The organism is Brevibacterium iodinum ATCC 49514 (genome assembly GCF_900169265.1).
Taxonomy (GTDB): domain Bacteria; phylum Actinomycetota; class Actinomycetes; order Actinomycetales; family Brevibacteriaceae; genus Brevibacterium; species Brevibacterium iodinum.
Window position 1 is genome coordinate 170,636 of sequence record NZ_FXYX01000002.1, and the last position, 53,276, is coordinate 223,911.

At 66.4% G+C, this 53,276-nt stretch carries 51 protein-coding genes (1 of these 51 cut by a window edge); 2 read left to right on the top strand and 49 right to left on the bottom strand.

From position 1 onward, the window contains the following. The 48 genes from gltB to BI49514_RS03800 all read right to left on the bottom strand — a co-directional run. A protein-coding gene (gltB, locus tag BI49514_RS03565; RefSeq protein ID WP_101544345.1) for a glutamate synthase large subunit crosses the window boundary here: on the bottom strand, positions 1-2,835 show its 5' portion. 1,860 nt of this gene lie to the left of the window's left edge; only the first 2,835 of its 4,695 coding nucleotides appear in the window; it begins with the start codon at positions 2,833-2,835; its stop codon lies beyond the left edge, outside the window. 185 nt (positions 2,836-3,020) lie between these two features. Then, the gene (locus tag BI49514_RS03570) at positions 3,021-4,055 is read right to left on the bottom strand and encodes a prolipoprotein diacylglyceryl transferase (RefSeq protein ID WP_101544347.1); all 1,035 of its coding nucleotides are present in this window, start codon (positions 4,053-4,055) and stop codon (positions 3,021-3,023) included. Continuing rightward, the gene (trpA, locus tag BI49514_RS03575; protein ID WP_101544349.1) at positions 4,052-4,843 is read right to left on the bottom strand and encodes a tryptophan synthase subunit alpha; all 792 of its coding nucleotides are present in this window, start codon (positions 4,841-4,843) and stop codon (positions 4,052-4,054) included. The genes BI49514_RS03570 and trpA overlap by 4 nt, the downstream gene beginning before the upstream one ends. Beyond that, positions 4,840-6,054, bottom strand: coding sequence for a tryptophan synthase subunit beta (gene trpB, locus BI49514_RS03580; RefSeq protein WP_101544351.1), 1,215 nt, complete (start codon positions 6,052-6,054; stop codon positions 4,840-4,842). The genes trpA and trpB overlap by 4 nt, the downstream gene beginning before the upstream one ends. A 127-nt stretch (positions 6,055-6,181) precedes the next feature. After that, complete coding sequence (gene trpC, locus BI49514_RS03585) at positions 6,182-6,979, bottom strand: indole-3-glycerol phosphate synthase TrpC (RefSeq protein WP_101544353.1); 798 nt, start codon at positions 6,977-6,979, stop codon at positions 6,182-6,184. Further along, positions 6,976-7,245: an HGxxPAAW family protein gene (locus tag BI49514_RS03590; RefSeq protein ID WP_101544355.1), complete on the bottom strand. Its 270-nt coding sequence runs from the start codon at positions 7,243-7,245 to the stop codon at positions 6,976-6,978. The genes trpC and BI49514_RS03590 overlap by 4 nt, the downstream gene beginning before the upstream one ends. Before the next feature lie 96 nt (positions 7,246-7,341). Further along, the gene (locus BI49514_RS03595) at positions 7,342-7,890 is read right to left on the bottom strand and encodes a Trp biosynthesis-associated membrane protein (RefSeq protein ID WP_101544357.1); all 549 of its coding nucleotides are present in this window, start codon (positions 7,888-7,890) and stop codon (positions 7,342-7,344) included. Between the two features lie 4 nt (positions 7,891-7,894). Next, positions 7,895-9,448, bottom strand: a complete 1,554-nt coding sequence (gene trpE, locus BI49514_RS03600; protein WP_244195111.1) for an anthranilate synthase component I — start codon at positions 9,446-9,448, stop codon at positions 7,895-7,897. Further along, positions 9,438-9,794: a phosphoribosyl-AMP cyclohydrolase gene (hisI, locus tag BI49514_RS03605; RefSeq protein WP_101544361.1), complete on the bottom strand. Its 357-nt coding sequence runs from the start codon at positions 9,792-9,794 to the stop codon at positions 9,438-9,440. The genes trpE and hisI overlap by 11 nt, the downstream gene beginning before the upstream one ends. After that, on the bottom strand, positions 9,791-10,555 hold the full coding sequence (gene hisF, locus BI49514_RS03610) for an imidazole glycerol phosphate synthase subunit HisF (RefSeq protein WP_101544363.1): 765 nt from the start codon (positions 10,553-10,555) through the stop codon (positions 9,791-9,793). Before hisF ends, hisI begins: the two co-directional genes overlap by 4 nt. Positions 10,556-10,564: 9 nt before the next feature. After that, a complete protein-coding gene (locus tag BI49514_RS03615) occupies positions 10,565-12,067 on the bottom strand; it encodes a carboxyl transferase domain-containing protein (RefSeq protein ID WP_101544365.1) in 1,503 nt (500 codons plus the stop codon). Positions 12,068-12,078: 11 nt separating this feature from the next. After that, the gene (locus tag BI49514_RS03620) at positions 12,079-13,278 is read right to left on the bottom strand and encodes a CaiB/BaiF CoA transferase family protein (RefSeq protein ID WP_101544366.1); all 1,200 of its coding nucleotides are present in this window, start codon (positions 13,276-13,278) and stop codon (positions 12,079-12,081) included. Between the two features lie 2 nt (positions 13,279-13,280). Next, on the bottom strand, positions 13,281-13,715 hold the full coding sequence (locus BI49514_RS03625) for a PH domain-containing protein (protein ID WP_244195112.1): 435 nt from the start codon (positions 13,713-13,715) through the stop codon (positions 13,281-13,283). Positions 13,716-13,722: 7 nt separating this feature from the next. Next, positions 13,723-14,562, bottom strand: a complete 840-nt coding sequence (gene hisG, locus BI49514_RS03630; RefSeq protein ID WP_101544369.1) for an ATP phosphoribosyltransferase — start codon at positions 14,560-14,562, stop codon at positions 13,723-13,725. A 53-nt stretch (positions 14,563-14,615) separates the two neighbouring features. Continuing rightward, complete coding sequence (locus BI49514_RS03635) at positions 14,616-14,879, bottom strand: phosphoribosyl-ATP diphosphatase (RefSeq protein ID WP_101544371.1); 264 nt, start codon at positions 14,877-14,879, stop codon at positions 14,616-14,618. 99 nt (positions 14,880-14,978) lie between these two features. Continuing rightward, entirely contained in the window at positions 14,979-15,644 is a 666-nt protein-coding gene (locus tag BI49514_RS03640; protein ID WP_101544373.1) for a nicotinamide mononucleotide transporter family protein, read from the bottom strand. A 50-nt stretch (positions 15,645-15,694) separates the two neighbouring features. Then, positions 15,695-16,357, bottom strand: a complete 663-nt coding sequence (gene rpe, locus BI49514_RS03645; protein WP_101544375.1) for a ribulose-phosphate 3-epimerase — start codon at positions 16,355-16,357, stop codon at positions 15,695-15,697. Positions 16,358-16,360: 3 nt separating this feature from the next. Further along, positions 16,361-17,929 carry an RsmB/NOP family class I SAM-dependent RNA methyltransferase gene (locus tag BI49514_RS03650; RefSeq protein WP_101544376.1) on the bottom strand — a complete coding sequence of 523 codons (1,569 nt, stop codon included), beginning with the start codon at positions 17,927-17,929 and terminating at the stop codon, positions 16,361-16,363. Between the two features lie 5 nt (positions 17,930-17,934). After that, on the bottom strand, positions 17,935-18,867 hold the full coding sequence (locus BI49514_RS03655; RefSeq protein ID WP_101544377.1) for a methionyl-tRNA formyltransferase: 933 nt from the start codon (positions 18,865-18,867) through the stop codon (positions 17,935-17,937). Between the two features lie 29 nt (positions 18,868-18,896). Continuing rightward, positions 18,897-20,951 carry a primosomal protein N' family DNA-binding protein gene (locus BI49514_RS03660; protein WP_101544378.1) on the bottom strand — a complete coding sequence of 685 codons (2,055 nt, stop codon included), beginning with the start codon at positions 20,949-20,951 and terminating at the stop codon, positions 18,897-18,899. Between the two features lie 12 nt (positions 20,952-20,963). Further along, complete coding sequence (metK, locus tag BI49514_RS03665; RefSeq protein ID WP_101544379.1) at positions 20,964-22,169, bottom strand: methionine adenosyltransferase; 1,206 nt, start codon at positions 22,167-22,169, stop codon at positions 20,964-20,966. Continuing rightward, positions 22,166-23,446 carry a bifunctional phosphopantothenoylcysteine decarboxylase/phosphopantothenate--cysteine ligase CoaBC gene (gene coaBC / locus BI49514_RS03670; protein ID WP_101544380.1) on the bottom strand — a complete coding sequence of 427 codons (1,281 nt, stop codon included), beginning with the start codon at positions 23,444-23,446 and terminating at the stop codon, positions 22,166-22,168. The genes metK and coaBC overlap by 4 nt, the downstream gene beginning before the upstream one ends. Beyond that, entirely contained in the window at positions 23,443-23,790 is a 348-nt protein-coding gene (gene rpoZ, locus BI49514_RS03675; protein WP_101544381.1) for a DNA-directed RNA polymerase subunit omega, read from the bottom strand. Before rpoZ ends, coaBC begins: the two co-directional genes overlap by 4 nt. Next, positions 23,791-24,354 (bottom strand): guanylate kinase, encoded by a 564-nt coding sequence (gmk, locus tag BI49514_RS03680; protein WP_101544382.1) that lies wholly within the window; start codon positions 24,352-24,354, stop codon positions 23,791-23,793. Between the two features lie 19 nt (positions 24,355-24,373). Next, a complete protein-coding gene (gene mihF / locus BI49514_RS03685; RefSeq protein WP_025777825.1) occupies positions 24,374-24,685 on the bottom strand; it encodes an integration host factor, actinobacterial type in 312 nt (103 codons plus the stop codon). A 143-nt stretch (positions 24,686-24,828) separates the two neighbouring features. After that, on the bottom strand, positions 24,829-25,674 hold the full coding sequence (gene pyrF / locus BI49514_RS03690; RefSeq protein WP_101544383.1) for an orotidine-5'-phosphate decarboxylase: 846 nt from the start codon (positions 25,672-25,674) through the stop codon (positions 24,829-24,831). Next, positions 25,674-28,949 (bottom strand): carbamoyl-phosphate synthase large subunit, encoded by a 3,276-nt coding sequence (gene carB, locus BI49514_RS03695; RefSeq protein WP_101544384.1) that lies wholly within the window; start codon positions 28,947-28,949, stop codon positions 25,674-25,676. Before carB ends, pyrF begins: the two co-directional genes overlap by 1 nt. A gap of 12 nt (positions 28,950-28,961) precedes the next feature. Beyond that, the gene (gene carA / locus BI49514_RS03700; protein ID WP_101544385.1) at positions 28,962-30,122 is read right to left on the bottom strand and encodes a glutamine-hydrolyzing carbamoyl-phosphate synthase small subunit; all 1,161 of its coding nucleotides are present in this window, start codon (positions 30,120-30,122) and stop codon (positions 28,962-28,964) included. Then, on the bottom strand, positions 30,119-30,613 hold the full coding sequence (locus BI49514_RS03705; protein ID WP_101544386.1) for a PH-like domain-containing protein: 495 nt from the start codon (positions 30,611-30,613) through the stop codon (positions 30,119-30,121). The genes carA and BI49514_RS03705 overlap by 4 nt, the downstream gene beginning before the upstream one ends. Continuing rightward, positions 30,598-31,911 (bottom strand): dihydroorotase, encoded by a 1,314-nt coding sequence (locus tag BI49514_RS03710; RefSeq protein WP_101544388.1) that lies wholly within the window; start codon positions 31,909-31,911, stop codon positions 30,598-30,600. The genes BI49514_RS03705 and BI49514_RS03710 overlap by 16 nt, the downstream gene beginning before the upstream one ends. Continuing rightward, the gene (locus BI49514_RS03715; RefSeq protein ID WP_101544390.1) at positions 31,904-32,884 is read right to left on the bottom strand and encodes an aspartate carbamoyltransferase catalytic subunit; all 981 of its coding nucleotides are present in this window, start codon (positions 32,882-32,884) and stop codon (positions 31,904-31,906) included. The genes BI49514_RS03710 and BI49514_RS03715 overlap by 8 nt, the downstream gene beginning before the upstream one ends. After that, positions 32,881-33,432, bottom strand: a complete 552-nt coding sequence (pyrR, locus tag BI49514_RS03720) for a bifunctional pyr operon transcriptional regulator/uracil phosphoribosyltransferase PyrR (RefSeq protein WP_101544392.1) — start codon at positions 33,430-33,432, stop codon at positions 32,881-32,883. Before pyrR ends, BI49514_RS03715 begins: the two co-directional genes overlap by 4 nt. Positions 33,433-33,542: 110 nt before the next feature. After that, positions 33,543-33,953 (bottom strand): transcription antitermination factor NusB, encoded by a 411-nt coding sequence (gene nusB, locus BI49514_RS03725; protein ID WP_039207417.1) that lies wholly within the window; start codon positions 33,951-33,953, stop codon positions 33,543-33,545. Beyond that, the gene (gene efp, locus BI49514_RS03730) at positions 33,954-34,514 is read right to left on the bottom strand and encodes an elongation factor P (RefSeq protein ID WP_101544394.1); all 561 of its coding nucleotides are present in this window, start codon (positions 34,512-34,514) and stop codon (positions 33,954-33,956) included. It lies immediately after the preceding gene. 147 nt (positions 34,515-34,661) lie between these two features. Next, positions 34,662-35,783: a 3-dehydroquinate synthase gene (gene aroB / locus BI49514_RS03735; RefSeq protein ID WP_101544436.1), complete on the bottom strand. Its 1,122-nt coding sequence runs from the start codon at positions 35,781-35,783 to the stop codon at positions 34,662-34,664. A 173-nt stretch (positions 35,784-35,956) separates the two neighbouring features. Continuing rightward, positions 35,957-36,595 (bottom strand): shikimate kinase, encoded by a 639-nt coding sequence (locus BI49514_RS03740; protein ID WP_101544395.1) that lies wholly within the window; start codon positions 36,593-36,595, stop codon positions 35,957-35,959. Beyond that, entirely contained in the window at positions 36,592-37,791 is a 1,200-nt protein-coding gene (aroC, locus tag BI49514_RS03745) for a chorismate synthase (protein ID WP_101544397.1), read from the bottom strand. Before aroC ends, BI49514_RS03740 begins: the two co-directional genes overlap by 4 nt. Positions 37,792-37,801: 10 nt before the next feature. Further along, positions 37,802-38,557, bottom strand: coding sequence for a prepilin peptidase (locus BI49514_RS03750; RefSeq protein WP_167443948.1), 756 nt, complete (start codon positions 38,555-38,557; stop codon positions 37,802-37,804). A 37-nt stretch (positions 38,558-38,594) separates the two neighbouring features. Next, positions 38,595-39,518, bottom strand: a complete 924-nt coding sequence (locus BI49514_RS03755) for a shikimate dehydrogenase family protein (protein WP_101544401.1) — start codon at positions 39,516-39,518, stop codon at positions 38,595-38,597. Between the two features lie 3 nt (positions 39,519-39,521). Continuing rightward, positions 39,522-40,658 carry an endolytic transglycosylase MltG gene (gene mltG, locus BI49514_RS03760; RefSeq protein WP_101544405.1) on the bottom strand — a complete coding sequence of 379 codons (1,137 nt, stop codon included), beginning with the start codon at positions 40,656-40,658 and terminating at the stop codon, positions 39,522-39,524. Then, complete coding sequence (gene ruvX / locus BI49514_RS03765; RefSeq protein ID WP_101544406.1) at positions 40,655-41,131, bottom strand: Holliday junction resolvase RuvX; 477 nt, start codon at positions 41,129-41,131, stop codon at positions 40,655-40,657. The genes mltG and ruvX overlap by 4 nt, the downstream gene beginning before the upstream one ends. After that, on the bottom strand, positions 41,128-43,782 hold the full coding sequence (gene alaS, locus BI49514_RS03770) for an alanine--tRNA ligase (protein ID WP_101544409.1): 2,655 nt from the start codon (positions 43,780-43,782) through the stop codon (positions 41,128-41,130). Before alaS ends, ruvX begins: the two co-directional genes overlap by 4 nt. A gap of 447 nt (positions 43,783-44,229) precedes the next feature. Continuing rightward, complete coding sequence (rpsD, locus tag BI49514_RS03775; protein WP_420808560.1) at positions 44,230-44,871, bottom strand: 30S ribosomal protein S4; 642 nt, start codon at positions 44,869-44,871, stop codon at positions 44,230-44,232. Then, positions 44,861-45,817, bottom strand: coding sequence for a hypothetical protein (locus tag BI49514_RS16485; protein WP_180954349.1), 957 nt, complete (start codon positions 45,815-45,817; stop codon positions 44,861-44,863). The genes rpsD and BI49514_RS16485 overlap by 11 nt, the downstream gene beginning before the upstream one ends. A gap of 5 nt (positions 45,818-45,822) precedes the next feature. Next, the gene (locus tag BI49514_RS03785; RefSeq protein WP_101544412.1) at positions 45,823-47,226 is read right to left on the bottom strand and encodes a replication-associated recombination protein A; all 1,404 of its coding nucleotides are present in this window, start codon (positions 47,224-47,226) and stop codon (positions 45,823-45,825) included. Further along, positions 47,226-49,010: an aspartate--tRNA ligase gene (aspS, locus tag BI49514_RS03790; protein WP_101544414.1), complete on the bottom strand. Its 1,785-nt coding sequence runs from the start codon at positions 49,008-49,010 to the stop codon at positions 47,226-47,228. The genes BI49514_RS03785 and aspS overlap by 1 nt, the downstream gene beginning before the upstream one ends. A 58-nt stretch (positions 49,011-49,068) precedes the next feature. Then, complete coding sequence (gene hisS, locus BI49514_RS03795) at positions 49,069-50,403, bottom strand: histidine--tRNA ligase (RefSeq protein ID WP_101544416.1); 1,335 nt, start codon at positions 50,401-50,403, stop codon at positions 49,069-49,071. Between the two features lie 149 nt (positions 50,404-50,552). Then, positions 50,553-51,197, bottom strand: a complete 645-nt coding sequence (locus tag BI49514_RS03800) for an MBL fold metallo-hydrolase (protein ID WP_101544418.1) — start codon at positions 51,195-51,197, stop codon at positions 50,553-50,555. A gap of 119 nt (positions 51,198-51,316) precedes the next feature. Here BI49514_RS03800 and BI49514_RS03805 point away from each other — a divergent pair, with 119 nt between their 5' ends. Next, positions 51,317-52,669 (top strand): DUF349 domain-containing protein, encoded by a 1,353-nt coding sequence (locus BI49514_RS03805; protein ID WP_101544420.1) that lies wholly within the window; start codon positions 51,317-51,319, stop codon positions 52,667-52,669. 122 nt (positions 52,670-52,791) lie between these two features. Next, positions 52,792-53,088, top strand: coding sequence for a hypothetical protein (locus tag BI49514_RS03810; RefSeq protein ID WP_180954350.1), 297 nt, complete (start codon positions 52,792-52,794; stop codon positions 53,086-53,088). On the opposite strand, the gene BI49514_RS03815 is transcribed toward BI49514_RS03810, so the two are convergent. Beyond that, positions 53,076-53,276: transposase (locus BI49514_RS03815; RefSeq protein ID WP_145996177.1), on the bottom strand; the 201-nt coding region annotated here is incomplete at its 5' end. The genes BI49514_RS03810 and BI49514_RS03815 overlap by 13 nt on opposite strands.

A 53,276-nucleotide genomic window follows, 5' to 3' on the forward strand; every position in this document is an offset into this window, starting at 1 on the left:
TCCGCCGATCCGGTTCATCGCGATCGCCAGCGTCTCGTGTGCTTCGGCCGACAGCGAGCCGTAGCTCATGGCCCCGGTGGAGAAGCGACGCATGATGGCTTCGGCGGGTTCGACTTCGGAGATGTCGATCGGTCCCGATTCAGTCGGGACCAGGTCGAAGAGCCCGCGCAGAGTCATCAGCTCGGCGGACTGTTCGTCGACGGCACGCGTGTACTGGCGGAAGATGTCGAAGCGACCGGTGGCCGTCGAATGCTGCAGTTTGAAGATGGTCTCCGGGTTGAACAGGTGCCCCGGGCCTTCCCTCCGCCACTGGAATTCTCCGCCGACGAGCAGGTTCCGGTGCGCCGGACGCGGATGGTCCTCACGATAGGCATCGGCGTGCCGCGCCGTCGTCTCGGCCGCGATGTCGTCCAGCGTCTTGCCGCCGAGCTGATGCGGGGTCGAGGTGAAGTGCTCATCGATGACCGAATCGGCCAGTCCGAGAGCCTCGAAGGTCTGCGCCCCGTGGTAGGACTGGACGGTCGAGATGCCCATCTTCGACATGATCTTCAGCAGGCCCTTATTCAGCGCCGTGAGCACATTGGCCACGGCCGCTTCGGCGCTGATGCCTCGGATCCGTTCGGACGTGACAAGATCCTCGGCCGATTCCATCAGCAGATACGGGTTGACCGCCGAGGCGCCGAAGGACACAAGCGTGGCCGCATGGTGGACCTCGCGAACATCTCCGGCTTCGACGATGATGCTCACCTGCGTGCGGCTGCGCTCGCGGACGAGGTGGTGGTGCAGGGCGGAGGTGAGAAGCAGCGACGGGATCGGCGCGTATTCCGAGTTCGACTCCCGGTCCGTGAGGATGAGGAACACTGCGCCCTCGGCGACCGCGGCGCTCGCCTCCGCACACAGGTCGGCGAGGCGAGAAGCCATCGCGTCCTCACCGGCGCCGACCGGGTACAGACCCGACAGCGTCACCGAGGGACGGGTGATTCCCTCGCCGAGGTGGCTGCCTGACAGGTGCGCGATCGCCGTGAGCTCGTCGTTGTCGATCACCGGCCGCTCGAGCAGGATATGTGCGGAGTCCGGCCCGGTGGAGCACAGCAGGTTGCCTTCGCGGCCGATTCCGGCCGACATGCTCGTGACGATGTCCTCGCGGATGGAGTCCAGCGGCGGGTTCGTCACTTGGGCGAAGTTCTGGTGGAAGTGGTCGAAGAGCAGCCGAGGGCGGGTACTCAGCGCCGCGATCGCGGTGTCGCTGCCCATCGCGCCCAGCGGCTCGGCCCCGGTTTCGGCCATCGGGGCGATGAGCACACGCAGCTCTTCCTCCGTGTATCCGAAGGTCCGCTGTCGTCTCCGAACCGAGGCGCCGGGGTGGCTGACGTGGACGCGGGTGGGCAGTTCGGCCAGTCGGGTGGCCGAGGCGTCGACCCAATCCCGGTAGGGATGTTCGGTGGCGAGGCTGTTCTTGATCTCCGTGTCGGAGATGATGCGTCCGGCCTCCACATCGACGAGGAACATCCTGCCGGGGGTCAGGCGTCCGCGGGCGGTGACTTCGGCTTCGGGCAGGTCGACGACTCCGGCCTCGCTGGCGAGCACGACGGTGTCCTCGGTCATGATGTACCGGGCCGGGCGCAGGCCGTTGCGGTCAAGCACGGCTCCGGCGAGTCGGCCGTCGGTGAAGGCGACGCAGGCCGGCCCGTCCCAGGGCTCCATGAGCAGCGAGTGGTATTCGTAGAAGGCCCGCCGCTCCTCGGACATGGCCGGGTTGTTCTCCCAGGCTTCGGGAATCATCATCAGCATGGCCTGCGGCAGCGACCGGCCGGAGGCGACCATGAGTTCGAGTACCGAGTTGAAAGAGGCGGAGTCCGAGGCTCCGGCGGGAATGATCGGGAAGATCCGCTCGAGTCCCTTGGACGTCCCTGCGACCGGAGATTCGAGGAGGTCGCTGGCCAGGGCGGATTCGCGTGCCTGCATCCAGTTCCGGTTGCCGCGCACCGTGTTGATCTCGCCGTTGTGGGCGATCGTGCCGAACGGCTGTGCCAGCTGCCAGGAGGGAAAGGTGTTTGTGGAGAACCGGGAGTGGACGAGAGCGATCGCCGAGGTGAGGCGTTCGTCGCCGAGTTCGGTGAAGAAGCGGTCGAGCTGGGCCGTGGAGAGCATTCCTTTGAACGTCAGCGTCGTCGGCGTCAGCGACGGGAAGTAGAGGCCGGCGTTGTCGAGTCGCTTCCGCACGATGAACGCCCGGCGAGCGAGATCGTTCTCATCACGGGCGGGATGGTTCTCATCACAGCCGAAGAACACGTAGCGCATGGACGGCATGGTCTCGGCGGCGATCCGACCGAGCACTCCGGGGTCGACGGCCGCGGATTCCACGTGGAGGACCTGCAGTCCCTCTTCCGCGGCGATCCTGGACACGAGTGCGTCCTGATCGACGCCTGCGGCGTCAACGCTGAAATCGGGCTGCGTCTCCGGGGTGAGCGGGGCGGTGACGGCGTTGAGATCGGCTGCGTAGTCCTGAGCGAAGAAGCCGATGCCCATGGCATAGCTGCCCGGCGCCGGAAGTGAGATTCCGGATTCACCGAGAACGGCGGCGAAGTAGTCGTGCGGGATCTGGATGGTCAGTCCGGCACCGTCTCCGGTCCCGTCGTCGGAACCGATTCCGCCGCGGTGTTCGAGCCTGCGCAGAGCGTCGAGGGCCTGGGTGATGACCGTGTGGTCGGCTCCACCCCTGTAACGGGCGATGAGGGCCAGACCGCAGTTGTCGTGTTCGAGCGCCGGATCGTAGAGCCCGATGCGGCCAGGTGGGGCCGTGGTCTTGGGGGTCGACTGAGCGCTGTGGTTCATATGCTGCCTTCTCGGTGTTGAGTGCTTTCCGAAAAGACGGCGCTGTCCCTTGCGGTGTGGACAAGTCCGAAAAACAGCGTTTCCGAACCCGGCTGTGAGATCACTCTCACAGCCGGAGACCTAACTTACACCATGTGCAATTTCAGAAAAAGCAGACAAAGGCACGAACAGCGAACCAATTCGTCTCATTTGTTGGACGTTTGCGGGTTCTCTTCGTGGGAGGCAGGCGCCGAATTTCCGCGCACATCGGGCACGATCGAGATCGCCGAGGTCACGGCGCCGAAGAAACCGAAGCTGTGGCGACCACTGAGATCGATGTCTGATTCGCGCTCGATCTCCATATCGTCAGCTGCGGCGACGGGCACGTCCGCGCTCGCGCGGTCATCGGGGTCGGCCACCCGCGCTACGGAAGGCAGCGGGGCTCCGGAGGCTGCGGCCGCCTCGGCGATATTGGGTGCATTGATCTCAAAGGTGTGCTTTCCGCGGCGATGGCGGCGCAGCAGGGTCCGGGACCCGTGCATGTAGACACCGGTCTCATAAGTGCGGTGACGCAGTCGGGAGACGATGAGCCAGCCGAGGCCGAGGAGCAGGGCGAGGATGGCCGTCCACACGTTGAACGGCAGCCCGAGGAGCAGGCGCGCGTCCTCGGCCGCGGGGGTGCCGATCCGCAGGGCCTCGAGCAGAATGCGGCCGAGGCCGAACAGGCACAGATACAGGGCGAAGACCTGTCCGTAGCCGAGCCGGAGGCGTTTGGAGACGATGATGAGCACAACACAGGCGATGAGGTTCCACGCCGATTCGGTGAGCACCGTGACCAGTTCGAGGCGACCGTCGAACCAATCGCTGAAGGCTCCGGCGACGTGGCCGAGGATGAGCCCCGGTGCGACCGAGTCGAGCAGCGGTCGGAGCCTGATGCCTTGGATGCGGGTGAGCACCCAGACGGAGAGGAGACCGAGGATGGTGGCTCCCCAGAAGCTGAACCCGCCGTCCCAGACCGCCAGCGCCCGCAGCGGGCTGCCGTCGGGGCCGAAGTAGGTGTCCGGCGCCGAGAGCAGATGTCCGAGACGTCCGCCGATGATTGCCGCGGGCAGACCGACGACCGTGATGGCCCACAGGTCTCCCTTATGGCCGCCGCGGGCGCGCCATTGGATGCCTGTCATCCACAGCGCGAGCCCGATGCCGAGGACAGTGAAGACGACCCATGCCGGGCTGAAGCTCATGCACACCCTTCAGCGAGCTCGGCGGCGAGGCGACCGACTCCGGCCACTCCTTCGGAGTTCAGCGCCCGGACGAGGGCGGAGCCGACGATGACGCCGTCAGCGTATTCGGCGACCTCGGCAGCCTGTTCGCGGTTCGACACGCCGAGGCCGACGCAGGCGCGTTCGGCTCCGGCTTCCTTAAGCCGGGCGACGAGGTCGCGGGCATGGTTGTCGACTTCGGAGCGGACGCCGGTGACTCCCATGGTCGAGGCCGCGTAGACGAATCCGGAGCTGTGCTCGACGATGCGGGCCAGTCGCTCCGGCGTCGACGAAGGGGCGGCGAGGAAGATGCGGTCGAGGTGGTGCTTTTCCGAGGCGGCCAGCCATGGTCCTGCCTCCTCGGGGATGAGATCGGGGGTGACGATGCCGCCGCCTCCGGCGGAGGCGAGATCGCGGGCGAAGCTGTCGATGCCGTACTGGAGCACGAGGTTCCAGTAGCTCATGACGACGGCGGTGCCGCCGGCTGCTGCGATTGCTTCGACCGCGGTGAAGACATCGGAGGTGCGCACCCCGTTGTCAAGTGCCGCCTCACCGGCGCGCTGGATGACAGGGCCGTCCATTCCGGGGTCGGAATACGGCAGACCGACCTCGATGATGTCGACGCCGTTGCGGACGAGTTCGACCATGGCCTCTGTCGAACCGGCCACGGTCGGGAAGCCGACGGGCAGGTAGGCGATGAGTGCGGCCTTGCGGCCCGCCTCGGCGACGGCGTCGAGGGTGGTTCCTGTGCGTGGACCTGAGTACGTCATACCTGCACCGCTCCTTCGTCGATGTAGTCGAACCATTTCGCGGCGGTCGTCATATCCTTGTCGCCGCGGCCGGAGAGATTGACCAGCAGGACCGCGTCGGGTCCGAGCTCACGGCCGATGCGCATGGCTCCGGCCAGGGCGTGAGCGGATTCGATGGCAGGGATGATGCCCTCCGTGCGGGAAAGCAGTCGCATGGCCTCCATCGCCTCCTCGTCGACGACGGGTTCGTACGTCACGCGCCCGGTGTCGTGGAGGTGGGAGTGCTCGGGGCCGACCGACGGGTAGTCGAGTCCGGCGGAGACCGAGTGGGAGGCCTGCGTCTGACCGTCGGCATCCTGGAGGATGTAGGTGGCGGAGCCGTGGAGGACACCGGGGCGTCCGCCGGAGAACCGGGCGGCGTGATGGCCGGAATCGACTCCTTCGCCGCCGGCTTCGAAGCCGAAGATCTTCACGTCCGCATCGCCCAGGAAGGCGGCGAAGAGTCCCATCGCGTTCGATCCGCCGCCGACGCAGGCGCAGACGGCGTCGGGCAGGCGACCGGCCATCTCCTGGATCTGTTCGCGGGCTTCGACCCCGATGACGTTCTGGAAGGAGCGGACCATCGCCGGGAACGGGTGAGGACCGGCGACCGTGCCGATGACATAGTGGGTGTCATCGACGTTGGCCACCCAGTCGCGCATGGCTTCGTTCATCGCGTCCTTGAGAGTGCGGGTGCCGTTGGTCACGGCGTTGACCGTGGCTCCGAGCAGACGCATACGTGCGACATTGAGGGCCTGGCGCTGAGTGTCCTCCTCGCCCATGTAGACCACGCAGGACATGTCGAGCAGGGCCGCGGCGGTCGCCGTGGCGACTCCGTGCTGTCCGGCTCCGGTCTCGGCGATGAGACGGGTCTTGCCCATCCGCTTGGCCAGCAGAGCCTGCGCCAGGGCGTTGTTGATCTTGTGGCTGCCCGTGTGGTTGAGGTCTTCGCGTTTGAGGAACACTCGAGCACCGCCGCAGTGCTCGCCGAAGCGAGCGGCCTCGGTGAGCAGAGAGGGCCGGCCGATGTAGCTGCGCTGCAGAGTGAGGAGTTCGTCGGTGAAGGCCGGATCCACCTGGGATTTGCGCCAGGTCTCTTCGATCTCGTCGAGTGCCGGGATCAGCGCTTCGGGGATGAACCTGCCTCCGAACTCTCCGAAGTACGGTCCGGTCTCCTCGCTCAAATCGGTCATTGCGGTCCTTTTCGATCTCCTCGTGGCGCCGGCCTGTGGGGCGGAGAGACTCCGCCTCACCGGACGCCGGAATGGGTGCAGTGTCAGCCCATCGTCGGCCACGTGCAGCGGCCGACGCGGGCAGGGTTCAGGATGCGGACAGGGAGCGGCGTTCCCGGCCGAGTGCGGTGTACTCCTCGACTGCGGCCTGCGGGCGGCCGCCGGTGACGAGGGCTTCGCCGACGAGCACGAGGTCGGCTCCGGAGTCCGCGTACTTCGATACCTCGGCCGCTCCGGCGACGCCGGACTCGGCCACCAGGGCGCAGCCGCCGGGAGCGAGTTCGGCCAGGGGCGCGAACCGGTCGGTGTCGACGCTGAGATCCTTGAGGTTGCGGGTGTTCACGCCGATGAGTTCGGCACCGAGCTCCGTCGCGATCTCCAGCTCTTCGCGATTGTGGGTCTCGACGAGCGCCGTCATCCCCAGTTCCGTGGCCAGGGCATGGAACTCGCCCAGCTGCACGGGATCGAGTGCTGCGACGATGAGCAGAACGATATCGGCACCGTGGGCACGGGCCTCATGGAACTGATATTCGTCGACCATGAAGTCCTTGCGCAGGACCGGAATGTCCACGGCCGCGCGCACCGAGTCGAGGTCGGCGAGACTGCCGTTGAAGCGGCGGGATTCCGTGAGCACGCTGATGGCTCGGGCTCCCCCGGCGGCGTACAGACCGGCGAGCGTGCCCGGGTCGGGGATCTCGGCGAGGTCACCGCGGGAGGGTGACTTCCGCTTGACTTCGGCGATGACGCCGAAGTCGGCGGACAGGTCGAAGGGGCGGACCGGTTCGGCCGCCGCGGCCCGCGCGGTGATCTCGCTCAGCGGAACCTCGTTCCGGCGCGCCTGCAGATCTTCCCGCACACCGGAGATGATGTCGATGAGGACTGTCATTTCTTCTTCGGCTTGTTGCCCAGTCCGACGGCGCGCAGGATCAGGCCGACGACGACGCCGAGGGCGACGATGCCGATGGAGACGTAGGTGATCGTGGGGTTGTGGATCGTGAATCCCACACAGCCGACCGTGACGCCGATGAGCATGATGACGACTCCGGTCCATCCCGCCACCGAGTTGCCGTGACCGGGATCGGCGATCGCTGCGTAGTCGATCGTGGATTTGTCGAGATCTGCGGCTCCGTTGCGGGCGAGGGACTGCGACATGGCGCTCCTTTGTGTGAGTGCGTGACACGCGTGTGAAATCTTTCCTCCATTGTGTCACGCTTCTTCGGCTGACCGGACACCGACCCGGTCACAAGGTCATTTCGAATCCGGGTCGGTGTCCGGGTCGGTCGACGTTTCGTCGTCGGATGCGTCTTCGACGTCTTCTCCGCGGGACAGTGCGTCCCAGGTCGCGGCGGAATCGAACTCCCCGGAAGCGGATTCGGCGGTGCGAGCGTAGCGGTTGGAGTTCGTCCACCCGTTCGAGGCGACGGCGACCCAGACGATGCCGATGACGCCGATGCCTGCGGCCACTGCGGCGATGATCGCCCAGGAAGTGGCTCCCGGCGCCGAGGCGGCGCTCAGTGCAGTGATCCCGTAGCCGATTCCGGCGATTCCCGCCAGTCCCAGGACGGCGAAGCGGCCGATCCGCCCGAGCATTGCGGCGAGCAGTCCCGACACCGCGATGATCGCCACACACGCGGTGGCCACGGGTGAGGTCTGGGAGCTCGCGTCCTCGGTGACCTTCGCCACTCCGCTGGGTCCGAGCGTGTCGCCTCCGGCACCGGCCTGCCAGGCGGAGATCGTCAGCGCCCACAGTGCAGCGGCGATGACGAGGACGATGAGGACACCGCGTGATTTCGTCATGGCCTCACCTCTGATTTCCTTCCGCCGCATCCAATGCGTCGGCTGCGGCGGCGGCACGCAGCACCGCTGCGGCCTTGTTCTCGGACTCCTGGTACTCGGTCTCGGGCACGGAGTCGGCGACGAGTCCGCCTCCGGCGTAGACGCTCATCGTGCCGGCCCGGAGCACCCCGGTGCGGATGGCGATGGCGAGGTCGAGGTCGCCGCTGAAGGACATATAGCCGACCACTCCCCCGTAGATTCCACGTCCGACGGGTTCGAGCTCATCGATGATCTGCAGCGCCCGGGGTTTGGGCGCACCCGACAGAGTGCCGGCGGGGAACGTCGCCCGCAGCACATCGATGGCGGTGGTTCCGAGTTCGAGTTCGCCGCGCACGGTCGAGCTGATGTGCATGATGTGGCTGTAGCGGACGATGTCCATGAACTCGCTGACGTCGATGGTTCCGGCCGCACAGACCTTCGCCAGGTCGTTGCGGGCGAGGTCGACGAGCATGAGGTGCTCGGCTCGTTCCTTCTCATCGGCCAGGAGCTCCCGGGCCAAGGAGTCATCGGCTTCGGGCGTGGTCCCGCGGGGGCGGGAACCGGCGATCGGGTGGGTGACCACCTCTCCTGACCGAACAGTCACGAGCGCTTCGGGTGAGGAGCCGATGATGCTCACCGGTTTCCCTCCGTCGTCGTGGAGGTTGAGCAGGTACATGAAGGGACTCGGGTTCGCGTGCCGCAGCATCCGATACACGCTCAGCGCATCGGCATCGCACGGGGTGTCGAAGCGCTGGCCGATGACGACCTGGAAGATCTCCCCGTCGACGATCTTCTGCTTCGCCGCCTCCACACCGTCGAGGTAGACCTGCGGCTGAGTGCGGGTGGACACCTCGGGGTCGACCTTCCGGGGGCGCAGGACATCTGCCGGGCTGGGCTGCTGCAGACGCTCACACATCGCGGCGATGCGTGCGACTCCCGAGGCGTGGGCGTCGTCGATGCCGGTATCGGCGCCGTTGACGTTGAATACGTTGGCCACGAGGGTGACCATTCCCGAATAGTGGTCGAAGACGGCGATATCGCCGGGGATCATCAGCTGCACGGTCGGCAGGTGGTGTTCGTTGGGCCGCGGCGGCCCGAGCCTCTCGAAGCGACGGACGATGTCCCATCCGAAGTAGCCGACGAAGCTCGAGACCATGGGCGGCAGCTCCGAATCCGCTTCGGCCACCGCGAGGAGGTCGAGGGTGGCGGTGACCGCGTCGAGGACGTCGCCGTCGGTGGGGATGCCGACCGGAGGGGTGCCGGTCCAGTGGAATCCGTCTTCGGTCGAGATGAGGGTGGCCACGGGCGCCGAGCCGATGAAGGAGTACCTGGCCCAGGATCCGGCGACGGCGGATTCGAAGAGGAAGCTGCCCGGTCCGCCGTCGGTGAGTTTGCGGTAGAGACTCAGCGGGGTCTCCGAGTCTGCGAGCACCTGGGTGTGGACCGGCACCAGTCGGTGGTCGGCGCCGAGGGCCCGGAACTGGTCGAGGCTGGGTCGAATCGGCAGGTCGGTGGGGTTCGCCGCTGGGTCAGTCGACACTGATGGTCCTTCCGGTGAAGCAGGTCGGGGTGTTCGTATGGCAGGCGGGTCCGGTCTGGTCGACGAGCATGAGCAGGGCGTCGGCATCACAGTCGAGGCTGAGCGAGCGAAGGTGCTGGACGTGGCCCGAGGTCTCCCCCTTCACCCAGTACTCCTGCCGGGAGCGGGACCAGTAGGTGGCCCGCTTCGTCTCCAGTGTGCGGGAGACGGCTTCGACGTCCATCCACGCGAGCATGAGCACCTCTGCGCTCGTGGCCTCTTGGACGATGACGGGGATGAGCCCGTCGGCGTTCGTTCGGATGATCTCCCGCCAGTTCTCCGGAGTCGCGTCGATGTCGCTCCTCATCGGACGTCGATTCCCTCCGCGCGCAGGGCGTCCTTGACCTCGGCGATGCTCAGTGTACCGAAGTGGAAGACGCTGGCGGCCAGCAGGGCATCGGCTCCCGCTTCCACCGCCGGAGCGAAGTGTTCGACCGCTCCGGCACCGCCCGAGGCGATGAGCGGCACATCGACGGCGGCGCGGGCGGCACGGATGAGTTCGAGGTCGAATCCCTCACGTGTGCCATCGGCGTCGATGGAGTTGAGCAGGATCTCGCCGACCCCGCGGTCGGCGGCTTCCCGGATCCAGTCGATGGCGCAGCGGCCCGTGCCTTCGCGGCCACCGCGAGTGGTGACCTCGAAGCCGGATTCCGTACTCGCGCCCTGAGCGCGGCGGGCATCGAGAGAGAGGACGAGGACCTGGTTGCCGAAGTGTCGGGAGATCTCGCTGATGAGTTCCGGGTTCTTCACCGCCGAGGTGTTGACCGAGACCTTGTCGGCTCCGTCGCGCAGCAGCCGGTCGACGTCGGCGACGCTGCGGATCCCTCCGCCGACGGTGAGTGGGATGAATACCTCTTCCGCGCAGGCGCGGACGACGTCGTGGACGGTCTCCCGATCACCGCTGCTGGCCGTGACATCGAGGAAAGTGAGTTCGTCGGCACCGGACTCGCCGTAGCGGCGGGCGAGCTCGACGGGGTCGCCGGCGTCCCTGAGGTCGGCGAACTTCACTCCCTTGACGACGCGTCCGCCGTCCACGTCCAGACAGGGGATGACTCTGACAGCTACCACGCAGTCCTCCTAGATTCCCAGGCCCCGGTAGCGATCCATCCGGCGGGCCAGGCGCCTGGCCGAAGGTTCGCGCATGAGCGAGATGAGTTCGTATTCGAGTGTCTCACCGACCCGGGCGACGAAGTCGAGCGGTTCGTCGCTGGCGTCGGGATGTTCGGCGATGATCCGGTCGACGACTCCGTTGGCCTGCAGCATGGGAGCGTGCACGCCCTGGCTCTGAGCCATCTCGGCGGCTCTCTCCGTCGTGCGGTGCACAATCGCCGAAGCGCCTTCGGGCGGCAGGGGCGAAAGCCAGCCGTGTTCGGCGCTGAGCACCCGATCGGTCGGGATGAGGGCCAGTGCTCCGCCCCCGGATCCCTCACCGAGGATGAGCGAGACGGACGGAGCGTCGAGGTTGGCGAGGTCGGCGAGGCTGCGGGCGATCTCGCCGGCGATGCCGCCTTCTTCGGCTTCCTTCGACAGGGCAGCGCCGGGGGTGTCGATGACGGTCACGAGCGGCAGGTGCAGCTCCGCGGCCAATCGCATTCCGCGTCTGGCCTCACGCAGGGCCGCCGGGCCCATGGGTGCGCGGGAGTCCTGCCGGAATCGGTCCTGGCCGAGGACGATGCACGGTGCGGAACCGAACTTCGCCAGGGCCAGCAGCAGTCCGGGGTCCTTCTCCCCTTCGCCGGTGCCGTTGAGCGGCAGCACGGTGTTCGCTGCGGTGCGCAGCAGATCACGGACTCCGGGTCGTTCGGGGCGACGCGAGCTGGTGATCGCGGCCCAGGCATCGGAGTTCGGGGCGACGCTGTCCGGGGCCGTGTCCGGGTCCGGCACCGAGCTGGGAATCTCCTTGGCGCCCATGAGCACGTCGAGGACGCGGGAGACCGTGCCGGCGATGCGTTCGGGTCCGATGACGGCGTCGACGATGCCCATCTTGTGCAGGTTCTCCCCGGTCTGCACGTTCTCCGGGAACTTCTCTCCGTAGATGGCCTCGAATACTCGAGGGCCCAGGAATCCGATGAGGGATCCGGGTTCGGCAACGGTGACGTGCCCCAGCGATCCCCAGGAGGCGAAGACTCCTCCGGTGGTGGGATGGCGCAGGTAGACGAGGTAGGGCAGTCCGGCCTTGCGATGGGCGATGACGGCGTTGGTGATCTTCACCATCGACAGGAAGGCGATGGTGCCCTCCTGCATGCGGGTGCCGCCCGAGGCCGGACCGGCCAGCAGGGGCAGCCCTTCGAGGGTCGCACGTTCGATAGCGTCGACGAGGCGCTCGGCCGCGGCCACGCCGATCGACCCGGCGAGGAAGCGGAATTCGCCGGCGATCACGGCCACGCGACGGCCGGCGATGGTGCCTTCGCCGGTGATGATGGATTCGTCGACTCCGGACTTCTGCGCCGCGGCTTCGAGTTCAGCGGCGTAGGCGTCAGAGATCCCGCCGGCGGGCTGAACGGGAGTGGTGTCCCAGGACAGATACGATCCTTCGTCGAGGACGATGTCGACGAGCTCGAGTGCGTTGAGACGCGTCATGGCGACTCCGTTCAGTTTCCGTCGGCGAGCCACGCCACAATGGATTCCGCGTCTTCGTCGAGCAGCGGCGGGGCATCGTGAGCGGTGCGGGTGGTTTCGACCTCACCGGAGGAATCGGCGTCGAAGAAGCGCAGCGGCGGTCCGGGCAGGTCGATGTCGCCGAGCACGGGGTGGTCGACGGAGACCTTGAGTCCCTGGCTGAGTGCCTGCTCCCACTGGTAGACCTCGGGCAGGGTGCGCACCGTGCCGGACGGGATTCCCGCCTCGGTGAGCCTGTTCAGCAGATCGGTTGCGTCGTAGGCGGAAAAGCGGTCTTCGATGAGTTCGATGACAGCCGGACGGTTCTCCACGCGCTCGGAGTTGACGGCCATGCCCTCGGTGGCGGGATCGATGTCGAAGGCAGCGCAGAACTTCTGCCACAGGTTCTCGTTGCCCACGGAGATCTGCACGGCGCCGTCGCGGCAGGTGAAGAGGCCGTAGGGCGACAGCGACGGGTGGTGGTTGCCGCCGGGCTGCGGTTCCTGGCCAGCCACCGTGGCACGGGTTCCCTGGAAGGCGTGGACGCCGACCATTCCCGCGATGAGCGAGGTGCGCACGACCTTCCCCTTGCCGGTGCGTTCGCGTTCGAGCAGGGCCGCCAGCACGCCGTACGAGCCGTAGATTCCGGCGAGCAGGTCGGCGATCGGCACACCCACGCGCTGCATATCATCGGGTCCCGAGCCGGTCAGCGACATCAGCCCGGCTTCGCCCTGAGCGATCTGGTCATAGCCGGCGCGGGAGGCTTCGGGACCGTCGTGGCCGAATCCGGTGATGGAGAGGATGACCAGGCGCGGGTTGATCTCCATGCAGCGGGCGGTGGAGAAGCCGAGCCGGTCGAGGACGCCGGAGCGGAAGTTCTCGATGAGCACATCGGCGCGTGCGATGAGTCCGGTCAGTGTGTCCTTGCCCGTGTCGGATTTGAGGTCGAGGGCGATGGATTCCTTGTTGCGGTTGCACGAGAAGAAGTAGGTGGCCTGAGGATTGTCCTCGGGGCCGACGAAGGGAGGTCCCCAGGACCGCGAATCATCGCCCTTGCCGGGGTTCTCGACCTTGATCACCCGCGCGCCGAGATCGCCGAACATCATTCCTGCATGAGGGCCGGCAAGGGCACGAGAGAGATCGACGACGGTGTATCCGGTCAGGGGTCCTGCCTCGGGTGTCTCGTTCGCCATTCCTAATCCTCCTTGAAGTGGGTGCGTCTCTTGATGAGCATACGCAATCGTGCGACCTCCGCATGGGCGCGGCGACCGTCTGCGTGCTGGATCGCCATCACCGCGCAGGTGGTGCCGTCCGTGAGGTCCAACAGGGGCCACGGGTCATCGCCCTCGGGTGAGAACGTCACACCGAGGATCTGTCCCCAGTCGAGCCGACGGGTGCGCACCATGTTCTTGACCACCAGGCCCTCCTCGGTGGGCCGGGCCTGGATATCGGAGATGCGCAGCAGGGCGGCTCCGAAGAGAATGCCCAGCAGGTTCATCCATATCATGTCGAGCACTGTCCACGGTTCCCAGTCCACGACGAACAGCGCCACGGACAGGACCGCGAACCCAGCGGTCACGGCAACGGCACCGACGATGCTGACGACGCGCACCTGTCGTGGCCGGAACACGGCCAGATCAGATTCGGCAGGCGCCAATGTTCGTCACCAGAATCGCACGCGCCCCGACTCCGTAGAGTCGGTCCATGACGTTGTTGACTTCCTTCGCTTCGACCATGACGCGCACGGCGACCCACCCGGTCTCCTGGAGCGGGGACACGGTCGGGGATTCGAGTCCCGGGGTCAGCGAGATCGCCTCGGGAACCAGGCGCTGTTCGATGTTGTAGTCGACGAGCACGTACTGACGGGCGACCATGACCGACTCGAGGCGGCGTTTGAGCACGCCGATGCGGGATTCGGCTCCGGCGCGCTGGATGAGCACACCTTCTGATTCAAGCAGCGGCTCGCCGAAGGTTTCGAGTCCCGCGGCGCGCAGCGTGGATCCGGTCTCGACGACATCGGCGATGGCGTCGGCGACTCCGAGCTGGATGGAGACCTCGATCGCTCCGTCGAGCTGCACGGTCGTTGCCGCGATTCCACGTCGCTGCAGGTCGGCTTCCACGAGGTTCGGGAAGCTCGTGGCGATGCGGGCACCGGCCAGCTGGTCGGCCGAAGTGAAGGAGCCGACTGTGCCGGCGTAGAAGAAGCGCGAGGCGCCGAATCCGAGTCCGAGCACCTCATCGGCTTCGGCCTGTGACTCGAGCAGCAGATCACGGCCGGTGATTCCGGCGTCGAGGATGCCCGAGCCGACGTAGATGGCGATGTCACGGGGACGCAGGTAGAAGAATTCGACTCCGTTGACCTCGTCCTGGTGGACCAGGGTCTTGGTTCCGCGTCGAGTGGAGTATCCGGCCTCGCTGAGCATGTCGGAGGCGGCTTCGGACAGTGCGCCCTTGTTGGGCACGGCTACACGCAGCATGGGGTCCCTTTGGAGTTCGATGGCGTCGGGTCGGTCAGGTTCGTGGGAGGGTCTTACAGGTGCGTGTTGACGTCGTCGAGGGTCAGTCCCTTGGCGATCATCATCACCTGCACGTGGTAGAGCAGCTGCGAGATCTCCTCGGCGAGCTCTTCCTTGGTTTCGTATTCGGCGGCCATCCACACTTCGGCGGCCTCTTCCACGACCTTCTTGCCGATCGCATGGACTCCGGCGTCGAGTTCGGCCACGGTCTTCGAACCGGTGGGCCGATCGAGGGATTTCTGCTGGAGTTCGGCGTAGAGAGTCTCAAAGGTCTTCACTTCTCCAGCCTAATGCATCCGCATCGGCCGCAGCATTCGGGGTCTCATGTTCTAAAACGCGGCGGACCCGGGTCTCACCGGTGCTGCCGGCGGCTGACCTCAGTCCTCGGGGTCGCGGCCGATGTCGGTTGCCGGACGGTGAGGCGCAGAGATCGTCTGTCGTGACCGCTTCGACCAGTCGATGAGTCCGAGGATGACCATGACGAGGAAGAACAGGTACACGGCACCGGAGAAGACGAGTCCGCCGGAGATCGCCAGCGGGATGCCGACGAGGTCGACGGCGAGCCAGACGAACCAGAATTCGACGATGGCCCGGCCCTGGGCGTACATGGCCACGATCGAACCGATGAAGATATAGGCATCGGGGTAGGGGTTCCAGGACCATCCGCCCAGGGCGAGGACCCAGCCGAAGACTCCGGTGCCGATGACGAGAGCTGCGAGCAGGATCGCCCGTTCCTTCCAGCTCGCCCAGCGGACGAGGACTTCACCGGCGGCAGCCTTGGACTTCTTCCATTGCGTCCATCCCCAGACCGCGGCGACGATGATGACGACCTGCCGAGAGGCATTGCCGCCGAGGCCGGCGGAGAGGCTGGCGGAGAAGAGGAGGATGGAGCCGAGGATCTGCACCGGCCAGGACAGGATGTTCCGGCGCAGGGCCAGGACGACCGTGGCCAGCGCACAGATGTTGCCGAACAGGTCGGAGTACGGCACAGGCTTGCCCAGCAGTTCGAATGCCGGGGTGTTCAACCAGTCGAACAGGTCCATCGCAGGCTCTCTTCAGGTGTGGGCCGTGAGCATAGTTCGGCCCGGTTCGGTCAGTGGGTGTGTGCGGCGGCGAGGGTGCGCAGTTCGCTGATGGCGGCTGCGGCATCGTCGGCACCGTAGACGGCGGAGCCGGCGACGAGGACGTCGGCGCCGGCGTCGACGACACGGTCGATCGTCGCCGCGGAGACTCCCCCGTCGACCTGCAGCTTGATCTCGAGTCCGGCAGCAGAGATCGCTTCGCGGGTCCGTGTGATCTTCGGCAGGCACACGTCGAGGAACTTCTGACCGCCGAATCCGGGTTCGACGGTCATGATGAGGATCTGGTCGAATTCGCCGAGGAGGTCGATGAAGGGTTCGATCGGGGTGGCCGGTTTGAGTGCGAGGCTGGCCTTGGCGCCGATACGGCGCAGTTCCCGGGCGAGACGGACGGGGGCGGCAGCCGCCTCGGCGTGGAAGGTCACCGAGGCGCAGCCGATCTCCGCGTACACGGGAGCGTTGCGGTCGGCGTCGGCGATCATCAGGTGGGCGTCGAGCGGGATCGGTGAGATCGCCTGGATGCGTTCGACGACGGGCGGGCCGAAGGTGAGGTTCGGCACGAAGTGGTTGTCCATGACGTCGATATGGGCCATATCGGCGGTGCTGATCTTCGTAAGCTCACCGCGCAGATCGGAGAAGTCCGAGGACAGGATGGATGGGTTGATATCGATCGACATGGGTCATTTCGCCTTTCGCAGGAGGGCCAGGAACATTCCGTCGCTGTTGTGGACATGGGGCCAGAGCTGGGCGTATCGTCCGCCTTCACGAGTCACAGACGCGAACGACTCCTCGTCGGTGCCGGTGATCGCCGACAGCACTTCCGGGGTGTCGAGGATCTCGATGTCCGCACCTCCCGTCTTGGCTCGCAGGCGCAGAACCTCGTCGACGATGAGCACGGTTTCGGCGTAGTGCGGTGAGCACGTCGAGTAGGCGACCACTCCCCCGGGCGCGCAGGCGTCGAGAGCGGACGCGAGCAGTTCGCGCTGCAGTCCCGTCAGGGCCGTGATGTCTTCGGGCGACCTGCGGTAGCGGGCTTCGGGCCGGCGGCGCAGGGCGCCGAGTCCGGAGCAGGGCACGTCGACGAGGATCTTCGAGTAGGGTCCGCGAGCGTCTCGCCCATCGCGGACGGCGGCGTTGACGTTGGTCAGTGCCTTGGTGGAGTCGCGGACGAGGTCGACACGGTGCTCGCTGGAGTCGAAGGCCTCCAATGTCGTCGATTCGCCGGCGGCTCTGGCCGCGAGGACGGCTGCCTTGCCTCCGGGTCCGGCGCACAGGTCGGCCCAGGTTCCGGTGGGTGCGTCGATATCGGCCAAAGCGAGGGCCACAAGTGCGGATCCTTCGTCCTGGACGCGGGCGCGTCCGTCGGCCACAGCTGCCACGTCCCGGGGAACCGCGGTCTCCAGGGTGACGCCGATCGGTGACAGCGAGGTGGGTTCCCCCGGCAGTTCGGCGCGGTCGATGAGTCCGGGCAGGGCGGTCACTCCGACCTTTGCGGGTGCGTTGTCGGCTTCGAGGAGAGCTTCGAGCTCGGCGGCGTCGCGGCCATGTCCCTTGAGCGCCTGGTTCAGTGCCCGGACCACCCATTCTGGGTGGGAGTGTTCGATCGCCAGTCGGGTGGTCTCGTCGGCTTCGGCGGTGACGCGGTCGAGCCACTCGGCGGGTTCGGCTTCCGAGATGCGGCGGAGCACGGCATTGACGAATCCGGCGGTCTTCGCCGCCGATCGTTTGACCACGGCCACGGTCTCGGACAGTGCGGCATGGTTGGGCACCCGCATCGACAGCAGCTGGTGGGCGCCGAGGCGCATCGCGGCCAGGGGTTCGGGATCGATCTTGTCGACGACTCGGGACGAGGCGATTTCGATGACCGCATCGTAGAACTTCTGCCGCCGCAGGGTTCCGTAGGTGAGTTCGGTGGTGAAGGCAGCGTCCTGAGCCCCCATATGGGTGCGGGCGAGTTTGGCCGGCAGCAGCAGGTTCGCGTAGGCGTCTTTCGTCGCCACGTCGAGGAGGACTTCCCAGGCGATGCGCCGCGGCAGGTTCTTCCCGGCCCGTTCCCCCTGTGGTGCTCCACGGTCCTGACGGGGGCGGTCGCGACCCTGGCCTCCGCGATCCTGGCCTCCGCGATCGCTTCGTCCGCGGCCGTGGCCGCCGCGTCGGTCGGTGTCTCGGGGGCCGCCTCGGCGCTGCCCGCGATTGCCATCGTTTCCGCGGCTGCCGCCTCGGCGGTCTCTGCCTGCTGACTCAGCCATGGCTCTTATGCTTGCCTCTCGGTATAGGGGTCGAAAGTCACGTCTCCACGGCCGCGCAGGAAGTCGGCCGTGGCCATCCGGGCCTTGCCGAAGGGTTGGATCTGTTCGACCCTGACCCAGCCGTCACCGCAGCGCAGCACCGGCTGCTGCTGCCAGGTGGTCAGTTCGCCGACAGCCCCGGGGGCCGTCACTTCGGGTGCGGGTGAGAGTCCGAAGAGCTTCGTCCTCTTTCCGTCGAGTTCCACCCATGGTCCCGGTGCGGGACTGGTTCCGCGGGCCCGGTCGATGACCCGGGCGGCCGGAGCGGACAGATCGAGGTGGGCGTCGGTGACGGTGATCTTCTCCGCATGGCTGGACTCACCGGTCTGCGGGGTCAGAGCGGCGGTGCCGGCGGCGAGATCGTCGAAGGCGGCGACGAGTTCGGGGGCCCCGCGGCGTGCATAGTCCTCAAGTGCCTCGGAGACATCTGCGTGGTCGAGCGGCAGTTCGAGTCGTCGCAGCACGGGGCCGGTGTCCATGCCTTCGTCGATGCGGAACACGCTGATCCCACTGGTGGTCTCGCCGCCTATGAGTGCGCGTTGGACGGGGGCGGCTCCGCGGTAGGCCGGCAGCAGTGAGAAGTGGAGGTTGAACCAGCCGAGTCGGGCGGTGGCCAGTGCGGCGGGTCCGGCGATGGCTCCGAAGGCGACCACAGCGACGGCGTCGACATCGAGTGCCTGCAGCTGGGAGATGACGTCGCCGCGCAGACGCCCGGCTTCGATGACGGGCAGTCCGAGCTCGAGAGCGCGGGTCTTCACCGGTGACGGGGTGAGGACCCTCTTCCGTCCGACGGGCGCATCGGGTCGGGTGAGCACCGCACGGATGCGGTGGCCCGATTCGGCAAATGCCTCGAGGGCGGGAACTGCGACATCAGGGGTGCCGGCGAAGACGATATCCACGACTTGGATTCTACTGGTTCGCCGCGCCGTCACAGCGACCGGGGATCATCGATGCGCACGCGCACCTGCCGTTGCTTCTTGGCCGACCGGGAGGCGATGATCTCGGCCGCTCTCGTTCCGACGCGGTCTCCGGCGGAGAACGGGTAGGCGCTGACGCTGCGCTGTCCGTCTTCGGCGTCCTCGCGCAGGAGTTCCTCGACCTCGCCGATCTGTTCGAGCACCTCGGCGATGTCGGCGCCTGCTCCCGTGAGTTCGAGGATCCGTCGGTAGGGCGGGAAGCCGAGAGTCTTCCGGTCGTTCAGCTGTCGTGACATGAAGGTCGTGGGGTCGAAGGCGGTCAGGGTCTGCCGGATGAGTTCGTCTTCGTCGCCGAGGTAGACGACTCCCCCGTCATCGCGTGAGCGCACGAGTGAGGCGGCACGCAGTCGGCGTGCCACACTTACGTCGATCGAGCGCATCCAGGGTCCCGGCCACAGCGAATCCAGAAGGATCGCCGCGGCGTAGCCGCCGAGCACATAGGGTTCGGCTCCGGTGGTGGCGACCACGAGTCGCGGGGTCTCGTCGAGGGCAGTGGAGATGTGGTCGCCTCCGGATTCGACGATCTCGATATCGGGCAGCGCCCGGGCGAGCTCTTCGACGGTGCGGGCCCGGCCGCGCACGATCGATCGCACACGGTTCGAATGGCACCGCAGGCAGCTGAACGTCTCCGAGTGATAGCCGCAGGACCGGCAGGCGAAGGGACCGACCTCCGATTGTGTGGTCAGCGTCGCCTGACATTGCGGGCAGCGGGCGAGTTCCTGACAGCGGGCACAGGCGAAGACAGGATAATAGCCGGAGCGCGGCACCTGAACGAGCACCGGACCGGGCACTCCGCCGTCCCGGGGCCGCGGACGCAGCGCCGTTCGCATGATCTGCCAGGCGCGGCTGGGAATGCGCTGCCAGGCGAAAGGATCCCGGTCCTCATCGGGGACGAAGACGACGGGGGCGGCATGCCGCCTGGCCGGTCCGACCGGTGTGACGTCGGCCAGCCAGCCGATCTCGACGAGGCGCTGCACTTCGGCGCTGCGGTCTGTGGAGACGAAGAGCAGCTCGGTGTCCTCGATCGCCGACCGCAGCAGGCAGACCTCTCGGGCGTGCGGGTACGGGGCGTGCTGATCGAGATAGTTGAGGTTCGCGTCATCGGTGCAGATGATGAGTCCGAGGTCCGCGACGGGGGCGAAGGCCGCCGCACGCGTGCCGATCGTGATCCGCGTGTGTCCGAGCAGTCCGCGCAGCCAGGCCTGCCACCGCAGCTCCGGTGACTGGTCGGCGCTGAGCACCGAGACCTCCGCGATCCCAGCGTGGGTGAGAGTCGAATGGAGCACGGCGAGTTCACGATGATCGGGCACCAGCCAGAGCACGGATCTGCCGGCCTCGAGACTCGCCCGTGCGGCCTCGAGTCCGGCACGGATCCAGCTGAGCCCCGGCGTCGGCCCGGGTGTGCACGCCAGCGCCCTGCGCCGAGGCGATTCCGAGGCATCGTCGGCCGTGGATTCCGTCCCCGCCGTAAGAACCCATTCGCCGAGGCGGTTCAGCAGCTGCGGATCATCCGCCGGCCCGTCGTTCGGCCCGGTCGCCGGGTCCGCGGAGTCCGAATCGGTCTGCGCGGCCGGATCTCCCGCCTTCTCCGCTTTGAGCACGGCTTTCTCGCCGCGGGCATGGCGAGGTGGGATGGCCAGGCGCAGCACATCGGCGAGGGTGCCGCCGTAGCGCCGGGCGACGGCTTCGCTCAGGGCGAGCAGATCATCGCTGAGCACCTGGATGGGGCCGCTGATGCGTTGGATCGTTGCCAGCGGCCCAAAGTGGTCCGAGGACTCGACGCGTTCGAGCAGATAGCCGTCGCGCAGCTTCCCGGCGAACTTCACCCGCACCCGGACACCGGGCAGGGCGACCTCGGCGAGCTTCTCCGGCACCGCATAGTCGAACGTCCGCGCCAGGTGCGGGACGGGATGGTCGATGAGCACTCGGGCGACCGGTTCGGTCGGGGCCAGGGGAACCTGGCCCTCGGCCGAGGTGCCGGTGTCGATCGGGAGGGGTTCGTCCACGCCGACGGCAGACTAGCTGGAGGACACGGCGCGCAGCAGATCCTCGGCGCGGTCCGCGACCTCCCAGGTGAAATCGGGCAGCTCACGGCCGAAGTGGCCGTAGGTCGAGGTCTGCGAGTAGATCGGGCGCAGCAGGTCGAGTTCCTGGATGATCATCGCAGGCCGGAGGTCGAAGACCTCGCGGATGGCAGCCGAGATGGCCGCCGGGTCCGCCTTCTCCGTTCCGAAGGTCTCGACATAGAGCCCCATCGGATCGACTCGGCCGATCGCATAGGACACCTGCACCTCGGCACGGTCTGCCAGACCGGCGGCGACGACATTCTTCGCCACCCAGCGCATCGCGTAGGCCGCCGAACGGTCGACCTTCGACGGGTCCTTGCCGGAGAACGCGCCGCCGCCGTGACGGGAGAACCCGCCGTAGGTGTCGACGATGATCTTCCGTCCGGTCAGACCGGCATCGCCCATCGGTCCGCCCGTGACGAAGGGACCGGCCGGGTTGATGTGGATGTTCGCACCCGAGGTGTCGAGACCGGAGTTGGCGATCACCGGATCGATGACGAGCTCCTTGATCTCCGTGTGCAGCTGGGACTGGCTGGTCTCCGCCGAATGCTGGGTGGAGACCACGACGTTCTCGATCGACACTGCTTCGTCGCCGTCGTAGCCCAGCGTCAGCTGCGTCTTGCCATCGGGACGCAGGTAGTCGAGCCGACCGGACTTGCGCACCTCGGAGAGCTGCTCGGCCATCCGGGAGGCCAAGTGGATGGGCAGCGGCATGAGCACATCGGTGGAGTTGTCGGCATAGCCGAACATCAGTCCCTGGTCTCCGGCGCCGAGGCTGGTGCCGTGGTCTGAGGATTCGACGGCCTCGCGGAAGTCAAGCGGATTCGTCACACCGGAGTGGATGTCCGTGGACTGGCTGCCGATGGACACGGAGACTCCGCACGAGTGTCCGTCGAAGCCAGTATCCGAGGAGTCGTAGCCGATGCCCGTGATGAGGCTGCGCACGATTCCGGCGACGTCGGCGTAGGCGGCCGTATTCACCTCACCGGCGACATGGACGAGGCCGGTGGTGACCATGGTCTCCACGGCCACTTTGGCGTTGGGGTCCTGCCGGAGCAGGTCGTCGAGCACCGCATCGCTGATCTGGTCGCAGATCTTGTCGGGATGTCCCTCGGTGACGGACTCGGATGAGAAGAAACGCAGATTTGTGTGTGTCACGTTGTCGATTCTACGTGGGTGAATTGGTCGGAGACGGCCGCGATGACCTTTTGTGAAACATGGTCCTTCGACCCGTGGAATTCCTCGCCGACGACGATCTCGCCGCGATCGGAGGAGATGATCTGGACCATGGTCTCATCGTGGCCGAAGGCGCGGTCGCCGGAGACGTCGTTGAAAACGAGAAGGTCGACGCCTTTGCGCTCGAACTTGGCTCGAGCGTAGTCGAGGGCAGCGGTGGCGACGTCTCCGGTCTCCGCGGCGAATCCGACGATGATCTGATGGCGGAGGCTGGTCTGACGGCTGCGCTCGTCGACGAGTCCACGCAGGATGTCCGGGTTCTGCACGAGACGCAGAGTCAGACCGTCGTCTCCGGACTTCTTCATCTTCGACTCGGTGGCCTCGGCCGGCCGGTAGTCGGCGACGGCAGCGGCCATGATGATGGCATCAGCCCACACCTGGGCCGAATGCATCGCCGACTGCAGCTCCAGAGTGGATTCGACCGGAGTCATCGTGATGCCCGCAGGCAGTCCCGTCAGCAGACCGGTGTCGATGTTCGCGGCGACGAGTTCGACTGCTGCACCCGCGGCATGGGCGGCCTTAGCCAGCGCGATGCCCTGTTTGCCTGAGGAGCGGTTGCCGAGGAATCGCACTGGGTCGAGTGCTTCCCGCGTGCCGCCTGCGCTGATCACGATGCGACGACCGGACAGATCACCGCTGGGGTCAGTGGACGCAGCTGCCGAGTCGCCGGCGGTGCCGTCCTTGACCGAGAGCGCGAAGTCGACGATCTCTTCGGGCTCGGGCAGTCGGCCGGGCCCGGAATCGGGGCCGGTGAGACGTCCGACAGCAGGGTCGAGGACATGGACGCCGCGGGAGCGCAGGGTCGCGATGTTGGCGACTGTCGCCGGGTTGAGCCACATCTCCGTATGCATGGCCGGGGCCACGACCACCTCGGCGGTCGTTGTGAGCACGGAGGCGGTGAGCAGATCATCGGCTCGACCGGCGGCGATCTTCGCAATCAGATCGGCGGTCGCCGGGGCGATGATGATGAGTTCGGCTTCCTGTCCGATGCGGACGTGATTGACGGTGTCGATCTCGTCGAAGACGTCGGTGGTCACGGTCTGGCCGGACAGGGCCTCAAGGGTGGGGGCACCGATGAATTTCAGCGCGTTGGCCGTCGGAACGACCTTGACGCTGTGGTCGAGCTCCCGGAGTCGCCGGATGATGTGTGCCGCTTTGTAGGCGGCGATCCCACCGGCGACGCCGAGTACGATTCTCACTGGTCGCTGAAGTCGATCGCGCCGTCGTTGCTCACAGGAGCGTTGGCTTCGGCCTCGGGCGCGGCCTGGATGAAGTCGGCTTCGGAGACCTCGCGGGCGACGATCTTCGACTCATTGACCTCACGCAGAGCGATCGACAGAGGCTTCTCGTTGGTGCCCGGCGTGACGAGCGGACCGACGTTCTCGAGCAGTCCCTCCTGCAGCTGGGCGTAGTACGAGTTGATCTGACGGGCGCGCTTTGCCGCGATCGAGACCAGTTCGTACTTCGAACCGGTGACGTTGAGCAGATCGTCGATCGGAGGGTTGGTGATGCCTTCAGGCTGTGCGGGCAAGGAGATTCCCATCTAATCGGAAGTGGATATACCCATCAATGATAGGAGTTCTTCGGCCGCAGTGCGAACGTGGTCGTTCACAATGGTCACGTCGAACTCCGATTCGGCGGCTAATTCGCGTTTCGCGGTGGCCAGTCGTCGTTCCTGCTCCTCCTCCGTTTCGGTGCCTCGACCGGTCAGGCGGGAGACGAGTTCCTCCCAGCTGGGCGGGGCGAGGAAGACGAAGCGGGCATCGGGCATCTTCTCTTTGACCTGGCGGGCTCCCTGCAGATCGATCTCCAGCAGCGCGGGAATCCCCTGTTCGAGCTTCTCCTCCACCGGTGCCGAAGGCGTGCCGTAGCGGTGGCGTCCGTGGACGACGGCATATTCGAGCAGGCGATCCTCGGCGATGAGGGTGTCGAAGGCGTCGTCGGTGAGGAAGTGATAATGGACACCATCGATCTCACCGGGGCGTCTGGGTCGCGTCGTGGCCGACACGGAGAACCAGACCTCGGGGTGGTTCTGCCGAATATAGGTGCTGATGGTGCCTTTTCCGACGGCGGTCGGACCCGCGAGGACGGTGAGTCGATTATTCACAGATCTGAGGTTGTCACACTCAGGAATATTTCTCCAACAGGGCGGACTTCTGGTGCACGCCCAGACCTTTGATCCGACGGGAGGTGGCGATGCCGACCTCTTCCATGGCGGCTTCGGCGCGCCGGTCGCCGACTCCGGGCAGAGCTCTGAGCAGATCGAGCACACGCATCTTCGCCAGTGCTTCGTCGTCTGCTGCCTTCTTGAGCACGGCCGCGAGATCGGTATCGCCGGTCTTCAGCGCCGACTTCACTTCGGCTCGTGCCTGACGTGCCTTGAACGCTTTGTCCAACGCAGCGGAACGCTGTTGCGGGGTCAACGGTTCGAGTGCCACTTTGTCTCCTCTGTCACCATGAACGGGCAGGTAGGGAAGTTGTCTCAGTCTAAGACAAAATCCCTGCCGAGAGGCGATATGAGCAGAAATTGGTGTCGTGGCGAGCCGGAATCCGCCCTTCGACGGAACACCGAAACCGGTGTTCAGTCGGTGATCGTCAGCGCACGATTGAGCGCGGCGGCGGTTTCGGCCAGACCGTCGGGTCCGGCGCCGAGCACCGCCCGGGAGGCGGCGCCGAGCACCTGTCCCGATTTCAGCGCCCGGTCGCCGAAGACGGCACGCAGCTCGGTCAGGCCCGCACCCTGTGCGCCGACGCCCGGGGCGAGGATCGGTCCCCTGCAGTCACCGGGATCAAATCCCAGATCGCGCGCTGCGGTGCCGATGGTCGCGCCGACGACGAGTCCGAAGGGACCGAGCTCGTCGGGTGCCCCCAGCGCCTGAGCATTGCGCTGCCGGACTCGGGACACGATCGATCCGGCCACCGATTCGCGGTCTCTCACGGCATGCTGGACTTCTGCCCCTTCCGGGTTCGAGGTCAGTGCCAGGACGAACACGCCCTTGCCGTGAGCGGCAGCGAGTTCGAAGGCCGGCTCCAGGGCGCCGAATCCGAGGTAGGGCGAGACCGTGATCGAGTCCGCAGCCAGCGCGGAGGCGGGGTCGAGGTAGGCCTTCGCGTAGGCACCCATGGTCGACCCGATATCACCGCGTTTGATGTCGAGGACGGTGAGCAGTCCGGCTTCCTTGGCCGCGGCCAGCGTCTCTTCGAGAGCAGCGACTCCGGCGGAGCCGTACTGTTCGAAGAACGCGGACTGCGGTTTGACGGCGGCCACCGAGCCCTTGAGCTCGGAGACCGTGCGGAGGGCGAACTCCCGTACGCCTGCGGCGCTGGCGGGCAGCCCCCAGGAGGCGAGAAGGTGCTCGTGCGGGTCGATGCCCACACACAGCGGTCCGTGCTCGTCCATGGCGGCTGCCAGTCGGGTGCCGAACATCAGGCGTTCCAATCCTGCAGGCTGCGCACGTCGAACTTCGAGTCGCGGATGACCTCGAGGGAGGTCACGGCGGCGGCGAATTCGGCCAGCGTCGTGATCAGCGGCACGGAGTTCGCGGTCGCGGCGGCTCGGATCTCGTAGCCGTCGGCGCGTTCCTGCCGACCCGACGGCACGTTGATGACCATGTCGATGGTGCCCGCGGTGAGGTAGTCGATGACCGTGCGGTCTTCGGCGTCGGCCTCGAAGTGCTTGTGCACCTGTGTGGTCTTGATCCCGTAGCGGGAGAGCACGGCCGCGGTGCCGGTGGTCGCGACGACGTCGAACCCCATATCGACGAGCTCCTTGACCGGCAGCACCATGGCGCGCTTGTCCCGATCGGCCACCGACACGAACACGGTGCCCGAGGTCGGCAGCTTCACGGATGCCCCGAGCAGTCCCTTCGCAAACGCGGTCGGGAAGTTGTGGTCGATGCCCATGACCTCACCGGTCGATCGCATCTCGGGACCGAGGATCGAGTCGACGATCTTGCCTTCGACGGTGGTGAACCGTCGGAACGGAAGGACTGCCTCCTTGACGGCGATCGGATGGTCGAGCGGCAGGGTCGAGCCGTCGCCCTCTGCGGCCAGCAGATCTCCGCGCAGATCCGCGACCGTGCGGCCTACGGCGATGAGAGCCGCGGCCTTGGCCAGCTGGGTCGAGGTCGCCTTCGAGACGAAGGGCACGGTCCGCGAGGCACGCGGGTTGGCTTCGATGACGTGAAGGACATCCGCAGCGATCGCGAACTGGATATTGAGCAATCCGCGCACGCCCACACCTTCGGCGATGGCCTTTGTGCCCTGGCGGACGCGCTCGAGCACGTCCTCGCCCAGAGTCAGCGAGGGCAGTACGCAGGCGGAGTCACCGGAGTGGATTCCGGCCTCCTCGATGTGCTCCATGATTCCGCCGATGTAGACCTCATTGCCGTCGTAGAGGGCATCGACGTCGATCTCGATGGCGTCTTCGAGGAACCGGTCGACGAGAACCGGACGATCGGTCGAGATCTCCGTGGCGCTGGCCATGTAGTCGAGCAGCTGGGTGCGGTCGTAGACGATCTGCATTCCGCGTCCGCCGAGCACGTAGGAGGGCCGCACGAGCACCGGGTAGCCGATGTTCTCCGCGATCGCGGCGGCTTCCGCTGCGGTCACCGCGGTGCCGTGCTTGGGTGCGGTGAGTCCGGCCCTCTCCAGCACGGCTCCGAACTCTCCGCGGTCCTCGGCCAGATCGATGGCTTCGGGCTGGGTGCCGAGCACCGGCACACCCGCGGCCTTGAGCTTGTCGGCCAGGCCCAGCGGGGTCTGGCCACCGAGAGTGCATACGACGCCGAGGACCTCGCCGGCGGCGAGTTCGGCGTGGTAGACCTCCATGACATCTTCGAAAGTCAGGGGTTCGAAGTACAGGCGATCAGCGGTGTCGTAGTCGGTCGACACGGTCTCCGGGTTGCAGTTGACCATGATCGTCTCGTAGTCGGCGGACCCGATCGCCATGGTCGCGTGCACGCACGAGTAGTCGAACTCGATGCCCTGGCCGATGCGGTTCGGGCCCGAACCGAGGATGATCACGGCCGGGCGTTCGCGCGGCATGACCTCGGTCTCGGAGTCGTAGCTCGAGTAGTGGTAGGGAGTCTTCGCTTCGAATTCTCCCGCGCAGGTGTCGACGGTCTTGAACACCGGTCGCACGCGCAGCGCGTGGCGGATGCCGGTGACGACGCCAGTGTCGAGGCTGCGCAGTCCCGAGATCTGCTCGTCGGAGAATCCGTGGTTCTTCGCGACCCGCAGGACCTGCTCGTCGAGTTCGTCGGCGTCGCGGACATAGGCGGCCACCTCGTTGATGAGCTGGATCTGGTCGAGGTACCAGGGATCGATCTCGCAGGCGTCGAAGACCTCTTCGGCGCTCAGGCCGGCCGCGAGTCCGCGCTGGACCGAGTGGATGCGGTCGGCAGTGGCGTGCGAGATCGCTTCGAGGACGGATTCGCGGACGTCGTCGTCGGAGACGTCGGGCAGGTCGGTCCAGCTGAACGCGGAGTCCTTCTGCTCGAGTGAGCGCATCGCCTTCTGCAGCGCGGTGGTGAAGTTGCGGCCCAGCGCCATGACTTCGCCGACGGATTTCATCGTCGTCGTCAGGGTCGGATCCGCGGCCGGGAACTTCTCGAAGGTGAAGCGCGGGATCTTCACGACCACATAGTCCAGGGTCGGTTCGAAGCTGGCCGGAGTGACCTTCGTGATGTCGTTGGGGATCTCGTCGAGCGAGTAGCCGACGGCGAGCTTCGCGGCCATCTTGGCGATCGGGAAGCCGGTGGCCTTCGACGCCAGCGCCGAGGACCGGGACACGCGCGGGTTCATCTCGATGGTGATGATGCGTCCGGTCTTGGGGTCGACGGCGAACTGGATGTTGCAGCCGCCGGTGTCCACGCCGACGGCCCGGATGATGGCGATGCCGATATCGCGCATCGACTGGTATTCCCGGTCTGTCAGCGTCAGTGCCGGGGCCACTGTGATCGAGTCGCCGGTGTGCACGCCGACGGGGTCGACGTTCTCGATCGAGCACACGACGACGACGTTGTCCTTGTTGTCGCGCATGAGCTCGAGTTCGTATTCCTTCCACCCGAGGATCGACTCCTCGAGCAGCACCTCGTGGGTGATGGAATCGGACAGGCCGGCGCCGGCGATGCGGCGCAGGTCGGCTTCGTCATAGGCCATGCCCGAGCCGAGGCCGCCCATGGTGAACGAGGGACGGACGACGACCGGGTAGTTGAGCTCCTCGGCGGCGGCCAGGGCTTCGTCGAGAGTGTGGCAGATGGCGGATCTGGCCACTTCGGCACCGCAGGCCTCGGCGATGTCTTTGAACTTCTGTCGGTCCTCGCCTCGCTGGATGGCATCGACGTCGGCACCGATGAGTTCGACGCCGTACTTATCGAGCACTCCGGCGTCGTGGAGGGCGATGGCCGCGTTGAGTGCGGTCTGTCCGCCCAGGGTGGGCAGGAGCGCGTCGGGGCGTTCCTTCTCGATGATCGTCTCGATGACGTCCGGATCGATGGGCTCGACGTAGGTGGCGTCGGCGACGTCCGGGTCGGTCATGATCGTCGCCGGGTTCGAATTGATGAGGATGACGCGCAGGCCCTCGGAGCGCAGCACGCGGCAGGCCTGGGTGCCGGAGTAGTCGAATTCGCAGGCCTGGCCGATGACGATGGGGCCGGAGCCGATGACGAGGACGGATTTGAGGTCGTGTCTCAGTGGCATTGGGTGTTCTCCTTAGGCCTGGGCAGCCGAATCGGCCTGGGAAGCGGACATGAGGTCGACGAAGCGATCGAACAGGTAGCTCGAATCGTGCGGGCCGGCCGCAGCCTCGGGGTGGAATTGGACGGAGAAGGCGGGAATGTCGAGGCAGGCGAGTCCCTCGACGACGTCGTCGTTGAGGCACACATGGGAGACGGTCACCCGGCCGTAGTCGGCCTTGTGCGGGGCGGTGGTCTCGCCTGTCAGCGGAGCGTCGACGGCGAAGCCGTGGTTCTGCGAGGTGATCTCGACCTTCTCCGTGGTCCGGTCCATCACGGGCACGTTGATTCCGCGGTGGCCGAAGGGCAGCTTATAGGTGCCGAAGCCCAGGGCCCGACCGAGCAGCTGATTGCCGAAGCAGATGCCGAAGAACGGGATTCGGGCGTCGAGCACGGCGCGCAGCAGTTCGACCTGGTCGTCTGCGGTCGCGGGGTCGCCGGGGCCGTTGGAGAAGAAGACTCCGTCGACGCCCAGGGCCCGGATCTCTTCGAAGCTGATCGTCGACGGCAGCAGGTGCACGTCGATTCCGCGTTCGCTCAGTCGTTCGGGGGTCATCGATTTGATGCCGAGGTCGACGGCGGCGACGCTGAAGCGCTTCTCCCCGCGGGCGGGGATGAGTCGGGGTTCGGTGATCGAGACTTCGTCGACGAGGTTGGCTCCGGCCATCTGCGGAGAGGACTGGACACGGGCGAGGAGTTCGGAGTCGGGCGCCTCGGCGGCGGGTCCGGAGAAGATGCCCACGCGCATGGCTCCCTTGTCGCGCAGGTGGCGGGTCAGGGCTCGGGTGTCGACTCCGGAGATGCCGACGATCCGGGATTCGGTCAGCCGGTCGGCCAGGTCGCCTTCGGAGCGCCAGTTCGACGAGATGCGGGAGGCATCGCGGACGACGTAGCCGGCGGCCCAGATCCGGGCGGATTCGTCATCGGTGCGGTTGACTCCGGTGTTGCCGATGTGCGGCGCGGCCTGGATGATGATCTGTCGGTGGTAGGACGGGTCTGTCAGCGTCTCCTGGTAGCCGGACATGGCGGTGACGAACACAGCCTCACCGGTGGTTTCGCCGATGTGTCCGTAGGCGGATCCGTGGAAGGTCCGGCCGTCTTCGAGGACGAGGACGGCGGGGGTGGTGGAAAAGCTCATTGTGCCTCTTCGATCATTTCGCGGATGCGGTCGACGGTAGGGGTGGTGGATGCGGCGTAGCGGGTGCGGAAGCCCGTGTCGACGAGGGTGTCGCCCAGGTGCCAGGTGATGCGGATGATGCCTCCGCGTTCGACGAATTTCCCGATCATCCCGTTCGTGGTGTCCACGGAGACGATGTCGCGGCGCGGGATGAGGAAATCCTCGCGCCCGGCCAGGTCCATGATCACTCCCCCGTCGGTGACGACGAGTTCCCCGGTGGTGCGGATGCCCAGACCGTGGACGGCGACGCGTTCGAGCGGATGGCCGGCCTTCGTCGTCGACACGTAGGAGCCTTCGACGGGTTCGGACACGGCTTTGATGCCCATATGGGGCTTCGGCGGGGTGGCGACCTCTGACTGGGCCTGTTTGCGTCGGCTCCATCCCCAGGCGATCGCGACGATCACGACGAGGATGACTGCGGCGACGATGAGTGTGCTTACTGTGGTGTCCATGTTGCTCCTGCCGGGTGGGGTGTGGCGAGTGACCCTGCGGCCAAGACCCGGTGGCCGTAGAAGAAGGTGTCGGTGACCCGCGCCGTAACTTCGACTCCTGCGAAGGGGTTGTTGCGTCCCTTCGTGGCGTGGTCGCCGGGTTCGATGCGGTGCGGTGCGGACGGGTCGACGAGGACGATGTTCGCGCTCGCCCCGATCTCGAGGCTGCCGTGTCCGGAGGCGCCGGTGATGCGGGCCGGGGCCGAAGACATCACACGGGCCACATCGCCGAAGTCGAAGTCGTGTTCGGCCATGGCGGCGACGACGATGGACAGCGCGGACTCCATGCCGACCATGCCCATGGCCGCTGCGGTCCATTCGCTGCACTTGTGTTCGGCGGTGTGTGGGGCGTGGTCGGTGCCGACGACGTCGATCGTGCCGTCTGCCAGCGCTTCACGCAGCGCCTGCACGTCGCGGTCGGTGCGCAGCGGCGGGTTGACCTTGTAGACGGGGTCGAAGGTGCGCACGAGTTCGTCGGTGAGCATGAGGTGGTGCGGTGTCACCTCGGCGGTCACGGCGATCCCGCGGGCCTTGGCCCAGCGGATGAGGTCGACGCTGCCGGCCGTGGAGACGTGGCAGATGTGCAGCCGGGATCCGACGTGTTCGGCCAGGAGCACATCGCGGGCGATGATCGACTCCTCGGCCACGGCGGGCCAGCCGGGCAGTCCGAGTTCGGACGAGACCGTTCCCTCATTCATCTGTGCGCCTTCGGTCAGGCGCGGTTCCTGTGCGTGCTGGGCGATGATTCCGTCGAAGGTCTTGACGTATTCGAGGGCGCGGCGCATGAGCAGCGGATCGGAGACGCAGATTCCGTCGTCGGAGAACATCCGCACGCGGGCTCCGGAGCGAGCCATGGCTCCCAGCTCGGCGAGCTGCTTTCCCTCGAGTCCGGTGGTCACGGCGCCGACGGGTACGACTTCGGTGAATCCGGCGGCGCGGCCGAGGCGGTGAACCTGTTCGACGACTCCGGCGGTATCGGCCACGGGCGCGGTGTTCGCCATGGCGTGGACGCAGGTGAACCCGCCCGAGGCGGCTGAGCGTGATCCGGTGAGCACGGTCTCGGCGTCTTCCTTGCCCGGCTCGCGCAGATGGGTGTGCATGTCGACGAGTCCCGGCAGGGCCACGAGTCCTGCGGCGTCGACGGTCTCATAGTCGCTAGTGCCCAGCAGCTCGGGGTCGACGATGCGACCGTCCTGGATCGCGATATCGGCGGCTCCGCGTCCGAGCACATCGGCACCGCGGATGAGGTAATCAGTCATTGGTCTCCTCCTGACCGGTCAGCAGACGGTAGAGGACCGCCATGCGCACGCTCACTCCGTTCTCGACTTGATCGAGGACGAGGGCGCGGGGTGAGTCCGCTGCGACAGCGGAGATTTCGAAGCCGCGGTTCATAGGCCCTGGGTGCATGATGAAGCTGGTCTCCGGCAGTTTGGCCAGACGGGCCGCGCTCAGTCCCCACAGGCGGGCGTATTCGCGTTCGTTGGGGAAGAAGGATTCGTGCATCCGCTCGTGCTGGACCCGCAGCATCATCACGGCTGCGAAGTCCTCGGCGCTCAGCGCCGAATCGAAGTCGTAGTGGATGGTCACCGGCCAGTTCTCCACGCCCCAGGGGAGCAGCGTGGGTGGTGCGATGAGGTGGACGTCCGCGCCGAGGAGGGCGAGCAGGTGGACGTTCGACCGTGCCACTCGGGAGTGCAGGATGTCTCCGACGATGGCGACCTTCGCTCCGTCGAGTCCCTGACCGCGCGGTCCCCCTTTCACCGGCCCCGAGGCGGGGACTCCGGCGAGTGCCCGACGCAGGGTGAACGCGTCGAGGAGCGCCTGGGTGGGGTGTTCGTGAGTGCCGTCGCCGGCGTTGACGACGGGGACGTCGATCCACCCGGTATGGGCGAGGCGGTGGGCGGTGCCTGCTCCGGAGTGGCGGACGACGATGGCATCGGCGCCCATCGCAGAGATCGTCTGGATCGTATCCTGGAGGCTCTCGCCCTTCGAAACGGAGGAGCCCTTGGCGGAGAAGTTGAGCACATCGGCCGAGAGGCGTTTGGCTGCGGCTTCGAAGGACAGTCGGGTGCGTGTGGAGTCCTCGAAGAACAGGTTGACCACTGTGCGTCCGCGCAGCACGGGCAGCTTCTTAACCTCGCGTTCGGAGACCAGAGTCATCTCTTCGGCGATGTCGAGGATGCCGATGGCGTCGTCCCGGCTCAGTGATGCGGTGTCGAGCAGATGCTTCATTCGCGGCCTCCCGAGATGCTCACGGAGTCGTCTCCGTCGGTTTCGGTCAGGGAGACGTTGACGCGTTCGCTGCTCGAGGTGGGCAGGTTCTTGCCGACGTGGTCGGCACGGATCGGCAGGTCCCGGTGGCCGCGGTCGACGAGGACGGCGAGGCGGACCTTGGCGGGCCGACCGACATCGGCGAGGGCGTCGAGGGCTGCGCGGATGGTGCGTCCGGAGAAGAGCACATCGTCGACGAGGACGACGGTCTTCGCATCGATTCCCGCACTCGGGATGGTGGTGGGCTCGGGGGCCCGGTAGGAGCCGCCGCGCAGATCATCGCGGTACATCGTGATGTCGAGGCTGCCGGCGAGTTCGCCTGCGGTCTCGGGCCGACCGGAGATGGAGGCGATCGCCTCGGCGAGTCGGTGGGCGAGCGGGACTCCGCGGCGCGGGATCCCTAAGAGGACCAGATCGTCGCTGCCCCTGTTGGATTCGATGATCTCGTGCGCGATGCGGGTGATCGCCCGGGAGATATCGGGGGCGTCCAGCACTGTTCGCTGTGTCATATTTCCCCTTCTCCGCCTCTCTGGACGGTGGTTAAAGGAGTGGTTCGATTCGATTGTAGACCCGGTGGGGCGCCCACCGGCGGGCGGGTCCGGAGTGCGGACCCGCCGCCTCAGATGAGTGTCGGTTTGACGTCGAGGATGCGGGAGAGCAGCCCGGAGACGAAGCCGGGAGAGTCATCTGTGGAGAACTGTCTGGCCAGAGACACTGCTTCGTCGATGGCCACTTTGTCGGGAACCTCGTCGTTGAACAGCATCTCCCAGGTTCCGATCTCCAGCAGCGATCGGTCGACAGCCGGCATCCGATCCAGGGTCCAGCCTTCTGAGTAGGTGGAGATGATCTCGTCGATCTCCGCCTGCTTCTCGGTGATGCCCTTGACGATCTCGACCGCGTATTCCTTCATCGGGTAGTCGGGATCGTTCGACCGCATGGTGACGAGTTCGTCCATGGCCAGTCGACGCTGCCCGGCTTCGAAGAGCAGCTCGAGAGCCCGGCGACGGGCTCGGGTACGTGCGGACGCCACTTACTTGACGCGACCGAGGTAGTCGCCGCTGCGGGTGTCGACCTTGACCTTCACGCCTTCTTCGAGGAACAGGGGCACCTGGATCTCGTAGCCGGTCTCGAGGGTTGCGGGCTTCGAACCGCCGGTCGAACGGTCGCCCTGAAGTCCGGGTTCCGTGTGGGTGATGGTCAGTTCCACCGAGGGCGGCAGCTCCACAGAGAGCGGGGTGCCCTCATGGAAGGAGATCTGCAGATCCTGGTTCTCGAGCATGTAGTTCGCGGCGTCGCCGACGAGGTCTGCGGAGATGTTGACCTGGTCGTAGTCCTTGGCATCCATGAACACGTAGTCGGTGCCGTCATGGTAGAGGTACTGCATATCGCGGCGGTCGACATTCGCGGTCTCGACCTTGGTGCCGGCGTTGAAGGTCTTGTCGATGATCTTGCCGGAGATCACATTCTTCAGCTTGGTGCGGACGAAGGCCGGTCCTTTTCCGGGCTTGACGTGCTGGAATTCGAGCACCTGCCACAGCTGGTTGTCGAGGTTGAGCACAAGGCCGTTCTTCAGGTCGTTCGTTGTCGCCACTAATTCGTCCTTCTTCGGTTCAGTCCTGATCACCGAATGGTGATCGCAGTCGGCACGACGCGCCGGAGAACCCCGAGGTGCGGGGTCGACGAACGCGCCACTGGGCAAGTCTAGCAAGCCCAGCGGGACGCTTCCATCCGGGCGGGGTCAGTCGAGGCCGAGGCCGATGCCGAGGGGAACCGTCGGCGAATCCTCGCCGATCTCCTGGTAGGCGGTGAAGAGGATGGAGGCGTCGGGGATCTCGACGGTGCTCGGTTCGCCGATGTCGCTGAGCAGCACCATCCGCAGCATCGCTCCGCGGGCCTTCTTGTCTCTCTTCATCGTGTCCAGCAGCTGCGGCCACACGTCGGAACGGTAGCCCACCGGCAGTCCGAGCTTGCCGAGCAGTTCACGGTGGAGGTCGACGACTTCGTAGGGCAGGCTCTTGATCATCGAAGCCACCTCGGCGGCGAAGACCATGCCCACCGATACGGCGGCACCGTGGCGCCACTGGTAGCGCTCCTTGTGCTCGATCGCATGGCCGAGGGTGTGGCCGTAGTTCAGTATCTCCCGGCGTCCGGACTCCTTGAAGTCTCCGGAGACGACTTCAGCCTTGACCCGGATCGAGCGTTCGATGAGTTCGCGCAGCACGGGGCCGTGCACATCGGCGATCTCGTCCTTCGAATGGTTCGACACGAGATCGAGGATCGCGCGGTCGGCGATGAATCCGGTCTTCACCACCTCGGCGAGGCCGGTGAACAGTTCGTTCTCCGGCAGGGTCCCGAGCGTGTCGAGGTCGACGAGGACACCGGCGGGTGCGTGGAAGGAGCCGACGAGGTTCTTGCCTTCGGCGGTGTTGATCCCGGTCTTGCCGCCGACGGAGGCATCGACCATGCCGAGCACGGTGGTGGGGATGTGGATGACCTTGATTCCGCGCAGCCAGGTGGCGGCGACGAAACCGCCGAGGTCGCTCACCGCTCCCCCGCCGACGGTGATGATCGCGTCGGTGCGGGTGAAGTCGGATTGGCCGAGGACCTGCCAGCAGAATGCGGCGACCTGGACGTGTTTGGCCTCTTCGGCGTCGGGGATCTCCGCGGCCACGGCTTCGAGACCGGCGGCGGCGAGGTCGTCGCGAACGGTCTCACCGGTGGTGCGCAGGGCGCGGGGGTGGATGACGAGGACCTTCTCGACGCGGTTTCCGAGCAGCTCGGGCAGTTCGCCGAGCAGTCCCCGGCCGACGAGGACGGGGTAGGTCCCGCCGGCGTCCACATTGATGCGTGTGAGGCTCATTCGTCCGTCTTCCTGATCGTTCATCGTCTTCTCTCAAGGGCTCGGCCGCCCGGTGAGTGCTCGGAGCCGAGCCACCTGTTCCGCGGGCCGGATCCAGCCTAGCCCTGACAGGCTCCCGGCGGCGAAACGGGTGGACCGATGTGGTCGCAGGCGTCTCACCGCCGGGGCCGTGCTCAGCGCGGCTGACCGGATCCGTCGTCGTCGGGATCGGCGTATTTCGCGTACTCCTCGGCTCGCTGCAGACCGGTGAGGACGTCGACGACTCGGTTGACCACCGTCGACGGTGGTGAGTTCGAGGCCTGGACCCGGAAGGTCGCGACCTGTTCGTACAGCGGTTCGCGTTCGTTGACCAGGGCCAGCCAGTTCTCCACCGGGCTGCCGGCACCGCGCAGCAGCGGTCGGTGCGGGGCGGTCAGCCGCTGGGACACGGTGTCGACATCGATATCGATGTGCACGACCTTGATCGCCGGGTGTCGCAGCTGAGCTCGGGTGCCGGGGTTGAGGATCGCTCCTCCGCCCAGGGACACGATTCCCGGACGATCGAGCAGACGACGCAGCGCTCTGCGCACAACCTCGCGTTCGATGCGTCGGAAGTGATCTTCGCCGCGTTCGACGAAGATCTCCGAGATGACCCCGTACTTGTCGACGATGTTCGCGTCCGTGTCCGTCAGCGGCAGGCCGAGCCGGTCGGCGAGCAGCCGACCGATCGTCGATTTCCCTGCCGCCGGCGGACCGGAGAGCACGATGCGCGAGAGCGCGGCGGGGGCCGGTTCCAAGGGCGGAACCGGTTTGGGCAGCGGGGTGTGGTTCATCGTCCGATGCGGAGGTTCTCCGGAATGGCCGCGACGTAGGCGTCCAGGTTCCGCTTCGTCTCGGCAACGGAGTCTCCGCCGAACTTCTCGACGACGGCTTCGGCGAGCACCAGTGCCACCATGGCTTCGGCGACGACTCCCGAGGCGGGAACTGCGCACACGTCGGAGCGCTGATGGTTCGCCTTCGCGGCCTCACCGGTTTCGACGTCGACCGTCGCCAGGGCACGCGGCACCGTGGCGATCGGCTTCATCCCCGCCCGCACGCGCAGCGGACCGCCAGTGGACATTCCGCCTTCCGTGCCGCCGGCACGATTGCTCGTGCGACGGAATCCGTCGGGTCCGACTTCCAGTTCGTCATGGGCCTGCGATCCGGGACGCTTCGTGGTGAGGAAACCGTCTCCGACCTCGACGCCCTTGATCGCCTGGATGCCCATGAGGGCACCGGCCAGGCGGGAGTCGAGACGACGGTCCCAATGCACGTGGGAGCCCAGGCCCGGAGGCAGGTTATAAGCGAGGACTTCGACGACTCCGCCGAGGGTGTCCCCGGCCTTCTTCGCAGCGTCGATCTCGGTGACCATCGCAGCCGAGAGGTCGGCGTCGAAGCAGCGGACCGGATCGGCGTCGAGGGCTTCGACATCGGCCGCGGTCGGCAGCGTGGGCAGCGCATCGGCTGCGTGTTCGGCGCCGCCGATGGCCACGGTGTGGGAGACGAGGGTGATGCCCAGTTCGCCGAGGAACTTCGCGGCCACCGTGCCCAGTGCCACGCGCATCGCGGTCTCACGCGCCGAGGCGCGCTCCAACACGGGGCGGGCTTCGTCGAATCCGTACTTCTGCATACCGACGATATCGGCATGGCCCGGACGCGGCCGAGTCAGCGGGGCGTTGCGCGCCAGTCCTTCGAGCTCGGACGCGTCGACGGGATCCGGGCTCATCACGGATTCCCACTTCGGCCATTCGGTGTTGCCGACCTCGATCGCCACCGGTGAGCCCAAGGTCTGCCCATGGCGGACACCGCCGAGGAGACGCACCTCGTCGGCTTCGAACTTCATCCGTGCGCCGCGGCCATAGCCGAGTCGGCGGCGAGCCAGGCTCGCACGAATATCGTCCCTGGTGATCGGTACATGGGCCGGAAGCCCCTCAATGATCCCGGTCAGCGCTTCGCCGTGGGATTCGCCTGCAGTCAGCCATCTCAACATTCCACCGATTCTACAAAAGTATTGGGGCGAACAGGCACCCGAGCCACATGCCGGAAAGCATGGCCGGTCCGAAGGCGATGGTCACCCCGCGCACCCGACCGGCCCGGATCGCGCCGATGAGCGCCCAGACTCCGCTGATGAGCACCATGGCGACAAGCACGAGGGCAGGTGCCCACGGGTCGAAGAGACCGGGCACGGCGAAGACGACGAACGCGAGCTTGACGTCCCCGAGCCCCATCGTCCGTGCCCGCAGCGCTCGACCCATCAGGTGCACAGCCGTGAACAAGACGAGGCCGATGAGTCCTGCGAAGAATGACGCGAACCACATCGGCAGCGCTCCGAGCACAGACCCTGTGATGATGAGTCCGAGGGCGACCAGAGACAGGGGGATGACGATCCGATCAGGCAGCCTGCGTACGCTGACATCCGCGGTGACGAGGAATGATGTGGCGCCTGCTGTGAGACCCAGCAGCAGGGCGGAGACGATGCGATCGGCCGGGTTCGGCCGGCCTGGGGCAAACGTCGTCTCGCTCAGCGGCGCATAGGCACTCCACCCGGTCTCAAGTGGTGCGAGCACAGTGAGGGTGAAGACGACGGCGGCTCCTGCGGAGATGATGACGCCGCCCACTACCGGACCCGGACCACGTGCCCATCTGGAGACCCGCCACCGCTGCAGGTGCGAGGCGTCGTTGAGCCAGGCCCGTGGGGTTGCGGCGAGGAAGAGGCCACTGGCAAGAGCGGCCAGAACCGTGAGACAAATGGTCATCCCGTGCAACACTCCGGTGTCCATCGCGATCGCTGGTTCAGTCCTGCGCCCGGACCGGCGGGATCTCGAGTGCTGCGTACATGGCCGCCGTGACCCGCGCGGTCAGTTCGTCTGCTGCCGGCAGGGTCTCCGACGTCGGCAGGGTCTCCGTCGTGGTTGGGTCGTCGGCCCTGGCTGCGGCGAGGAACAGCTCGAACTGGGCGACGGCCTGTTCGACGAGCATGGCGGTTCCCGCGACGGGGCGCAGACCGTGTGCGGCAGCCGCGGCGAGGAAGGTCGAATCGGCGGCGTAGGCGACGTCGAGGGCGATCGCGCCGGGGGCGAAGAAGTCATCCCAGATCGGGTCGGGCGCCGCCTCGGCGGGCAGGGTTGAGATGACGATCTCCGATGGACCGATCCGGGTCAGGTCTCCCACCGAGGCGGTCAGACCGATCCGCTCGGCTAAGTAGAGGACCCGGCGGGCACGGTCCGGGCTGCGGACGCGGAAGTCCACGTGTGCGATCCCGAGATCGCGGCAGGCCACGAGCGCCGAGGCGGCCGTGGCTCCGGCGCCGAGGATCGTCGCCCGACCGGCTCCCGCACCACCACCGGACGCGGACGGTCCAGATTCCTGGTGCGGGGCGATGGCACGCACGATGCCCTCGACGTCGGTGTTCGCCACCTGAACGTCTCCGCCGCGGCGCACAATCGTATTGCCGGCTGCCGTCAATGTCGCCGTCTCGTCGAGGTTCCACCCCCGTTCGGCGGCGAGTGTGACGAGTCGGTCCTTCAACGGCATCGTCAGAGAGAAGCCGGTGTGATCGGGGTGGGAGTCGAGGAATTCCTCGAGCTCATCGGCCCCGAGTTCGTACCGGGAGTACTCGCTGGATTCCATGTTCAACGCTGCGAAGGCGGCGCGGTGGAGCAGCGGGGACTTCGAGTGTGCGATCGGCGAACCGAGCACTGCGGCAAGTATCCTCACCGGCTATCCGTCGTCCTTGCTGTGCTCGCGCAGCCACTTGCGGTAGATCTCGACGTTCTTCTTGTGGTCCTTGTAGTTGTCGGCGAACTTGGTCTCCCCCGTGTCCGGGTTCGTCGCGACGAAGAACTGCCAGTCCCCGTCGGCGGGATCGAGCGCGGCTTCGACGGCGCCCTTGCTCGGCGAGTTGATGGGCCCGGGCGGCAGCCCCTTCTTCTTGTACGTGTTGTACGGCGAGTCGGACTGGCGTTCCTTCTTCGTCGTCGTCAGGTCGGAACGGGCACCGTGGATATAGGCCACGGTCGCATCCGATTGGAGCAGTCCTCCGGTCTGCGACTTGCCGGAGATGCGGTTGAGGAAGGACCTTGCCACCTTCGAGCGCACCTCGGGGTCTCCCGGGGATTCCTTCTCCACGAGGCTGGCCAGCGTGAGGATGCGGTTGGCGTCCTTGCTCTCGATTCCCAGTTCGTCGAGTTCGGACTCGGTCTTGTCGACCATCTCCTGGACGATGTCCTCGGCGGTCTTCTGCTTGTTGAGGTCGTAGGTCGCCGGGTACAGATACCCTTCGAGGCTCGGTGCTTCGATCTCGAGTCCGTAGTCCTTCGGGGTCTTGTCGTCGAGGGCTTTGTCGACCTCGTCGGCGTTCATCCCCGATTCGATCATGATCGCCTTGATCTCTTCGACCTGTTTGCCTTCGGCGACCGTGATCTTCGGCGGGGCGATGGGGTTGATGAGCGCTTCGACCGCGGCCTTCGAGCTCATCTTCTCCCGCATCGTCCAGGTTCCCGCCTGGATGGTCGCCTCACGGCGTTCGATCTCGTCGAGGAAGGGCTCGGAATTCATGATCACTCCGGCTTCGACGAGCTGATTGGCCACGGTGCGGGCCGAGGATCCGGGTGCGATCTCGATCGAGACCTCGTTCGTGCCCTGACCCTCGTAGTCGCCTTTCGGCCCGAACAGGTCGTCGAAGACTCCCCCGGCCGCGCGCACACCGAAGAATCCTCCGATGCCGAAGACGAGGATGCAGATGATCACGATCGTCGTCGTCCGTCGCCGACGCATCATCCTGCGCCGCTTCTTCGCACGGATCTCCGCGCGGGACAGTCCTTCGTCGGTCGAGAACTCTTCGGTGATCGGGCTCATACGTCGTTCTCCTCGTCGGGCATCTCACGGCCGGCGGGGACACCGGTGTTGTGTTCGTACTCGAGGGCGTTCTGGAGGATGATCACGGCGGCTTGGGCATCGACGATCTCGCGTCTCTGGCGTGACGATTTCCCGGCTGCGGCGAGAGCCTGGTGGGCCTCGACGGTGGTGAATCGTTCGTCGACGAGACGGACGGGTGTGCCGGTGGCCGCGGCGATCCTGCGGGCGAATTCCAACGCCGAGGTGGCTGCGGCGCGGGCGGCGCCGTCGAGGGACTTCGGGTCGCCCACAAGGAGTTCGATGGGTTCGTATTCGTCGACGATGTCGCGCAGCTGCCGCAGCGCCGCCGGTTCGTCCGCTCGACGAACGACGGTGAGCGGGGTGGCCAGAATCCCGTCGGGGTCGCTGGAGGCGACACCGATCCGCACGGAACCGATGTCGAGACCCAGCCGGCGACCTCGGCGGAAACTCACTGGATGGCTGCCTTGACCGCCGCGATGGCTGACGGGATCGCCGCGGGGTTGCTGCCCCCGCCCTGGGCGAGGTCGGGCTTGCCGCCGCCTCCGCCGCCGAGTTCTCCGCAGGCCAGCGACACGAGCTTTCCTGCCTGCAGACCGGCGGCGCGGGCCGCCTCGGTGGTGGCGATGACGACGACGGGCTTTCCGCTGCTGACTCCGATGCCGAAGATCACCGCCTGACGGTCGGCGACCCGGTTGCGCAGGTCGGTGACCAGTGTGCGGATGTCTCCGGCATTGGCGATGTCGCCGAGTTCGGCCTGCACGAACAGCGTCTGGCCCACGGTCTGTGCCTCATCGAGGAACTTCCCGGCCGAGCCCAGCAGCTGCTGGGCGTTGAGGCGAGCGATCTCCTTCTCGGCGTCCTTGAGCCTGCTCATCAGGTCGGACACGCGTGATGTGACATCGGTGCCGGGGACCTTGAGCATCTCCGAGAGCGAGGACACGATGGTCCGTTCGGCGGCCAGGGACCGGAAGGCGTCCATGCCGACCGCGGCTTCGATGCGTCGGACTCCGGAGCCGACGGAGGCTTCGGAGAGCACGGAGATCGGGCCGACCTCCGCGGAGGCTCCGACGTGGGTGCCGCCGCAGAGTTCGCGGGAGAAGGGTCCGCCGATGTCGACGACGCGCACGACGTTCGGGTACTTCTCGCCGAAGAGCGCCATGGCACCGGACTTCTTTGCGTCGTCGAAGGACATGTATTCAGTCCCGACTTCGTAGTTCGAGCGCACCGCGAGGTTCGCGACCTCTTCGATCTCGGCCCGCATCTGGGTGCTCGGGGCTTCGGGGAACGAGTAGTCGAAGCGCATGTATCCGGGCTGGTTGAGCGAACCGGCCTGCACGGCGTGGCTGCCGAGGATCTCGCGCAGCGCAGCGTGGACGAGGTGGGTGGCGGTGTGGGCCTGTGCGCCTTGGAACCGGTGGTCGTGGTCGACGGCGGCGAGCACCTCGTCGCCGACGCGCAGCTCTCCGTCGATGACCTCGACCCGGTGGGCGGGCAGTCCCTTGACCGGATTCTGCACGTCGCTGACCCGGGCGGTGAAGCCATGGCCGGAGATGAGGCCGACGTCGGCGCGCTGACCACCGGATTCTGCGTAGAACGGGGTCAGGTCGAGGACGACGTCGCCGCTCTGACCGGCGGTGAGCACCTCGGCGGAGACCCCATCGACGACGATTCCGCGCACGCGGGAGTCGGACTCGAGTCGGTCATAGCCGACGAATTCGCTGGCACCTTCGTCCAGCAGCGCCGAATATGCGGACAGGTCGGTGTGGCCGCCGCCCTTCTTCGCCTTGGCATCGGCCTTGGCGCGGGTGCGCTGTTCACTCATCAGCTCACGGAACCCGGCCTCGTCGACGCTCAGTCCGGCTTCGGAGGCCATCTCGAGAGTGAGGTCGATGGGGAACCCATGAGTGTCGTGGAGGGCGAAGGCGATGTCCCCGCTGATGGTCTTGTCCGCGCCGTCGAGTGACTTCGCGGCATTGGCGAACAGCTGAGTGCCGGATTCGAGGGTGCGCAGGAACGCCTTCTCCTCGGCGTAGGCGACCCGGGAGATGCGGTCGAAGTCGGTTTCGAGTTCCGGGTAGGACAGCTTCATGGCCTGCATGGAGACGGGCAGCAGCTCGGGCAGGACTTCTTCCTTGACTCCGAGCAGACGCATGGCACGCACGGCACGGCGGAGCAGGCGGCGGAGGATGTAGCCGCGGCCTTCGTTGCCGGGCCGGACCCCGTCGCCGATGATGATCAGGGCCGAACGGACATGGTCGGCGACGACGCGCAGCTGCACATCGGCGTGCTCGTCCTCGCCGTAGGTCCGGCCGGCCAGACGACTGGCAGCCTCGATGACGGGGAAGACCTCGTCGATCTCGTACATGTTCTCCACGCCCTGGAGCAGGAAAGCGACACGTTCGAGTCCCATGCCGGTATCGATGTTCTTCGCCGGCAGCTCGCCGGCCACGTCGAAGTCGACCTTCGAGCGAACCTCGGAGAGTTCGAACTCCATGAACACGAGGTTCCAGATCTCGATGTAGCGGTCTTCATCGGCCACGGGTCCGCCGTCGACGCCGTAGGCGGGGCCGCGGTCGAAGTAGATCTCCGAGCAGTAGCCGCCAGGGCCGGGCTGGCCGGTGTGCCAATAGTTGTCCTCGTTGTCGCGCAGCTGGATGCGCTCACGGGGAACGGAGGTCTCCTCGAGCCACATGTCGATGGTCTCTGTATCGTCTTCGTGCACTGTCGCCCAAAGCAGGTCCGGGTCGAAGCCGAGGCCGCCCTCGGCGACGGGGGTCGTCAGCAGTCCCCAGGCGAACTTGATGGCATCGCGCTTGAAGTAGTCGCCGAAGGAGAAGTTGCCGTTCATCTGGAAGAAAGTGCCGTGGCGGGTCGTCTTGCCGACCTCTTCGATGTCTCCGGTGCGCACGCATTTCTGGACGCTGGTGGCACGGTTGAACGGGGCCGGCTCCCTGCCGGTGAGGTAGGGAATGAACTGGACCATTCCCGCGATGTTGAACAGGATGGACGGATCGGAGCTGATCACCGACGCCGAGGGGACCACGGTGTGCCCGTTCGCTTCGAAGTAGTCCAACCAGCGTTGTTTGATCTCTGCCGTCTTCAATCCAAGGCCTTTCAGATATTGCCTGTGCACCGCCGGGCTGATCAGCCCGGCGCGACACTTACTCGTGCGTACCCGCACTTAACAGGGACCAGTTTAATGGCTCCGCCGCAATATGCGATGTGGCGCGGCGTGCCGGGGAGTTCGGTCCCGGAATCCGCCGCGCTTTTGCCTCCCGGCAGGCCGCTCCCGGGTCGGCACGTCATTCCCGGTCCTGTCCGGCGGTTCGGTACACCTTTCTCTGAAATGCCCAGGGAGGAAAGTGGTCATTTCAGAGGAGGATGTGACAACACAGCCTTCGCCATGGCAGCTGCGATACGCCGTCGGCGTGCTTGAGGTCGCTGTACGACTGCCCAATGCGAAGGCACACTCGCCGGGATGAATGCACGACTGCCCGGAACCGTGCGGTCCCGGGCAGTTGCGGTGGCGCGATGCGCTGTGTTCAGCAGATCAGCGCGAGTAGAACTCGACGACGAGCTGAACGTCACAGGTGATCGGCACCTCTTCGCGCTTCGGGGTGCGCAGCAGGGTTGCCTGCAGGCCCTCGAGGTTCACGTTGAGGTATCCCGGCGTTGCGGGCAGCACGTCCTTGTGACCACCGGCGGCGGCGACCTGGAACGGATCCATCGAAGCCGAACGCTCGTGCACCTGGATGGTCTGGCCTTCCTTCACGCGGAAGGAGGGACGGTCCACGCGCTGACCGTCGACCGTGATGTGACGGTGGACGACGAACTGACGGGCCTGGGCCATGGTGCGGGCGAAGCCCGCACGCAGGACGAGGGCGTCGAGACGCGATTCGAGGAGCTCAACCATGGTCTCACCGGTCAGACCGGGCAGACGGTTGGCTTCCTTGTAGGTCTTGAGCATCTGGGCCTCACGGATGCCGTACTGCGCGCGCAGACGCTGCTTCTCCTTGAGGCGGACCGAGTAGTCGCTGTCGTTGCGACGACGGGCGCGACCGTGCTCACCTGGAGGGTACGGGCGACGCTCGAAGTACTTCTCGGCCTTGGGTGTCAGAGCAATGCCGAGGGCGCGCGAGAGGCGCGTCATGCGGCGATTACGTGCTGGTGCTGGCACTGTATTACCTTTCATCAATGTGTTCTGCCGCGGTGGGCCTCTGCGGTTCTCGCCCCGAACGCGACTGTTGTTTCCCCGGATGGGAAAGAGGGATTGAGCGTCGAGATCCGCTCGCACCGACCGCCTTTAGGGTGCAGGCACAACAGCTGTCAATCTTAGCGGGTGCACACCGCCCGTCGCAAAGCCGATCGGCGGCCTCGCCGCTGTGATCTTGCCGACTGAGGCGAACCGTCTGCCCTTGCCGGCCGACCGATCCGCAAGCATCGCTGTCACAGCCGCAAGCATCGCTGTCACTGCCGACAGTCGTCTTCGTGGCGATGGCGGCATCGGCCACGACGCTGCCGTCGCCGCGTTCGACGAAGCGCTCGCAGGCTCCGCGACCGGTGCGACCCATGCCGAGCACGACGACTTCCGCATCTCCGGTGTCGAGCGGCCGATCGTTCGCCCGCAGCCGGCTCTCGTTCTCATCCGGCAGGATCGCGTCGAGCTTCGCGACGATCTGGAGACTGTCGGCGTTCGCCAGGGAGGAGCCGATCATCCCCAGTCCGAGGTCGCCGTGGATGCCGACTGATGCGAAGGCGACGTAGCCGGGCCCGGAGGCCACGAAGACGCCGAAGAGGGCGAGCAGCTCACCGCGTCCGACGCGGTCGAGGAGCCGTCGCAGCACCCAGACCACGGGAACGATCAGGACGAGCGCGAACGCCGCGGGGCTCGGCGGCTCTTCGCCTGCGATGGTGATGCCGATGGCAGCGGCAGCTCCGATCGTCACGGCACCGAGGAGGACCACCGTGACCATGTGCAGCGCAGCGGGGCCGTGGGCTTCGGGTTGGTACAGGGAGCGCAGATCGAATTTCAGTCCGATCGTGAACAGCAGCAGGACGACTCCGCTGTCCGAAACCTGCTGCAGTCCCGCGAAGGCGGTGAAGCCGAAGACGTGCAGGAGGAACCGCGTCTGCTCCACAGCTGTCAGGGTCGCAGCAGCCGCCTGAGATTCTCGAGCCTCTCAGCCATACTGCGTTCCATTCCGTTGCCGGTCGGAGAGTAGTAGCGCTTGCCTCGCAGCGACTCCGGCAGGTACTCCTGATCGGCGACCCCGTGCGGATAGTCGTGCGAGTATTTGTAGCCCTCACCGTGGCCGAGCTCTTTCGCCCCCGGATAGTGGGCGTCGCGCAGATGCATCGGCACCTCTCCGGCGAGTCCGTTCTTCACATCGGCGATCGCGGCGTCCAGGGCGCGGTAGCTCGCGTTCGACTTCGGAGCCAGCGCGAGGTAGGTGACCGCCTCGGCGAGGGGGATCCGCCCTTCGGGCATGCCGATGTTCTGGACGGCGGTCGAGGCGGCCACGGCGATCGGCAGCGCCTGCGGGTCGGCCATGCCGATGTCCTCGGCCGCGGAGATGACGACGCGACGGGCGATGAAGCGCGGGTCCTCACCGGCGACGATCATCCGCGCGAGATAGTGCAGGGCCGCGTCGACATCGGATCCGCGGATGGATTTGATGAATGCGGAGACCACGTCGTAGTGCTGGTCGCCGTTCTTGTCGTAGCGCAGAACGGTTTCGCTGCTCGCCTCGGCGCACGCGGATTCGGTGATCTCGATCGGTTCGTCGCCTGCCTCCTCCGACTGCGCGGCGGCGATTCCGGCGGCGGCTTCGAGGACGGTCAGTGATCGGCGGGCGTCGGCTCCGGCGATGCGGACGATGAAGTTCCGGGCCTCCTCGGTGAGGGTGAACTGTCCGGCCAGCCCGCGATCGGATTCGACGGCACGGTCGAGCAGATTGCCGACCGCCTCGTCGTCGAGCGGACGCAGCGTGAGCATGAGCGACCGCGACAGCAGGGGTGAGATGACGGAGAACGACGGGTTCTCCGTGGTGGCGGCCACGAGCACGACGAGCCGGTTTTCCACCGCCGGCAGCAGGGCATCCTGCTGGGCCTTCGAGAACCGGTGGATCTCGTCGAGGAAGAGGACGGTGGTCCGGCCGTGCATCTCCCGTTCGCGGCGGGCGCTCTCGATCACCTGGCGCACGTCCTTGACGCCCGCGGTGATGGCGGAGAGCTCGACGAAGGTGCGGCCCGGAGCATGGGAGATGACATGGGCCAGCGTGGTCTTTCCGACTCCGGGCGGGCCCCACAGGATCACCGAGGAGGCTCCCGCCCGGTCTCCCCCGCTGGCTTCGACGAGTTGGTTGAGCGGGGACCCGGCGAAGGTCAGGTGCTCCTGACCGACGACCTCGTCCAGGGTCCGGGGACGCATCCGCACCGCAAGCGGATCCAGGGCCCTGCCCGAGGAGGCCCCGGAGGAACCGGCGAAGCCCGGACCCGGTGTTTCCTGGTCCGGGCCGTCGGAGAACAGATTGGGTTCTTGGCTCATCAGGCTTCGGAGTCGTCGTCTTCCGGTTCGAAGTCGACTCCGGCCTCGGCGCGCTGAGCGTCGGTGATCGGGGCCGGTGCCTGGGTCAGCGGATCGAATCCGCCACCGGACTTCGGGAAGGCGATGACCTCACGGATCGAGTCGACGCCGGCCAGCAGTGACACGATGCGGTCCCAGCCGAAGGCGATGCCGCCGTGCGGGGGTGCGCCGAACTTGAAGGCTTCGAGGAGGAAGCCGAACTTCTCCTCGGCCTCTTCGGCGGAGATGCCCATGATCTTGAAGACGCGTTCCTGGACGTCCTTGCGGTGGATGCGGATCGAGCCGCCGCCGATCTCATTGCCGTTGCAGACGATGTCGTAGGCGTAGGCCAGTGCCGCGCCGGGGTCCTCTTCGAGGGAGTCGAGGAATTCGGGCTTCGGAGCGGTGAAGGCGTGGTGGACAGCCGTCCACTGTCCGCCGCCGACGGCGACGTCTCCGGCGGCCTGCGCTTCGGCGGCCGATTCGAACAGGGGTGCGTCGACGACCCATACGAAGGCCCAGTCTCCGTCCTTGATGAGACCCGTGCGTTCGGCGATCTCATTGCGGGCGGCGCCGAGGAGGGCACGGGAGGGGTTCGCCTCACCTGCGGCGAAGAAGATCGCATCGCCCGGCTGCGCACCGGCTGCCTCGGCGAGTCCCGCCTTCTCCTCATCGGAGATGTTCTTGGCCACCGGACCGGACAGGGTTCCGTCTTCGCCGATGAGCACATAGGCCAGGCCCTTCGCCCCGCGCTGCTTGGCCCAGTCCTGCCAGCCGTCGAGCTGACGCCTGGGCAGCGAGCCGCCGCCGGGGTAGACGACGGAGCCGACATAGGGCGACTGGAAGACGCGGAACGGGGTGTCCTGGAAGAACTCGGTGAGGTTGTGCAGCTCGAGGCCGAAGCGCAGATCCGGCTTGTCCGAACCGTAGCGCTCCATCGCCTCGTGGTAGGTGATGTGCGGGATCGGCGTGGTGATGTCGTAGCCGATGAGCTTCCACAGCGCGGTGAGGATCTCTTCGGCCAGAGCGATGATGTCCTCCTGCTCGACGAAGGAGGCTTCGATGTCGAGCTGGGTGAACTCCGGCTGGCGGTCGGCGCGGAAGTCCTCGTCCCGGTAGCAGCGGGCGATCTGGTAGTAGCGTTCCATGCCGGCGACCTGAAGCAGCTGCTTGAACAGCTGCGGCGACTGCGGCAGGGCGTACCACGAGCCGGGCTTGAGGCGGGCCGGGACGAGGAAGTCGCGGGCACCTTCCGGAGTCGACTTCGTCAGGGTCGGAGTCTCGACCTCGACGAAGCTGTGGGCGTCGAGGACCGACCGTGCGGCCTTGTTGACATCGGAGCGCAGACGGATCGTCTTGGCCGGGCCCGAACGGCGCAGGTCGAGGTAGCGGTAGCGCAGACGGGTCTCCTCGCCCACGGCGCCGGAATCCTCGGCATGGTCGGAGACCTGGAACGGCAGGGCCGCTGCTTCGGAGAGCACCTCGACGGTGGTGTCGATGATCTCGATCTCGCCGGTGGGCAGGTTCGGGTTCGTGTTGCCTTCGGGACGCACCGACACGGTGCCGGTGGCCTTGACGACGGTTTCGTTGCGCAGCTGGTGGGCATCGTCCTCACGGACGACGACCTGCACGATCCCCGAAGCGTCGCGCAGATCGATGAAGGCCACACCTCCGTGATCGCGACGACGATCGACCCACCCGGTGAGGGTGACGGTTTCTCCTGCGTTCGCGGCTCGCAGGCTTCCGGCTTCGTGGCTTCGCAGCACCTAGGGCTCCTTTGTGATGTTGTGGTCTAGCGCCTGAACAATGATAGTCGCCCCGCGCTCAGCTCCGGTACACGCGGGGCCACAGGTCGTCTTCCGCGGGCGTCCATGTGTCCGGGTCGGCCGTGGTCTGGTCTCCCGAGCGGATGTCCTTGACCTCGTGGCCGGACTCACCGTCGGTGAACCAGACGAACGGGATGCCGCGGCGTTCCGCGTAGCGGATCTGCTTGCCGAACTTCGCGGCGTTCGGCGAGACTTCGCACGGGATGTCCCGGGACCTCAGCGTCGCGGCCACGGCGTCGGCGTCAGCCCGTCGGGCCTCCTCGGTGACGGCGATGACGACGGCCGAAGGGGTACCGCGGGTGGCGCGGATCTCCGAGGTCTCGCCGAGGATGAATGCCATCAGGCGGGAGACGCCGATGGACATGCCCACCCCGGGATAGTTCTTCTTCCCCACGGCGACCAGCGAGTCGTAGCGCCCGCCGGAGGATACGGAACCGAGCTCCTCGTGGCCGATCAGCTGGGTCTCGTAGACCGCGCCCGTGTAGTAGTCGAGGCCGCGGGCGATCTTGAGCTGGGCGACGACGACTCCGGGTGCGCGAACGGCTGCGGCTCGCAGCAGCGTCGTCAGCGATTCGAGTCCGGCTTCGAGCAGGGGGTGGTCGACGCCGAGGGCGCGCACCTCGTCGGCGAAGTCCGGGGAGTCGGATTCGATGGCGGCGAGCTTGAGGCACAGCTGCTGCTGTTCATCGTTCGCTCCGGCTTCGGAGGCGAGCAGCTTGCCGACCTCTTCCGGACCGATCTTGTCGTACTTGTCGAGGCAGCGCAGCACGGCCTGGATGTTCGTCAGTCCGATTCCCCGTGCGAATCCTTCGAGCAGTCTGCGGTCGTTGACGACGATCTTGATTCCGGGCACGCCGAGCGGGGCGAGACGGGAGAACGCATCGGCCACGGCCAGGGGGATCTCGACCTCGAAGTGCCCGGGCAGCTCCCCATCGGCGATGACGTCGATATCGGCCTGGATGAACTCCCGGTAGCGACCGGCCTGCGGCCGTTCGCCCCGCCAGACGGGCTGGACGCGAGCGGCCTTGAACGGGAAGCTCAGCTCGTTCGCATTATCGGCGATATAGCGGGCAAGGGGCACCGTGAGGTCGAAGTGGAGTCCCAGCGGGTTGCGTTCGGTGCCCTCGGAGTGGAGGCGGGAGACGGCGAAGATCTCCTTGTCGATCTCGCCGTCCTTGGCCAACTGGCTGATCGGTTCGACGGCGCGGTGGTTGAGGGCGGAGAACCCGTGCAGGGCGAAGGTGTGTTCGAGGGTGTCGATGATGGTCTTCTCGATCACGCGTTCGGCCGGGAGTCGTTCCGGGAATCCGGACAGACGGGCTGACTTCGCCATGGTGCTCCTTGCTTTCGGTGCGGATGCGGCGCCGTGCGGCGCCGCTGAATCGTGTGGTGTTTATCGGGTGAGGTCTGAAAAGTGTGGTGCCGTCCGAGACTGCGCGGCCGCCTCAGACAGGAACACCCGAGACTTCGGTCGCTCAGTCCTCAGAAGAACGGATTCGTCGCGAGTTCTGTGCTCACGCGAGATGCAGGGCCGTGTCCAGGATAGATCGGCACGTCCGGCAGTGTCGCGAAGGCCCGCAGGGATCCGGCCATCGCCTGGGGGTCTCCCCCGGGGAGGTCGACGCGGCCGATGGCTCCGGCGAAGACGACGTCACCGGTGAAGATGACTTCTTCCTCCCCGTCCTTCACTCGCAGCAGCATGGAACCTTCCGTGTGCCCGGGTGCGGAGACTGCGGTGATGGTCAGTCCGGCGATCTCGAAGCTCTGCCCGTCTTTGATGTCATTGACTGCCGGGGCGTTCCAGTCTGCGACGAGCGGGGCCAGCATTGCCGCGAACTGCGGGTTGAGCGTTGTGGCCGGCGTTTCCAGGCGGTACCGGTCGGCGGCGCCGAGGTGGACGGGCACGTTCCAGCGGGCGAGCACGTTGGTCAGGCCCAGAATATGGTCGGGGTGGCCGTGGGTGAGGAAGATCCCCTGAGGTTCGAGTCCCTCTTCGCTGAGCAGCTTCTCGAGGCCTGGGGTGCAGTCGTATCCGGAGTCGATGAGAATGCAGTCGCTGGAGCTGTCTGCACGCACGGCATAGCAGTTGACGTCGAGGAATTCGGCGTTGGTCGAGAACACATCCATGTGCAAAGTCTATCTACACGCCCGCCGATGGTTATGCTGGGATAACGTCTATCCCACAATCGAGTGATCGGCGGGTGGAATGACCTGCCGGTTCGACCGATGGAAACAAGGTGAGAACCATGTCGACCCCGACACCGAAGCCGACCCCCCGTCCGTCGTCGCTGCCGCGTCCGCAGGCGGCACAGGTGGTCAATGCCAGCCATATCGACCACGACGCCGAGGTGGCTCGCGCGGTGACACATGGTCGTGCCGATGCGGACGGCAATGTGTTCGTCACCACCCCGGAGGGCGAACGTGCCGTCGGTCAGTACCCGGACGCCACTCCTGAGGAGGCTCTCGAGTACTTCGCGAAGAAGTACGTCGAACTCGCCGAGAGCGCGGTCCTGCTGCGCAATCGTCTCTCCGCCGGCGCTCCCGGCCGTGAGGTCGTGTCTGCGGCGAAGACGCTGCAGGAAACACTGCCGGAAGCCAACGTCGTCGGCGATCTCAAGGGGCTGAGCGCCACTCTCGACACACTCATCTCCGATGCCGAGGCCACGGAGTCCCGTCAGGCGGCCCGGGCGCAGGCCGCGAAACTGGCCGCTGCCGAGGATCGTGAGGCTCTCGTCGTCGAGGCCGAGACCCTGGCCAAGCAGGACCCGTCGAAGATCCAGTGGAAGCAGTCGGGCGCTCGCCTGCGCGAGCTCTTCGCCCAGTGGAAGGACATGCAGCGCAGCGGACCCCGCCTACCGCGTGCCGTCGATCAGGAACTCTGGGGCAGGTTCTCACAGGCTCGGAACACCTTCGAACACAAGCGCAAGGAGTTCTTCGCCGAACTCGACAAGGTCAATGCCGAGGGCAAGCGGATCAAGGAGAAGATCGTCGCCGAGGCGGAGTCGCTGTCGGCCTCGACCGATTTCCGCACCGTGTCGCAGAAGTACAAGGACCTGATGAGCCAGTGGAAGCGCGCACCGCGTGCCTCGCGGAAGGACGATGATGCGCTCTGGGCACGATTCCGTGCAGCACAGGACGTGTTCTTCTCCGCCCGCGATGCCGAGAATGCCGCTCTGGACGAGGAGTTCAAGGGCAACCTCGTCGTCAAGGAAGAGCTGCTGAAGAAGGCTCAGGCGCTGCTGCCGATCACCGACCCGGTGGCGGCCAAGCGCGAGCTGCGCACCATCCAAGACCAGTGGGAGGACGCCGGGAAGGTCCCTCGCGCCGATGTCTCGCGGATGGAGAACGGTCTGCGCGATGTCGAACGCGCGCTCGCCGATGCCGAGGAAGCCGCGTGGCAGCGCAGCAACCCTGAGACGAAGGCCCGCACCTCGGGTGCGCTGAGTCAGCTCGACGAGTCGATCGTCGACCTCGAGAAGAAGCTCGAGGCCGCGAAGGCCGGCGGAGATGAGAAGTCCGTCGCCGAAGCGCAGGAAGCTCTCGACGCTCGCCGCGCCTGGCGGGATCAGCTCGCCCAGACCGCCGCAGAACTCGACTGAGACCGCAGTGCTCGGCTGAGGCTGAGGCGCTCGTCCACAGCTTCTCACGTTCGAGTCAGCACCTGTCCACAGGCGCTCACCGAAGTCTTGTCACCGCCTCCACATCCGACGATAGTTCGGGTATGGAGGCGTTGTTTCATCTGCGGGACTTCGGGTACGAGCAGCTCACCGAGCTCACCCTCGACGGCCTGCTCATCCGACTGACCGAATCGACCTGGGTGCGCAAGGGTGCGATCCTCACCCCCGCTGAGCGGATGGCCGCCCTGCATTCGCTCATCCCGCCCGGGCTCGCGCTCTCCCACGACAGCGCCTGGTGGGTGCACCGCGGACTCGGCAGGGCTCCCGCTCCGCTGAGCTTCATCACGCTGCCCAGGCGCCGGTGGATCGCCGATGACGGTTTCGAGGCTCATCGTAATTGAGAGTGTAGAACCGGTCTGAAGCCACCGGACTCGAGCAGACACCTCGCGATGTAATGCGTGCGGTTGCGGAATCCCAGCGCGGACCCGCGTAGATGCTCGAGTCTGCCGTTGATCGCTTCAGTGGGACCGTTCGACGTTCCCGGTCGGGTGAAGAACGCGAGCACATCAGCAGCTCGACGCTTCAACGT

What these genes read in the sequence shown, in the direction of transcription:
- BI49514_RS03570 (WP_101544347.1), bottom strand. Translation starts at nt 4,055, where the DNA reads ATGAGCTTCAGCCCGGCATGGGTCGTCTTCACTGTCCTCGGCATCGGG.
- trpA (WP_101544349.1), bottom strand. Translation starts at nt 4,843, where the DNA reads ATGACGTACTCAGGTCCACGCACAGGAACCACCCTCGACGCCGTCGCC.
- trpB (WP_101544351.1), bottom strand. Translation starts at nt 6,054, where the DNA reads ATGACCGATTTGAGCGAGGAGACCGGACCGTACTTCGGAGAGTTCGGA.
- trpC (WP_101544353.1), bottom strand. Translation starts at nt 6,979, where the DNA reads ATGACAGTCCTCATCGACATCATCTCCGGTGTGCGGGAAGATCTGCAG.
- BI49514_RS03590 (WP_101544355.1), bottom strand. Translation starts at nt 7,245, where the DNA reads ATGTCGCAGTCCCTCGCCCGCAACGGAGCCGCAGATCTCGACAAATCC.
- BI49514_RS03595 (WP_101544357.1), bottom strand. Translation starts at nt 7,890, where the DNA reads ATGACGAAATCACGCGGTGTCCTCATCGTCCTCGTCATCGCCGCTGCA.
- hisI (WP_101544361.1), bottom strand. Translation starts at nt 9,794, where the DNA reads ATGAGGAGCGACATCGACGCGACTCCGGAGAACTGGCGGGAGATCATC.
- BI49514_RS03615 (WP_101544365.1), bottom strand. Translation starts at nt 12,067, where the DNA reads ATGACGCGTCTCAACGCACTCGAGCTCGTCGACATCGTCCTCGACGAA.
- BI49514_RS03620 (WP_101544366.1), bottom strand. Translation starts at nt 13,278, where the DNA reads ATGGCGAACGAGACACCCGAGGCAGGACCCCTGACCGGATACACCGTC.
- hisG (WP_101544369.1), bottom strand. Translation starts at nt 14,562, where the DNA reads ATGCTGCGTGTAGCCGTGCCCAACAAGGGCGCACTGTCCGAAGCCGCC.
- BI49514_RS03640 (WP_101544373.1), bottom strand. Translation starts at nt 15,644, where the DNA reads ATGGACCTGTTCGACTGGTTGAACACCCCGGCATTCGAACTGCTGGGC.
- rpe (WP_101544375.1), bottom strand. Translation starts at nt 16,357, where the DNA reads ATGTCGATCGATATCAACCCATCCATCCTGTCCTCGGACTTCTCCGAT.
- BI49514_RS03650 (WP_101544376.1), bottom strand. Translation starts at nt 17,929, where the DNA reads ATGGCTGAGTCAGCAGGCAGAGACCGCCGAGGCGGCAGCCGCGGAAAC.
- rpoZ (WP_101544381.1), bottom strand. Translation starts at nt 23,790, where the DNA reads ATGGGAATCTCCTTGCCCGCACAGCCTGAAGGCATCACCAACCCTCCG.
- pyrF (WP_101544383.1), bottom strand. Translation starts at nt 25,674, where the DNA reads ATGTTCGGCACCCGACTGGCAGCCGCCATGGACGAGCACGGACCGCTG.
- carB (WP_101544384.1), bottom strand. Translation starts at nt 28,949, where the DNA reads ATGCCACTGAGACACGACCTCAAATCCGTCCTCGTCATCGGCTCCGGC.
- carA (WP_101544385.1), bottom strand. Translation starts at nt 30,122, where the DNA reads ATGAGCTTTTCCACCACCCCCGCCGTCCTCGTCCTCGAAGACGGCCGG.
- BI49514_RS03705 (WP_101544386.1), bottom strand. Translation starts at nt 30,613, where the DNA reads ATGGACACCACAGTAAGCACACTCATCGTCGCCGCAGTCATCCTCGTC.
- BI49514_RS03710 (WP_101544388.1), bottom strand. Translation starts at nt 31,911, where the DNA reads ATGACTGATTACCTCATCCGCGGTGCCGATGTGCTCGGACGCGGAGCC.
- BI49514_RS03715 (WP_101544390.1), bottom strand. Translation starts at nt 32,884, where the DNA reads ATGAAGCATCTGCTCGACACCGCATCACTGAGCCGGGACGACGCCATC.
- pyrR (WP_101544392.1), bottom strand. Translation starts at nt 33,432, where the DNA reads ATGACACAGCGAACAGTGCTGGACGCCCCCGATATCTCCCGGGCGATC.
- aroB (WP_101544436.1), bottom strand. Translation starts at nt 35,783, where the DNA reads ATGAGCCTCACACGCATCAATGTGGACGCCGGCGGGACCTACCCCGTC.
- BI49514_RS03740 (WP_101544395.1), bottom strand. Translation starts at nt 36,595, where the DNA reads ATGAACCACACCCCGCTGCCCAAACCGGTTCCGCCCTTGGAACCGGCC.
- aroC (WP_101544397.1), bottom strand. Translation starts at nt 37,791, where the DNA reads ATGTTGAGATGGCTGACTGCAGGCGAATCCCACGGCGAAGCGCTGACC.
- BI49514_RS03750 (WP_167443948.1), bottom strand. Translation starts at nt 38,557, where the DNA reads ATGACCATTTGTCTCACGGTTCTGGCCGCTCTTGCCAGTGGCCTCTTC.
- mltG (WP_101544405.1), bottom strand. Translation starts at nt 40,658, where the DNA reads ATGAGCCCGATCACCGAAGAGTTCTCGACCGACGAAGGACTGTCCCGC.
- rpsD (WP_420808560.1), bottom strand. Translation starts at nt 44,871, where the DNA reads ATGAAAGGTAATACAGTGCCAGCACCAGCACGTAATCGCCGCATGACG.
- BI49514_RS03785 (WP_101544412.1), bottom strand. Translation starts at nt 47,226, where the DNA reads ATGAGCCAAGAACCCAATCTGTTCTCCGACGGCCCGGACCAGGAAACA.
- hisS (WP_101544416.1), bottom strand. Translation starts at nt 50,403, where the DNA reads ATGGCGAAGTCAGCCCGTCTGTCCGGATTCCCGGAACGACTCCCGGCC.
- BI49514_RS03800 (WP_101544418.1), bottom strand. Translation starts at nt 51,197, where the DNA reads ATGGATGTGTTCTCGACCAACGCCGAATTCCTCGACGTCAACTGCTAT.
- BI49514_RS03805 (WP_101544420.1), top strand. Translation starts at nt 51,317, where the DNA reads ATGTCGACCCCGACACCGAAGCCGACCCCCCGTCCGTCGTCGCTGCCG.
- BI49514_RS03810 (WP_180954350.1), top strand. Translation starts at nt 52,792, where the DNA reads ATGGAGGCGTTGTTTCATCTGCGGGACTTCGGGTACGAGCAGCTCACC.